Source organism: Nonomuraea sp. NPDC050663, assembly GCF_044456985.1.
GTDB lineage: Bacteria > Actinomycetota > Actinomycetes > Streptosporangiales > Streptosporangiaceae > Nonomuraea.
In genome coordinates this window covers 612762-668108 of record NZ_JBITGL010000005.1, presented here as the reverse complement: position 1 = coordinate 668108, position 55347 = coordinate 612762, and the positions used below count along the sequence as shown (strand labels likewise).

Annotated in this window: 54 protein-coding genes and 1 pseudogene (2 of these 55 running past the window's edge); 29 read left to right on the top strand and 26 right to left on the bottom strand. The window is 70.3% G+C overall.

The window, feature by feature from the left end; translation table 11 throughout:
- Nucleotides 1-585: the 3' portion of a 23S ribosomal RNA methyltransferase Erm gene (gene erm / locus ACIBH1_RS20170; RefSeq protein ID WP_397315341.1), read on the top strand. 84 nt of this gene lie to the left of the window's left edge; only the last 585 of its 669 coding nucleotides appear in the window; its start codon lies off the left edge, out of view; its stop codon occupies nt 583-585.
- On the opposite strand, the gene ACIBH1_RS20165 is transcribed toward erm, so the two are convergent.
- From ACIBH1_RS20165 to ACIBH1_RS20155, 3 genes are all read right to left on the bottom strand, one after another.
- Complete coding sequence (locus tag ACIBH1_RS20165) at nt 557-1921, bottom strand: hypothetical protein (RefSeq protein ID WP_397315310.1); 1365 nt, start codon at nt 1919-1921, stop codon at nt 557-559. The two genes, erm and ACIBH1_RS20165, sit on opposite strands and share 29 nt — an antisense overlap.
- A 186-nt stretch (nt 1922-2107) precedes the next feature.
- A complete protein-coding gene (locus ACIBH1_RS20160) occupies nt 2108-3505 on the bottom strand; it encodes a carbohydrate-binding protein (protein ID WP_397315309.1) in 1398 nt (465 codons plus the stop codon).
- Entirely contained in the window at nt 3502-5169 is a 1668-nt protein-coding gene (locus tag ACIBH1_RS20155) for a fibronectin type III domain-containing protein (RefSeq protein WP_397315308.1), read from the bottom strand. The genes ACIBH1_RS20160 and ACIBH1_RS20155 overlap by 4 nt, the downstream gene beginning before the upstream one ends.
- Before the next feature lie 405 nt (nt 5170-5574).
- Here ACIBH1_RS20155 and ACIBH1_RS20150 point away from each other — a divergent pair, with 405 nt between their 5' ends.
- Nucleotides 5575-5970 carry a hypothetical protein gene (locus ACIBH1_RS20150; RefSeq protein WP_397315307.1) on the top strand — a complete coding sequence of 132 codons (396 nt, stop codon included), beginning with the start codon at nt 5575-5577 and terminating at the stop codon, nt 5968-5970.
- Nucleotides 5971-6020: 50 nt separating this feature from the next.
- Nucleotides 6021-7913: a serine hydrolase gene (locus tag ACIBH1_RS20145; protein WP_397315306.1), complete on the top strand. Its 1893-nt coding sequence runs from the start codon at nt 6021-6023 to the stop codon at nt 7911-7913.
- Here ACIBH1_RS20145 and ACIBH1_RS20140 read toward each other — a convergent pair.
- Nucleotides 7910-8566 (bottom strand): maleylpyruvate isomerase N-terminal domain-containing protein, encoded by a 657-nt coding sequence (locus ACIBH1_RS20140; RefSeq protein ID WP_397315305.1) that lies wholly within the window; start codon nt 8564-8566, stop codon nt 7910-7912. The two genes, ACIBH1_RS20145 and ACIBH1_RS20140, sit on opposite strands and share 4 nt — an antisense overlap.
- Before the next feature lie 6 nt (nt 8567-8572).
- Nucleotides 8573-9073: a MarR family winged helix-turn-helix transcriptional regulator gene (locus ACIBH1_RS20135; protein ID WP_397315304.1), complete on the bottom strand. Its 501-nt coding sequence runs from the start codon at nt 9071-9073 to the stop codon at nt 8573-8575.
- A gap of 104 nt (nt 9074-9177) precedes the next feature.
- Between ACIBH1_RS20135 and ACIBH1_RS20130 the strand changes: the two genes are divergently transcribed.
- Together ACIBH1_RS20130 and ACIBH1_RS20125 are read left to right on the top strand one after the other, a co-directional pair.
- Entirely contained in the window at nt 9178-10101 is a 924-nt protein-coding gene (locus tag ACIBH1_RS20130; protein WP_397315303.1) for an EamA family transporter, read from the top strand.
- A 14-nt stretch (nt 10102-10115) separates the two neighbouring features.
- Nucleotides 10116-11282, top strand: a pseudogene (locus tag ACIBH1_RS20125) (MFS transporter).
- A 3-nt stretch (nt 11283-11285) separates the two neighbouring features.
- On the opposite strand, the gene ACIBH1_RS20120 reads toward ACIBH1_RS20125, so the two are convergent.
- Nucleotides 11286-11765, bottom strand: a complete 480-nt coding sequence (locus ACIBH1_RS20120; protein WP_397315302.1) for a nuclear transport factor 2 family protein — start codon at nt 11763-11765, stop codon at nt 11286-11288.
- A gap of 171 nt (nt 11766-11936) precedes the next feature.
- Here ACIBH1_RS20120 and ACIBH1_RS20115 point away from each other — a divergent pair, with 171 nt between their 5' ends.
- A complete protein-coding gene (locus tag ACIBH1_RS20115; protein WP_397315301.1) occupies nt 11937-12731 on the top strand; it encodes an ArsR/SmtB family transcription factor in 795 nt (264 codons plus the stop codon).
- Here ACIBH1_RS20115 and ACIBH1_RS20110 read toward each other — a convergent pair.
- Entirely contained in the window at nt 12714-13382 is a 669-nt protein-coding gene (locus tag ACIBH1_RS20110) for a nitroreductase family protein (RefSeq protein ID WP_397315300.1), read from the bottom strand. The two genes, ACIBH1_RS20115 and ACIBH1_RS20110, sit on opposite strands and share 18 nt — an antisense overlap.
- A gap of 93 nt (nt 13383-13475) precedes the next feature.
- On the opposite strand from ACIBH1_RS20110, the gene ACIBH1_RS20105 reads away from it, so the two are divergent.
- Nucleotides 13476-13949 (top strand): Lrp/AsnC family transcriptional regulator, encoded by a 474-nt coding sequence (locus ACIBH1_RS20105; protein WP_397315299.1) that lies wholly within the window; start codon nt 13476-13478, stop codon nt 13947-13949.
- Between the two features lie 145 nt (nt 13950-14094).
- Here the strand turns inward: ACIBH1_RS20105 and ACIBH1_RS20100 are convergent, their stop codons facing one another.
- Nucleotides 14095-15306 carry an ROK family transcriptional regulator gene (locus ACIBH1_RS20100; RefSeq protein WP_397315298.1) on the bottom strand — a complete coding sequence of 404 codons (1212 nt, stop codon included), beginning with the start codon at nt 15304-15306 and terminating at the stop codon, nt 14095-14097.
- A 70-nt stretch (nt 15307-15376) separates the two neighbouring features.
- Between ACIBH1_RS20100 and ACIBH1_RS20095 the strand changes: the two genes are divergently transcribed.
- The 6 genes from ACIBH1_RS20095 (at nt 15377) to ACIBH1_RS20070 (ending at nt 21026) form a co-directional block, all read left to right on the top strand.
- On the top strand, nt 15377-16726 hold the full coding sequence (locus ACIBH1_RS20095) for an extracellular solute-binding protein (protein ID WP_397315297.1): 1350 nt from the start codon (nt 15377-15379) through the stop codon (nt 16724-16726).
- Complete coding sequence (locus ACIBH1_RS20090) at nt 16723-17565, top strand: carbohydrate ABC transporter permease (protein ID WP_397315296.1); 843 nt, start codon at nt 16723-16725, stop codon at nt 17563-17565. The genes ACIBH1_RS20095 and ACIBH1_RS20090 overlap by 4 nt, the downstream gene beginning before the upstream one ends.
- A complete protein-coding gene (locus ACIBH1_RS20085; protein ID WP_397315295.1) occupies nt 17562-18374 on the top strand; it encodes a carbohydrate ABC transporter permease in 813 nt (270 codons plus the stop codon). The genes ACIBH1_RS20090 and ACIBH1_RS20085 overlap by 4 nt, the downstream gene beginning before the upstream one ends.
- Before the next feature lie 41 nt (nt 18375-18415).
- A complete protein-coding gene (locus ACIBH1_RS20080) occupies nt 18416-19600 on the top strand; it encodes a serine hydrolase domain-containing protein (protein ID WP_397315294.1) in 1185 nt (394 codons plus the stop codon).
- Between the two features lie 9 nt (nt 19601-19609).
- The gene (gene leuE / locus ACIBH1_RS20075) at nt 19610-20245 is read left to right on the top strand and encodes a leucine efflux protein LeuE (protein WP_397315293.1); all 636 of its coding nucleotides are present in this window, start codon (nt 19610-19612) and stop codon (nt 20243-20245) included.
- A 151-nt stretch (nt 20246-20396) separates the two neighbouring features.
- Nucleotides 20397-21026 (top strand): VC0807 family protein, encoded by a 630-nt coding sequence (locus ACIBH1_RS20070; RefSeq protein ID WP_397315292.1) that lies wholly within the window; start codon nt 20397-20399, stop codon nt 21024-21026.
- Here ACIBH1_RS20070 and ACIBH1_RS20065 read toward each other — a convergent pair.
- Nucleotides 20934-21836, bottom strand: coding sequence for a hypothetical protein (locus ACIBH1_RS20065; RefSeq protein ID WP_397315291.1), 903 nt, complete (start codon nt 21834-21836; stop codon nt 20934-20936). The genes ACIBH1_RS20070 and ACIBH1_RS20065 overlap by 93 nt on opposite strands.
- A 41-nt stretch (nt 21837-21877) precedes the next feature.
- The gene (locus ACIBH1_RS20060) at nt 21878-22981 is read right to left on the bottom strand and encodes a sensor histidine kinase (protein ID WP_397315290.1); all 1104 of its coding nucleotides are present in this window, start codon (nt 22979-22981) and stop codon (nt 21878-21880) included.
- 329 nt (nt 22982-23310) lie between these two features.
- Between ACIBH1_RS20060 and ACIBH1_RS20055 the strand changes: the two genes are divergently transcribed.
- The 8 genes from ACIBH1_RS20055 to ACIBH1_RS20020 are packed head-to-tail and all read left to right on the top strand — an operon-like array spanning nt 23311 to nt 32532.
- A complete protein-coding gene (locus tag ACIBH1_RS20055; protein WP_397315289.1) occupies nt 23311-23937 on the top strand; it encodes a DedA family protein in 627 nt (208 codons plus the stop codon).
- Nucleotides 23938-23992: 55 nt separating this feature from the next.
- The gene (locus ACIBH1_RS20050; protein ID WP_397315288.1) at nt 23993-24796 is read left to right on the top strand and encodes a DMT family transporter; all 804 of its coding nucleotides are present in this window, start codon (nt 23993-23995) and stop codon (nt 24794-24796) included.
- Nucleotides 24796-26004, top strand: a complete 1209-nt coding sequence (locus tag ACIBH1_RS20045; protein WP_397315287.1) for a glycosyltransferase — start codon at nt 24796-24798, stop codon at nt 26002-26004. The genes ACIBH1_RS20050 and ACIBH1_RS20045 overlap by 1 nt, the downstream gene beginning before the upstream one ends.
- Complete coding sequence (locus ACIBH1_RS20040; RefSeq protein ID WP_397315286.1) at nt 26001-26642, top strand: DUF998 domain-containing protein; 642 nt, start codon at nt 26001-26003, stop codon at nt 26640-26642. The genes ACIBH1_RS20045 and ACIBH1_RS20040 overlap by 4 nt, the downstream gene beginning before the upstream one ends.
- A gap of 44 nt (nt 26643-26686) precedes the next feature.
- Entirely contained in the window at nt 26687-27322 is a 636-nt protein-coding gene (locus ACIBH1_RS20035; protein ID WP_397315285.1) for a hypothetical protein, read from the top strand.
- The gene (locus tag ACIBH1_RS20030; RefSeq protein ID WP_397315284.1) at nt 27319-28056 is read left to right on the top strand and encodes an isocitrate lyase/phosphoenolpyruvate mutase family protein; all 738 of its coding nucleotides are present in this window, start codon (nt 27319-27321) and stop codon (nt 28054-28056) included. Before ACIBH1_RS20035 ends, ACIBH1_RS20030 begins: the two co-directional genes overlap by 4 nt.
- 8 nt (nt 28057-28064) lie before the next feature.
- Nucleotides 28065-31025 carry a BTAD domain-containing putative transcriptional regulator gene (locus ACIBH1_RS20025; protein WP_397315283.1) on the top strand — a complete coding sequence of 987 codons (2961 nt, stop codon included), beginning with the start codon at nt 28065-28067 and terminating at the stop codon, nt 31023-31025.
- Nucleotides 31026-31059: 34 nt separating this feature from the next.
- Nucleotides 31060-32532 (top strand): MFS transporter, encoded by a 1473-nt coding sequence (locus ACIBH1_RS20020; RefSeq protein ID WP_397315282.1) that lies wholly within the window; start codon nt 31060-31062, stop codon nt 32530-32532.
- Here ACIBH1_RS20020 and ACIBH1_RS20015 read toward each other — a convergent pair.
- The 3 genes from ACIBH1_RS20015 to ACIBH1_RS20005 form a co-directional block, all read right to left on the bottom strand.
- A complete protein-coding gene (locus tag ACIBH1_RS20015) occupies nt 32495-33748 on the bottom strand; it encodes an MFS transporter (protein ID WP_397315281.1) in 1254 nt (417 codons plus the stop codon). The two genes, ACIBH1_RS20020 and ACIBH1_RS20015, sit on opposite strands and share 38 nt — an antisense overlap.
- A 107-nt stretch (nt 33749-33855) precedes the next feature.
- The gene (locus ACIBH1_RS20010) at nt 33856-34584 is read right to left on the bottom strand and encodes a hypothetical protein (protein WP_397315280.1); all 729 of its coding nucleotides are present in this window, start codon (nt 34582-34584) and stop codon (nt 33856-33858) included.
- Between the two features lie 4 nt (nt 34585-34588).
- Entirely contained in the window at nt 34589-35371 is a 783-nt protein-coding gene (locus ACIBH1_RS20005; RefSeq protein WP_397315279.1) for an MBL fold metallo-hydrolase, read from the bottom strand.
- A 67-nt stretch (nt 35372-35438) separates the two neighbouring features.
- Here ACIBH1_RS20005 and ACIBH1_RS20000 point away from each other — a divergent pair, with 67 nt between their 5' ends.
- Both ACIBH1_RS20000 and ACIBH1_RS19995 read left to right on the top strand, forming a co-directional pair.
- The gene (locus ACIBH1_RS20000; RefSeq protein ID WP_397315278.1) at nt 35439-35831 is read left to right on the top strand and encodes a MerR family transcriptional regulator; all 393 of its coding nucleotides are present in this window, start codon (nt 35439-35441) and stop codon (nt 35829-35831) included.
- A gap of 114 nt (nt 35832-35945) precedes the next feature.
- Nucleotides 35946-36593, top strand: a complete 648-nt coding sequence (locus ACIBH1_RS19995) for a class I SAM-dependent DNA methyltransferase (RefSeq protein WP_397315277.1) — start codon at nt 35946-35948, stop codon at nt 36591-36593.
- Here ACIBH1_RS19995 and ACIBH1_RS19990 read toward each other — a convergent pair.
- From ACIBH1_RS19990 to ACIBH1_RS19970, 5 genes are all read right to left on the bottom strand, one after another.
- Complete coding sequence (locus ACIBH1_RS19990) at nt 36571-38082, bottom strand: alpha/beta fold hydrolase (RefSeq protein WP_397315276.1); 1512 nt, start codon at nt 38080-38082, stop codon at nt 36571-36573. The genes ACIBH1_RS19995 and ACIBH1_RS19990 overlap by 23 nt on opposite strands.
- A 129-nt stretch (nt 38083-38211) precedes the next feature.
- Nucleotides 38212-39102, bottom strand: a complete 891-nt coding sequence (locus tag ACIBH1_RS19985) for a serine hydrolase (RefSeq protein ID WP_397315275.1) — start codon at nt 39100-39102, stop codon at nt 38212-38214.
- 42 nt (nt 39103-39144) lie between these two features.
- Nucleotides 39145-40269 (bottom strand): DUF418 domain-containing protein, encoded by a 1125-nt coding sequence (locus ACIBH1_RS19980; RefSeq protein ID WP_397315274.1) that lies wholly within the window; start codon nt 40267-40269, stop codon nt 39145-39147.
- Between the two features lie 115 nt (nt 40270-40384).
- Nucleotides 40385-42136, bottom strand: a complete 1752-nt coding sequence (locus ACIBH1_RS19975) for a hypothetical protein (protein ID WP_397315273.1) — start codon at nt 42134-42136, stop codon at nt 40385-40387.
- Between the two features lie 99 nt (nt 42137-42235).
- Entirely contained in the window at nt 42236-43102 is an 867-nt protein-coding gene (locus tag ACIBH1_RS19970) for an alpha/beta hydrolase (RefSeq protein WP_397315272.1), read from the bottom strand.
- Nucleotides 43103-43225: 123 nt separating this feature from the next.
- Here ACIBH1_RS19970 and ACIBH1_RS19965 point away from each other — a divergent pair, with 123 nt between their 5' ends.
- The gene (locus tag ACIBH1_RS19965) at nt 43226-44029 is read left to right on the top strand and encodes an expansin EXLX1 family cellulose-binding protein (protein ID WP_397315340.1); all 804 of its coding nucleotides are present in this window, start codon (nt 43226-43228) and stop codon (nt 44027-44029) included.
- Here the strand turns inward: ACIBH1_RS19965 and ACIBH1_RS19960 are convergent.
- Complete coding sequence (locus ACIBH1_RS19960; protein WP_397315271.1) at nt 44013-45044, bottom strand: ABC transporter substrate-binding protein; 1032 nt, start codon at nt 45042-45044, stop codon at nt 44013-44015. The genes ACIBH1_RS19965 and ACIBH1_RS19960 overlap by 17 nt on opposite strands.
- Before the next feature lie 82 nt (nt 45045-45126).
- Here ACIBH1_RS19960 and ACIBH1_RS19955 point away from each other — a divergent pair, with 82 nt between their 5' ends.
- Genes ACIBH1_RS19955 through ACIBH1_RS19935 form a run of 5 tightly spaced genes read left to right on the top strand, consistent with a single transcriptional unit; the run spans nt 45127 to nt 49201 of the window.
- The gene (locus ACIBH1_RS19955; RefSeq protein WP_397315270.1) at nt 45127-46155 is read left to right on the top strand and encodes a FecCD family ABC transporter permease; all 1029 of its coding nucleotides are present in this window, start codon (nt 45127-45129) and stop codon (nt 46153-46155) included.
- Entirely contained in the window at nt 46152-47186 is a 1035-nt protein-coding gene (locus ACIBH1_RS19950; RefSeq protein ID WP_397315269.1) for a FecCD family ABC transporter permease, read from the top strand. The genes ACIBH1_RS19955 and ACIBH1_RS19950 overlap by 4 nt, the downstream gene beginning before the upstream one ends.
- The gene (locus tag ACIBH1_RS19945) at nt 47183-47986 is read left to right on the top strand and encodes an ABC transporter ATP-binding protein (protein WP_397315268.1); all 804 of its coding nucleotides are present in this window, start codon (nt 47183-47185) and stop codon (nt 47984-47986) included. Before ACIBH1_RS19950 ends, ACIBH1_RS19945 begins: the two co-directional genes overlap by 4 nt.
- A 32-nt stretch (nt 47987-48018) precedes the next feature.
- Nucleotides 48019-48927, top strand: a complete 909-nt coding sequence (locus tag ACIBH1_RS19940; protein WP_397315267.1) for a hypothetical protein — start codon at nt 48019-48021, stop codon at nt 48925-48927.
- 7 nt (nt 48928-48934) lie between these two features.
- On the top strand, nt 48935-49201 hold the full coding sequence (locus ACIBH1_RS19935) for a hypothetical protein (protein WP_397315266.1): 267 nt from the start codon (nt 48935-48937) through the stop codon (nt 49199-49201).
- Here the strand turns inward: ACIBH1_RS19935 and ACIBH1_RS19930 are convergent.
- The 7 genes from ACIBH1_RS19930 to ACIBH1_RS19900 form a co-directional block, all read right to left on the bottom strand.
- Entirely contained in the window at nt 49198-49368 is a 171-nt protein-coding gene (locus tag ACIBH1_RS19930; protein ID WP_397315265.1) for a KOW motif-containing protein, read from the bottom strand. The genes ACIBH1_RS19935 and ACIBH1_RS19930 overlap by 4 nt on opposite strands.
- Nucleotides 49369-49443: 75 nt before the next feature.
- Nucleotides 49444-50841, bottom strand: a complete 1398-nt coding sequence (locus ACIBH1_RS19925; RefSeq protein WP_397315264.1) for an NAD(P)/FAD-dependent oxidoreductase — start codon at nt 50839-50841, stop codon at nt 49444-49446.
- 122 nt (nt 50842-50963) lie between these two features.
- Entirely contained in the window at nt 50964-51728 is a 765-nt protein-coding gene (locus ACIBH1_RS19920; RefSeq protein ID WP_397315263.1) for an ABC transporter permease, read from the bottom strand.
- Nucleotides 51725-52579: an ABC transporter permease gene (locus tag ACIBH1_RS19915; protein WP_397315262.1), complete on the bottom strand. Its 855-nt coding sequence runs from the start codon at nt 52577-52579 to the stop codon at nt 51725-51727. Before ACIBH1_RS19915 ends, ACIBH1_RS19920 begins: the two co-directional genes overlap by 4 nt.
- Before the next feature lie 3 nt (nt 52580-52582).
- A complete protein-coding gene (locus ACIBH1_RS19910; protein WP_397315261.1) occupies nt 52583-53776 on the bottom strand; it encodes a spermidine/putrescine ABC transporter substrate-binding protein in 1194 nt (397 codons plus the stop codon).
- A 23-nt stretch (nt 53777-53799) separates the two neighbouring features.
- Entirely contained in the window at nt 53800-54858 is a 1059-nt protein-coding gene (locus ACIBH1_RS19905) for an ABC transporter ATP-binding protein (protein WP_397315260.1), read from the bottom strand.
- A gap of 2 nt (nt 54859-54860) precedes the next feature.
- On the bottom strand, nt 54861-55347 hold the 3' end of the coding sequence (locus ACIBH1_RS19900; protein ID WP_397315339.1) for a gamma-aminobutyraldehyde dehydrogenase. The gene runs 947 nt beyond the window's last position; the window shows 487 of its 1434 coding nt (coding positions 948-1434); its start codon lies beyond the right edge, outside the window; it ends in the stop codon at nt 54861-54863.

Genomic DNA, 55347 nt, shown 5'->3' with positions numbered 1-55347 from the left:
GCCAGGCGGGCCGAGGTGATCGCCTACGAGCTCGACCCGCTGCTGGCGGCCAAGCTCAGGGCCAGGGGCACCGGAGCCACCGTGGTCAAGGGCGACTTCACCTCCGCCAAGGCGCCCGACCGGCCGTTCTCGGTCGTCGGCAACATCCCGTTCTCGGTCACCTCGAAGATCGTGGACTGGTGCCTGCACGCCGGGCACCTGACGAGCGCGACGCTCGTCACCCAGCTCGAATACGCGCGCAAACGTGCCGGCGACTACGGACGCTGGAGCCTGGTGACCGTGGCCTCGTGGCCATGGTTCACCTGGGAGCTGGCCGGTCGCATCGACAGGGAGAGTTTCCGCCCCGTGCCATCGGTCGACTCCGGGATCCTGCGCATCGACAGGCGGCCCGAGCCGCTCGCCGATGACCGCGGGGCCTACCTGGAGCTGGTCGAGCGCGGCTTCCAGGGGGTGGGAGGCTCGCTCTACGCCTCACTGGGCAGGCCGAGGCACGCCTTCCAGGAGGCGGGCATATCCCACGACACCGTCGTGGGATACGTGCATCCCGATCAGTGGGTCACGTTGTTCCGCTCAATGCGGGGCTGACGCCGGGAGCCTGGACGGGCCGCTGCGACTGCGGGTCGCGGCGGCCCCACGGCATCGCCATCACCAGCAGCGGCAGGATCACGATCGAGAAGCGCGACCAGTCGCGATGGGCGTACCACCAGGGGTCGACGGCGAGCTGCGTCATGTAGAGGTAGCCGTAGGCCGACCAGGCCGACACCGCCAGGATCGCCGGCCAGGCGAAGCGCGTGGGCCGGGCGATGAGGAAGGGCATGAACCACATCAGGTACTGCGCGCCCAGGCGGGGCGTGACGACCATGAAGATCAGCAGGATGGCGATCGTCATGTCGATCGGGTCGGCCTTGCGCCACAGGTAGATGACCACGAGCACGCTGGCGTAGATCAGGTAGGTGCCGAGCTGGGCCGCCCACGGGATCAGCGCCCAGTCTCCACCGGTGATCCACGGGGTCCAGCCCCACTCGCCGACGATCGGGCGGATGTTCTTGATCTCGCGGATGACCTCCGGGATCTGGTGGAACGCCGTGCCCGCGAAGATCGGCAGGGTGACCAGGAAGAAGACCGGGACCGCTCCGGTGAACAGGAGCGAGACGATCCGCGCGCGCATGGTCGGCAGGAGCAGCAGCATGCCGGGGATCAGCCAGATCGGCCAGCTCTTGGCGCACAACGCCAGGCCCATCAGCAGGCCCGCCAGCATGCCGCGCTTCAGCGTGGCGCGGTCGTCGGGAAGCGGGCGCAGCGAGCGCTTCACCCAGGCCCAGGCCCGGTTGGGCGCCTCGGCCGCGCCGTACAGCCGCACCCGGTCCATGACCGGCAGGGTGAAGCCGGTGCGCTCGGGGCTGCCGGGGCCGCGTGCCACGACGAAGGCGGCCACGCCGAAGGCCAGCGCCACCGGCTCGACCTGGCCGTGGTGTGCGGCGACGAGTAGTGCCAGCGGGTTGAGCGCGTACTGCAGCGCCCGCAGGTTGGCCCTGGCGCCGCCGGCGAGCTTGGCGACCAGCGGGATGAGCGCGATGTCGGCGACCACGGTCACCAGGCGCCCGGCGTACTCCCAGGGCAGGCCCAGCCACAGCAGGATCCCGTACATGTAGGGGATCGTCGGCAGGAAGTGCCAGCCGCCCTCGCTGCCCAGCACCGGGTCTTCGCGGTTGAGCACCGCCTCACCGGCCGGCCTGAAGCTCTCCTCGTAGTCGACCGGCTGGAAGGCGTCGTCGGCGGAGGCGAAGTAGATGACCGCGCGCACCGCGACGCCGAGGAGGACGGCGACGGTGAGAGAGGGCCGCCAGTCACGCCACTGGGCGATGAGGGCGACGGCGACTCCGACGAGCAGGACCAGGCCTGTGAGCACTGCGTGTTCCATGGTGGCCACTAGCCTGCCGTACCCACGGATGAGCTCGCCACCGGACCGCCCAATCCCATATCGCTACAAATCCCCAGGTCAATGTGCATATAACGCGGCAGAATCGGGTGACACAACTCACAGGAAACTCTTCGGGAAAGCGCTCCGCGGCGCCGGATCCCGACCTCCGGCGCCGCGGACCGCTTGTCAGAAGCCCGCGGTGATGCGGGTGAACTCCCACTCGGGCTGCGAGATGCCGCTGCAGTTGGAGGTCACGCCGCCGCCGGGGCAGGGCCTGTCACGGTTGACGGCCCAGTAGGCCAGCCGGGTCAGGCCCTTCGACTTGGCCCAGTCGCGGATCTGGGTCCAGGTCGCGGTGCTGGTCATCTCCTGCTGGTCGGACAGGCCGTTCATGCCCGAGATGCCCATGCGGGCGTAGGCCTGCGCGTCGGTGTAGCCGTAGGCCGACTTCAGCGCGTTCTTCAGGCCCTCGGAGGCGTTGACGGTGTCCTGGTAGATGTTGGAGCTGCCGAAGTCGAACGGCATGATCGTGAAGTTGTCGATCGGCACGGCGAGCGCCTTGGCCTGGTTGATCAGGCGGATGCCGTGACTGTTGGGCCCGGTGCGGGTGGTGCCGAAGGTGACGACCACCTTCACGTTCGGGTTGTTCTGCTTGACGATCTTCAGCGCGTTCAGGATGCGGTCCTGGACGGTGTAGTTCTCGAACTCGTCGGTGTTCTCGATGTCGAAGTCCACGACCGCGGGTCCGACCGCGTTGATGACCTGCTGTACGGCACCGGCGAACGCCGCCGGGGTGGAGCAGTTCGGGCCCAGCTTGTTGCCCTGCCACCCGCCGAAGGAGATCTGGACGTTGCCGCCCTTGGACTTGATCGTGTTGATCGCCTGCTGGTCGGCGCCGCCGGTGAGCGGGCGGTTGCCGTCCCAGGCCGGGGTGCAGCCGCCGCTCGACAGGATGAAGGCCATGGTGAAGGACTTCACGCCGGTGGCGTCCATGACGGTGCCCGGGTTGGGCGGGTTGCCCCAGCCCATGTAGAGGTAGGGCGCGCCCGCCATCTTGGTGGGGTTGGGGTTGGTCGGGCAGCCGGTGGTGGTGCCCGTGACGTCACGGCCCGCCGACTCGCCCACGTTGTTGTAGGCCTTGACCGTGTAGGTGTGCGTGGTGCAGGTGCCCAGGCCGGAGATGGTGGCGCTGGTGCCGGTGCCCGTGCTCCTGACAGTGCTGCCCTCGTAGACGCGGTAGCCGGTGACGGTGCCGCTGGAGGCGCCCCAGCCCAGGGTGAGGGAGCTGTTGGTCGCGCCGGTCACGTTCGCCGCGCCCGGCTGGCCGGGCACGCCGGGCTGGGGGTTGCCGCCGCCCGGCTTCCACAGGGCCGGGACGTTCGGCGGCTCCCAGCCGGGCAGCGAGGTGTGACCCTGGATCGCCGTGTAGTCGACGCCGTTGTAGGTGACCACCGCGCCGACGGCGTAGGCGGTGTAGGGGGCCCAGGCCGCGGCGGCGACCGCCGCGGTGGGAGCGAGGAGCACGACCGGCGCACTCGTGGCGAAGAGTGCCGCCACCGTCGCCACTATGACGCGGAGTTTCATGGCATTCCTTGGAGGTGGGGCTTGACGGTCTTGGAGAAGTTCCAGTTGTGGCTGGCGTCCCAGTTGATCGACCAGGTCATCGCACCGCGGATGTCCGGGTAGGCGCGGGGCGGGACGAACGAGCCGCAGCTGTTGCGGGTGGCCAGGCAGGTGAGCGCCTGGTTGACCAGGCTGGGCGCGACGACTCCGCCGCCGGCCGCGCCGGGTCCGGCGGGCAGGCCCAGGGAGACCTGGTCGGGGCGCAGGCCGTTCTCCAGCTGGATGCAGGCCAGGGCGGTCATGAAGTTGACCGTCCCCTGCGAGTAGGCGAAGGACTGGTCGCAGCCGAGCATCGAGCCGGAGTTGTAGTACTGCATGTGGACGACGGTGAGGATGTCCTTGATCGCCAGGGCGAGCTTGAAGTACTCCATCCCGGTCGACTGCATGTCGATGGTCTGCGGGGCCATCGTGATGATCAGGCCCGCTCCCACGCGCCCGCGCAGGTCGCGCAGCGCCTGGGCCATGTAGGTGGCGTTGAGCCCGTTCTCCAGGTCGATGTCGACGCCGTCGAATCCGTAGCTCTGCATGAGGCCGTGCACGCTGGAGGCGAAGGCGCTCGCCGCGGAGGAGGAGGCGACCTGGACCCGGCCCGTCTCGCCGCCGACGCTCAGGATGACCTTCTTGCCGCGCTGCTTGAGCGCCGCGATGTCGGCCTTGAACTGGGCCTCGGTGTAGCCGCCCACCGCGGTGGCGAGCGCGCTGTCCAGGGAGAAGACGACCTGACCCGGGGTGGCGGTGGCCTCGCCGAAGGCGACGGCGATCAGGTCGTACTCGTTCGGGACCTGCGACAGCTTCAGCTCGGTCGCCGGGTTGACGAAGTTGTGCCAGTAGCCGGTGAGGAAGTGCTTGGGCAGCCCGCCGCCGGGGTTGCAGCCGGTGGTGGTCGCCGAGCCGTCCCGGCCCGGTCCCTCGCCGTTGGCGTTGTAGCCCTTGACCGTGTAGGTGTGCGGCTCGCAGGTGCCCAGGCCGGAGATGGTGGCACTGGTCCCGGTGACAGTCGTCTTGAGCGTCGAGCCCTCGTAGACCCGGTAACCGGTCACCGTCCCGGACGAGGCGCCCCACGACAGCGAGATCGAGGTGTTCGTCGCCGTCGCGGTCACGGTGCCGGGCTGGCCGGGCAGGTTGACGCAGCCGGTGGTGGAGCCGGACGCGTCACGTCCCGCGGACTCGCCCGAGCTGTTGTAGGCCTTGATCGTGTAGGTGTGCGACTGGCAGGCGGCCAGGCCGGAGATGGTGGCGCTGGTCCCGGTCACGGTCGTCTTGAGCGTCGAGCCCTCGTAGACCCGGTAACCGGTCACCGTCCCGGACGAGGCGCCCCACGACAGCGAGATCGAGGTGTTGGTCGCCGTCACGGTGACCGCGCCGGGCTGGCCGGGCGTCGGGGTGGAGGTGCCTCCGGCCTTCCACAGGGCGGGGACGTTCGGCGGTTCCCAGCCGGGCAGGGAGGTGTGCCCCTGGATGGCGGTGTAGTCGGTGCCGTTGTAGGTGACCACCGCGCCCACGGCGTAGGCGGTGTACGGGGCCCAGGCCGCGGCGGCGACCGCGGCGGGGGATGCGATGAGCTGGACTGGGGCGGAGGTCAGGCAGAGCGCGGCAAGGGTCGCCGCTATGACCCGGAATTTCATGAATGCTCCAGGGGTGGCCGTACGGCTCGCGTGGGGGGTGTAAGGCTGCCGCGAGCCGTACGGAATCAGGGGGTGCCGGAGGCTTGCTGGAACTGTCAAGACAAGTAAGGCAACAGCGCGCCTCATGATCGCTCCCACGACAGGGAGACGTCGGGGTGTTCCTCATCCCGTGCCGGGAGGAAATGGCGCTGTGGAGACGGTTTCCGCAGCTCTATCGGGGCCATCGCGGGGGTGATCGCGACATCTGGAGTCCCAATTCATGATTTCTTTTAGGAAAGTTTCCTAAGAGTTGTGGCGATCGTAGCCCTGACAAACGACCCTCACAAGGCCCAAATCCCTGCTTCTGCACAGGGTCCTCACACGGCACCGACAGCCACGCCATATCGCCGTGTTTGGATGCGAGCCGTGACTGGATTAGAGAGGCACCTGATGGGTTGCGGAACCCTCGCCGGTGGTGCGGTGGCGTTGACCGTGATCACCTGGATCGCCGACGTGCGGCTCATCAACCGGGCGCTGATCTCCTGCGTGGGCGACCTGAGCGGGGGCGAGAGCTTCGCGATGTTCGGCCTGGCCATCCTGCGGGCCGGAGACTTCGCCGCGATCTGCTCGACGGCGTGCCTGGTCGCCTGGGCCGTGCACTGGCTGTGCCGGCCGCACGTCGGCGACCCGCTGTTGTGGACGCTCCTCGCCCTGGTGGTGCTGGCTGGACCGGCGACGCTCATCGTGCAGGGAGTCGCCGAGCACGGCATCGTCGACGGCTGCGCCGCGCCGTCATGGTGGCCGTCGTGGTTTCCCACTTGAGTATGGCCTGCTCATGACGGACCCCGCCGGGCACGCGCATGCTCGGGGACATGACCGCTTTCAGCAGACGTGACGTGCTCCACGCGGGTGCCGCGCTGGGCACGGCGATCGGGCTCGACTGGGCCGGGATCACCGCTCCGACCGGCCGGACCCCGTCCGGCTGGGTCGCCAGGCACAACCTCACCTCCGCGCAGTACCAGGCCGAGTGGGACCGGCTGGCCGCCCTCGGCTACCGGCCCACCCACGTGAGCGGCTACGCCGCGGGCGGCCAGGCCAGATATGCGGGCATCTGGGAGAAGGCGCCGGGTCCGCCCCTCGTCGCCCGCCATGGGCTGACCGCGGAGCAGTACCAGGCCGAGTTCACGCGGGTCACCGGGCAGGGCTACCGCCTGGCCCAGGTGAGCGGCTACGACGTCGGCGGCCGGCCGTACTTCGCGGCCATCTGGGAGCGCACCGGCGGCCCTGCGTGGGTGGCGCGCCACAACCTCACCTCGGCGCAGTATCAGGCGGAGTTCACCCGCCTCACCGGCCAGGGTTACCGGCTGACCTGCGTCGACGGCTACCAGTCCGGCGGCCAGGCGTTGTTCGCGGCCGTCTGGGAGCAGGGCGGCGGCCCGCCGTGGGTGGCCAGGCACAACCTCACCTCCGCGCAGTACCAGGCCGAGTTCACCCGCCTGACCGGCCAGGGCTACCGGCCCGTGCACGTCAGCGGCTACACCGTGAACGGCACCGACCTGTACGCCGCGATCTGGGCGCAGGGCGCCGGACCGCGCTGGTCGGCCAGGCACGGCCTGGACTCGGCCGCCTACCAGGCCGCCTTCGACGACCACCAGCGCCGCGGCTACCGGCCGCTGCTGGTCAGCGGCTACGGCTCGCCGCGCTTCGCCGCGGTCTGGGTGCACCAGACGCCCGCCGCGGGCGACTTCGCCGCCGTCGACACGGTCGTCAACCGTCACCTCACCGGTTCGGGGGTCGCGGGCATCTCGCTGGCGGTGGCCCGCCGCGGCCGGCTCGTCCTGGCCAAGGGGTACGGCCTGGCCAGGCGGGACACCGGCGAGCGCGTGACGCCCCGTCACCTGATGCGCGTCGCGAGCGTCTCCAAGCCGATCACCGCGGTGGCCGTCATGCGGCTCGTCGAGGCCGGGAGGCTGACGCTCGATCAGCGGGTCTTCGGCCAGGGCGCGCTGCTCGGCACCCGCTTCGGCACCAAGCCCTACACCGCGAACCTGCGGGCGATCACCGTGCGGCACCTGCTCCAGCACACCTCGGGAGGCTGGCCCAACGACGGCGACGACCCGATGTTCAAGAACCCGGCGATGACCCACGCGCAGCTGATCACCTGGACCCTCGACAACCAGCCCCAGAAGCACGCGCCGGGCGCCAGGCACCTGTACTCCAACTTCGGCTACTGCCTGCTCGGGCGCATCATCGAGACGGTAAGCGGGATGGGCTACGCCGAATACGTGCGCCGCAACGTGCTGGCGCCGAGCGGGATCACCAACATGCACCTGGCGGGCGACACCCTGGCGCAGCGGCGCTCCGACGAGGTGATCTACTACGGGACCGATCCGTACTCCATCCCCGCCCGGCGCATGGACTCCCACGGCGGCTGGCTCGCCTCGCCGACCGACGTCCTGCGTTTCGCCGTACGGGTGGACGGGTTCGGGGCCGTGCCCGACCTGCTGCGCTCCGACACGACGCGGGTGATGACGACGCCGCCGTCGGTGTTCGACGGCTACGCCTGCGGGTGGGCGGTCAACAAGGCGGACACGTGGTGGCACACCGGGCGGCTCACGCCGAACGGGACCGAGGCGGTGCTGGTGCGCACGGCCGGGGAGTTCTGCTGGATGGCGGTGGCGAACGGCAACCGGGTGGATCTGGACGCGATGATGTGGGAGGTCCACCGGGCGGTCGCGACCTGGCCGTCGCACGACCTGTTCTAGCCCAGGACCAGCGGGAGCCTTCGGGCGAGCTCTCCCAGCCGCGCCCTCTCGGCGTCGGACGGTGCCCGCCGTCCGGTGCCGGTCAGCAGCGCGTCGGTGTCGGAGAACGACGCGGGGAAGCTCGCCCCGGCGATTCCCTCCAGCATCGTGCGGGAGCGGGCCAGGCTCGCGGCGGGCGGGCCGGGCGCGTGCGGCAGGTGCGCGACCAGGTCGAGGTGGTGCAGCGTCCATTCCAGGACGTAGGCCGACAGGTAGTCGCCGGCGGTGAGCACCTGGTCGCGGGTGCCGACGCGCATGCCGGGGTCGGCCAGGCCGGCGGCGCGTCCCGCGGCGGAGCCGACGTCGTCGAGGTGGAACTTGAGCAGGCGCGGCTCCTGGTAGGCGGCCGCGAGCCGTACGGTCAGGGCGTCGAGGTCGTCGTCGCCGGTCGGCGGGGTGCGGGAGACCTCCCAGTAGGTGAGCGCGTCGCGGGTCGGCTCGCCCTCGGCCGGGGTGGCCAGGGTGATCAGGACGTCCTGGGCGTCGATGACCAGGTGGCAGGCCAGGTCGCGCACCAGCCAGCCGGCGCAGCCGGACGGGCGGGCGAAGTCGTCGTCGGGCAGGCCGGCGACCGCCGCGCGCAGCGCGGCCCACGAGGTTGAGAAGAGTGTCATCGCGGTCTACTCCAGCGAGGTGTCTCCGAGCGATTCCAGCAGGTCGCGCAGGGCGCCCGCGAGGTCGTCCCGTTCCTGCCCGCCCAGCGCCCGCAGGATGCGCGCCTCGTTGGCGACGTGCAGGGGGACGAGTCGCTCGATGAGGGTCCAGCCCTGGTCGGTGAGCTTGACGCGGACGGAGCGGCGGTCGGCGTCGTCGCGGATGCGCTCGACCAGTCCTCTGGAGGCCAGCCGGTCGATGCGGTTGGTGATCGCGCCCGAGGTGACCATGGCGGCCTTGTTGAGCGCGCCTGCCGTCAGTTCGTACGGCGGGCCGGAGCGCCGCAGCGTGGCCAGGACGTCGAACTCCCAGCGTTCGAGGCCGTGGCCGGCGAAGAAGTCCTTCAGCTCCTTGTCCAGCATCAGGGACAGGCGGGTGATGCGGCCGATGACGCCCATCGGCCAGACGTCGATGTCGGGACGTTCCCGTTTCCACTGCGCCAGCACCTCGTCCACGGCGTCCGCCATCGGCACTCCTCTCAACGATAACTATCTCAACGTTCACCTACTTGACGTTGAGGCATCTTTGGGTAATTATCTTAACATTGAGATTATGAATGGAGAGGCAAACGATGTCCACTCTCGTAACACGGTGGCGCAGTGTCGCCCTCACCGCCCTGACGCCCATCGCCTGGGGCTCCACCTACGCCGTGACCACCGAGTTCCTCCCGCCCGACCGCCCCCTGTTCACGGCGCTGATGCGGGCGCTGCCCGCGGGCCTGTTGCTGCTGGCCGTCTCCCGGGTCCTGCCGCGCGGGATGTGGATCTGGCGCTCCGCGGTGCTCGGCGTGCTCAACATCGGCGCCTTCTTCCCCCTGCTGTTCCTGGCGGCCTACCGCCTGCCCGGCGGGGTGGCCGCGGTGCTGGGCGCGGTCGGCCCGCTGTTCGCCCTCGGATTGGCCGCGCTCCTGCTGGGCGAGCGGCCCACCTGGCAGAAGGTGCTGGCCGGGATGGCGGGCGTGCTGGGCGTGGGTCTGGTGGTGCTGCGATCCGACGCGGCGCTCGACGGCGTGGGAATCGCCGCGGGCCTGGCCGGGGCCGCCTCCATGACGGCGGGCACCGTGCTGGCCAAGCGCTGGGGCAGGCCCGACGGGGTGGGCCCGCTGGCCCTGGCCGGATGGCAACTGGCCGCCGGCGGCCTGCTGCTCGTGCCCCTCGCCCTCCTCGCCGAGGGCGCTCCGCCCGCGCTGGACGGCTCCGCCGTCATCGGCTACCTCTACCTCGGCGTCATCGGCACCGCGCTCGCCTACTGGAACTGGTTCCGCGGCATCTCGCGCCTGCCCGCCACCTCCGTCTCCTTCCTGGCCCTGCTCAGCCCGGTCTCCGCGACCGTCATCGGCTGGGCCGCCCTCGGCCAGGACCTCACCCCGCTCCAGGTGCTGGGCATGGCCATCGCCCTCGGCGGCACCCTGCTCGGACAGGGCCCCGCCCGCACCCGCATCGACCTCGCCCCGCCCGCGCTCCCCCGCCGGGAACGCGCCGGCGCCGCACTCTGAAGGAGGACAGGACCATGACCCTCGTCCACGAAGAACGGGTGACGATCAAGCACTGGCTGTCGGTGCTGGCCGTGGCGGTCGGCACGTTCCTGGTGGTGACGGCCGAGCAGCTGCCCGTCGGACTGCTCACCTCCATCGGCGGCGACCTCGGCGTCTCCGAGGGCACGGCGGGCCTCATGGTCACCGTGCCCGGCCTCGTCGCCTCCGTCAGCGCCCTCCTGGTCCCGGTCGCGATCGGGCGCCTGGACCGCCGCGTCGTGCTGCTGGGGCTCGTCACCCTGATGGTGGCGGCCAACCTGCTGTCGTTCCTGGCCCAGGGCTTCCCCATGCTGCTGGTGGCGCGCTTCCTCGTCGGGATCAGCATCGGCGGCTTCTAGGCCCTGGCGGCGGGCATCGCCGTACGGCTCGTGCCAGGCTCGCACGTCGGCCGGGCCACCTCGATCGCCTTCGGCGGCGCCACCGCCGCCAACGTGTTCGGCGTCCCCGCCGGGACCTTCGTCGGCGGGCTCACCGACTGGCGCGTCGCCTTCCTGATCCTGGCCGGGCTCGGCCTGGTCGCCCTCGCCTCCCTGTTCGTGCTGCTGCCGCCGATCCCGGCCGCCGAACGGCTCAGGATGGGCGCGCTGTTCGGGATGTTCGGCGACCGCCTCGTCCGCGCGGCGGTGCTGACCACCTTCCTGCTCGTCAGCGGGCACATGACGGCCTACACCTTCGTCAGCCCGATCCTGCAGGAGCACGCCGGGGTGGACGCCGCGCTGATCGGGCCGATGCTGCTGGCGTTCGGCGTCGCGGGTGTCCTGGGCACCTTCCTCGCCGGGGGCACGGCCGCGCGCAACGCGCAGGCGACGATCATCGCCGGCAGCCTGCTGCTCGGCGGGGTGCTGGCGCTCTTCCCGCTCGTGGGCACCGTGCCCGCCACCGGGATCGTCCTGTTGCTGCTGTGGGGCCTGGCGTTCGGCGGGGTGCCGGTCGGGGTCCAGATGCTGATCTTCAAGGCCGCGCCCGACCGCACCGAGGCCGCGACGGTGCTCAACACGGTGGTGTTCAACCTGGCCATCGCGCTGGGCGCGCTGGTGGGCGGCCTGATCGTCGACTCCGCCGACGTCACGGTGGCCTTGTGGGTCGCCGCGGCGCTCGCGGCGCTGACCGTGGTGCCGGTGTGGAGCACCCGCGAGCGCTAGCGGTTAGGCGTCCTTCCTCGGAAGCGGCCTCAGGATCCCCTCCGGCAGCCCGACCAGGCCGTGTGCGAACAGGCGCCGCTCGGCGATGCGCCAGCCGTGGGCCGGGGTGCGCACGAAGCGGTCGACGTAGCGCCCCAGCACGACCGGGTCGACGTCCAAGCCGGGCAGGATGTGCCAGGCGTAGAGGTAGGCGACCGTGTCGGCGTGGTCGGCGCCGGTGAAGCGGATCTCCACGTTCGAGATGTGGTGGCTGGTGACCTTCATGTGGCGCAGTTGCCGGGTCAGCCAGTCGGTGACCTCCTTGGCCGAGTGCAGGGTGTCGCCCTCGCCCTGCCCGTAGTCGGCCAGGCAGTCGTCGGTGAACAGGGCCGCCACCGCCTCGTACTCCCGCTCGTCGACAAGGCGGGCGTAGGTGTGCAGAACCTGGGTGATGGCGGCTCGGTCGGCGAGCTCGCGGATGACGGCTTCGGTTTCGGCGGACACGGGCGCCCCCAGTCGGGAATCGGGCTCGGCGGGGCCCGGACGCCGGTGCGGTCGGGGGCCCGCTGACAGCACACCGCGAAATCGGGCGCCGCGCCACTCCTTGACATGCAGCCGCCCGGCTGCCTATCTTGAAAAGGCAGCCAGACGGCTGCATATCGACAGAGGGCGAGCATGGACGAGGTGTTCAAGGCGCTGGCCGATCCGAGCCGGCGCGCGTTGCTCGACTCGCTCAACGCCCGCAACGGGCAGACGCTGCGCGAGTTGTGCGCCGGGCTCGACATGGCCAGGCAGTCTGTCAGCAAGCACCTGGCGGTGCTGGAGGAGGCCGGGCTCGTCACCACCGTGCGGCGGGGCCGCGAGAAGCTCCACTACCTCAACGCCGCTCCCGTGCACGAGATCGCCCACCGCTGGATCAGCCGCTACGACCAGGCCAGGATCCAGGCCCTGGCCGACCTGAAACTCGCCTTGGAGGAGACCCCGATGGACGCGCCGACCTTCGTCTACACCACCTACATCCGCACCAGCCCGCAGAAGCTCTGGCAGGCGCTCACCGATCCCGCCTTCACCCGCCAATACTGGGCCACGGAGTTCACCACGGACTGGACGGCCGGTTCGCCGATGACCTGGGACAACCACGGCGTGACGATCAGCGATCCGGAGCAGGTCGTGCTGGAGGCCGATCCCTACAAGCGGCTCTCCTACACCTGGCACGCCGTCACCCCGGAACTCGCCACGCGCTTCGGCTGGGACGACGACCTGCTCGCCCGCCTGTCGGGCGAGTCCCGGTCGAAGGTCACCTTCACGATCGAGGAGGCCACGTCGCAGGTCGTGAAGCTCACCGTCGTACACGACGGCTTCGAGCCGGGGTCGAGCCTGGCCGAGATGGTCAGCCACGGCTGGCCCAACGTGGTGGCGAGCCTGAAGTCGCTGCTGGAGACGGGCGAGCCGCTACCCGAGGACGCGTGAGAGCGGCTTCCTGGTGAGGTCGGGCACCTCGGCGTCGGACGCCGCGTAGCCCACGGGGAACAGGATGTAGGCCCGCTCGTTCGCCGGCCGCTCGCAGATCGTGCCGAGGAAGGCCATCGGGTTGGGCGTGTGGGTGAGCGTCGACAGTCCCATCGTGTGCAGAGCGGTGATGAACAGGCCGCACGCGATCCCGACGCTCTCGTTGACGTAGTAGTGCTTCACCCGGCTCCCGTCCTCGCGCGTGCCGTACTTCTCGGCGAAGCAGACGACGAGCCAGGGCGCCACCTCCAGGTACCCCTTGTCCGAGGTGGTCTCCAGCGGGGCGAGGGCGGTGCGCCATTCGGGGGTGAGGCGGCCGCCCTCGTAGTTCTGCCGCTCCTCGACCTCGGCGGCCTCGCGGATGCGGCGCTTCACGGCGGGGTCGCCGATGACCACGAACTTCCAGGGTTGCTGGTGGGCGCCGGAAGGCGCGGTGTTGGCGGCGAGGACGGCCAGGTCGATGCACTCACGCGGCACGGGGTCCGGCGAGAAGGAACGCACGCTGCGCCGCCTGTCGACGTGGGCGTAGAACTCCTCCCCGCGGCGGATCATCTCGTCGGCGGGCAGGCGCTCGGGGCGATAGGGCACGAAGGGGTGGTTGTGCGAGGTCACGGGAGGGAGTGTCGGCAGCGTCCTGGGTGGCTGACAACACCGGCCTGCTTTTACTACCTGATAGTCAGCTTTATCGGGATATAACTGGCTGATATGCCAGCACGTCTCAAAGGGCTTGACGATCTCGACCTGAAGATCCTCAAGCTCGTGCACGAGCGGCCCAGGAGCGGCCTCCTCGAACTCGCCAGGCTCCTGCGCGTCGCGCGGGGCACGGTCCAGGCGCGGCTCGACCGCATGACCGCCGACCGGGTGATCGTCGACTTCGGCCCGAACCTCTCTCCCAAGGCGCTCGGCCACCCCGTCCAGGCCTTCACGACCCTCGAGGTCGAGCAGGGCTCGCGCGCGGGCATCTCCAGGATCCTGGAGACCATCCCGGAGCTCCTCGAAGCGCACATCGTGACCGGTCCCGGCGACGTGTGGTGCCGCATCGCGGGCCGCGACCACGAGCACATCCAGCAGGTCATCGATCGCATGCTGGCCATCGAGGGGGTACGGCGGAGCAGCACGGTGATCACGCTCTCCGCCGTCGTGCCGTATCGCGTGCTCCCCCTGGCCGAGCAGGCCTGAGCGCGTCGTACGGCTCGCGCGGCCACCCCAGCCGCGCGAGCCGTACGGACCCAGCCGACGCCCCGCCGTGGTGCCGCCAGCCCCGGCGCCGCGGCGAGTCGTTCTAAATTCATAGTAAACCAGTGGGGATTGTTGGTAAAGCCCTTCACGCCTCCTTGACGAGCGCGTCGATCCGCGGCGCGTAGGTGGCATGGAAGACGAGCGAGGCGGCGCCGATGGCGGCGGCGTCGGCCGCGATGGGTGAGACCTCCACGCGTACGGCGTGCAGCCGCCTGGCCAGCACTCGCCTGGCGACCGCCTCGGAGACGGCGGCCCGGTAGACCTCCCCCACCTCGCGCAGGGCGGGACCGCCGAGCACGAGCAGGTCGATGTCGAGCATGTTGACGATCGAGACGGCGGCGTCGGCCAGGCGGGCGGCGACCTCGTCGATGACCGAGCGCGCCAGCGGGTCGCCGGCCGCGGCCGCCGCGCAGACGCGCGCATGGGTGAGCCGGTGCGGCGACAACGACGACACGGCGCCGAGGGCGAGCCGCTCGCGGGCGGCGGCGACGATGGCGCTGGGGCAGCACAGCGCCTCGACGCAGCCCCGGTTGCCGCAGTAGCACTCGGGCCCGTCGGGCACGACCGTGATGTGGCCCAGCTCTGCGGCGTTCAGCGAGCGACCGCGGTAGACCTGGTTGTCGAGGAACATGCCGCCGCCGATGCCGGTGCCGAGATAGAGGTAGACGAATCCGGGCGTGCTGCGGGCCAGCCCCGCCCAGCGTTCGCCGATGGCGGCGGCGGTGGCGTCGTTGTCGACCGTGACAGGAAAGCCGATGAGGCTCTCCACCTGCTCGCGGATGGGCACGCGGTCCCAGCCTGGCAGCCGGGGCGGGTTGACGATGACGCCCTTGGGGTCGAGGGGGCCGGGAGCGGCCAGGCCGAGGCCGAGCACCTTGGAGTCGGGGATGCCCGCGTCGCGCAGCAGCCGCCGCGCCGTGCGGGCCATGGTCCTGACGACCGCGTCGGGCACGGCCTGCCGTACCTTGCGGTGCAGCTTGACCACGGGACGGCCGGCCAGGTCGGCCAGGACGTAGGTGATCTCGACGGGGTCGAAGTGGATGCCGATCGCGTAGCCCGCGGTGGGGTCGACGCGCAGGATCGTGCGGGGTTTGCCGCCGCTGGAGCTCTGGTGGCCGTCCTCGACGACCAGGCCCTCCTCCAGGAGCCTGCGCACGATCACCGAGACGGTCTGCGCGGTCAGGCCGGTGCGCTCGGCGATCTGGACCCGGCTGATGCCGTCGCCGACCTGGATGGACTCCAGCACCACCGCTCGGTTGTAGCTGCCGACCTTGGGCAGGTTCGTGCCCTTCTGCATGTGGCCAATGTCACAGAAATCGTTGACTTTGTAAATCAAATAGATTTACGTTCTAGTCAAGGAGGCCGTCATGAAACGTGTTCTCATTGCTTCCCTGCTCCTGTTAACAGCCTGCTCCAGCACCGAACAGCCGTCCACCACGGGTGTCAAGGAGCTCGAGGTCCTCTACAAGGTCGAGCCCACCTGGCCGCATCTGGAGAAGATGCTGCAGAACGCCAAGAAGCAGTACGAAGCCGCCCATCCAGGGGTGACCATCAAGCTCACCGCCGTGCAGGGCAACAACGAGGTGTACTACACCAAGCTCGCGCTGCTCAACCGCTCCGCCGACTCCGCGCCCGACCTGTACTACCACGACACCTTCCAGGTCAACGCCGACGTCGCCGCGGGCAAGCTCTCCCCGCTCGACGACTACCTCGCCAAGTGGCCCGACTGGCAGTCGCAGTACGCCGACAGCGTCAAGCAGGCCGCCAAGGGCGGCGACGGCAAGATCTACGGCGTCCCGATCAGCACCGACACCCGCGGCCTGTGGTACCACAAGGACGTCCTGGCCAAGGCCGGCATCCAGGTGCCGTGGGAGCCGAAGACCTGGGACGACGTCCTGGCGGCGGCCCGCGCGATCAAGCAGAAGGTGCCCGGCGCGATCCCCTTCACGATGTACTCCACCAAGATCCACGGCGAGGCGTCGACCATGCAGGGCTTCGAGATGCTCCTGTACGGCACGCCGGGCGGCACCCTCTACGACGAGACGCGGAAGAAGTGGCTGACCGGCTCCAAGGGCTTCACCGACTCCCTGACCTTCATCAACACCGTCTACCGCGAGGAACTCGGCCCCAAGCTCGCCGACGCCCACAACGCCAAGCTCGGCGACAAGGTGACGCTGGAGTGGTTCCCGAAGGGCGAGCTCGGCATCGCGCTCGACGGCGCCTGGATGTCGGCCGCGTGGCGTCCCACCGCGCCCAAGCCGTGGCCGGAGTGGCAGGACAAGATCGGCTGGACGAAGATGCCCACCCAGAACGGCGAGGCGCCGGGCGCGGTGAGCATGTCGGGCGGCTGGGTGATGGCGATGAGCTCCTACACGAAGTTCAAGCAGGAGGCCTTCGACTTCATCACCACGGCCACCAACAAGGACAACACCCTGCTCTACTCGGTCGGCACCGGCGACCTGACGCCGCGCAAGGACGTGGCCGAGGACCCGAGCTACACCAAGGACAATCCGACCATCAAGTTCTGGACCGACCTGGCCTCGGTGACGCACTACCGTCCGGCCTTCGAGGAGTACCCGAAGGTCTCCAACCAGATCCAGGAAGCCATGGAGGCGGTCACCACGGGCGCGCAGAGCCCCGAGGAGGCGGCCAGGACCTACGCCGACCGGTTGCCGTCGGCGGTGGGCGGACCTGACAAGGTCGTCGCCGCGGGATGAGACGCTGGCTGCTCCCCCTGGGGCCCGCGCTGGTGCTGCTGGGCCTGTTCATGGTCGGGCCGATCCTGTGGAGCGTCTACATCGCCTTCACCAACGAGACGCTCACGGGGTCGGCCTCGGTCGACTCGCAGTTCATCGGCACGGCGAACTTCGTGCGCATGTTCGGCGACGAGAACTTCCTCAACAGCTTCCTGCTGACCTTCGTCTTCGTCATCGGCTCGGCGGTCATCGGCCAGAACACCCTGGGCCTGATCATCGCGCTGCTGCAGCGCGGCCGCTCCCGGACGACGCGCGGCGTGGTAAACGGCGTCGTCATCGGCGCCTGGGTGATGCCCGAGGTGGTGGCCGCGCTGTGCTGGTTCTCCTTCCTGTCCGAGGACGGCACCCTCAACACCGTCCTGGGCCTGGAGCAGGAGTGGCTCTACACCGCGCCGATGCTCGCGGTCGTGCTGGCCAACGTCTGGCGCGGCACGGCCTTCTCGATGCTGGTCTACTCGGCCGCGTTGTCGGAGGTGCCGCGCGACCTGACGGAGGCGGCGGCGGTCGACGGCGCCGGGGCCTGGCAGCGGCTCGCGCACGTCACGCTGCCGCTGATCAGGCGCTCCATCCTGGCCAACCTCATGCTGATCACGCTGCAGACCCTGGCGTCGTTCGGGCTGATCTACACGCTGACCGGCGGCGGTCCGGGCAACGACTCCCAGACCACCCCGCTCTACATGTACGAGCAGGCCTTCAAGTACTTCGAGATCGGGTACGGCTCGGCGATCGCCCTGGTGCTGCTGGTCATCGGGGCGCTGTTCTCGCTGGTCTACCTCCGGCTGATCAGGGTGGAGGAATGATGGGACGCTGGGCGCCGCCCATCGCTCTGGGCGTCATCGTGGTGGCCTTCCTCGGCCCGTTCGCCTGGGTGCTGCTCGCCTCCGTGCAGCCGGGGGCGAACCTGGCAGCCGAGCCCACCTGGGAGTTCAGCCTGACCAACTTCGAGGCGGTGCTGACCTGGGAGACCACGGTCCTGCCGCTCATCAACTCGGTGATCATCTCGGGCGGCACGGCCGCGCTGACCGTGCTCGTCTCCGCGCTGGCGGCCTACCCGCTGTCGCGTTACCGGCTGCGCTACAAGCGGCACTTCATGCTCACCCTGCTGTTCTCGACGGGCCTGCCGGTGGTGGCGATCCTGGTGCCGGTCTACTCGATGTTCTTCAGGCTCAACCTCTACGGCTCGGTGCCCGCGATGATCGTGTTCCTGTCGGCCAGCTCGCTGCCGTTCGCGATCTGGCTGATGAAGAACTTCATGGACGGGGTGCCGGTCAGCCTGGAGGAGGCGGCGTGGGTCGACGGCGCGGGGTGGGTGCAGTCGCTCACCAGGGTCGTGGCGCCTCTCATGGCGCCCGGCATCGCGGTCGTGGGGATCTTCGTCTTCGTCGGGCAGTGGGGCAACTTCTTCGCGCCGCTCATCCTGCTGGACACGCCGGAGAAGCAGCCGGCGGCCATGACGATCTTCACGTTCTTCACGCAGTACGGGCAGGTGGCCTATGGCGAGCTGGCGGCGTTCTCGCTCATCTACACGACGCCCGCGGTGATCCTCTACGTGGCGGTCAACAGGTACCTTGCGGGCTCGTTCAACCTGGGCGGGGCGGTCAAAGGCTAGACATACTGGACGGTCGGCCAGTTTCGTGGTCCATTCGGGAAATGACCGTACAAGGCACCTGCGACCCGCGCTTCGCCCAGGTCGCTGAGGAGTTCGAGCGCAACCTCGCCGAGCGCGGCGAGGTCGGCGCCTCCGTCTGCGTCATCGTGGACGGCCAGACCGTCGTGGACCTGTGGGGCGGCTCCGCGGGCGAGCGCGCGTGGGACCGCGACACCGTCGGCCACGTGTGGTCGTGCACCAAGGGCGCCACGGCGTTGTGCGCCCACATCCTGGCCTCGCGGGGCGAGCTCGATCTCAACGCGCCGGTCACGCGCTACTGGCCGGAGTACGGCACGCGCGGCAAGGAGGGCACGCGGGTGCGTCACCTGCTCTCCCACCAGGCGGGCCTGCCCGCGCTGCGCACCCCGCTCGCCCAGGGCAGCTTCTACGACTGGAAGCTCATGGCCGACACGCTCGCCGAGGAGGAGCCGTTCTGGGAGCCCGGTACGCGCCACGGCTACCACGCGCTGACCTTCGGCTTCCTGGTCGGCGAGGTCGTCAGGAGGATCAGCGGCCGCTCACTCGGCACCTTCTTCCGCGAGGAGGTGGCCGATCCGCTCGGCCTGGAGTTCTGGCTGGGCCTGCCGGAGGAGCACGAGCACCGGGTGGCGGCGACGATGCCGGCCGACATGGGCGCCGAGCTGTCCTCGTTCTACACGGCGGCGATGGGCGACCCGGCCTCGATGCAGGCGCTGCTGCTGGGCAACAACGCCGGCTACCTGGCCGAGAGCGACAGCAGGGCGGCGCACGCGGCCGAGTACGGCGCGGTGGGCGCGATCACCAACGCGCGCGGGCTGGCGGGCATGTACCAGCCGCTCGCGCAGGGCGGCGGCGACCTGGTCGGACCGGCCCAGCTGGCCCTCATGGGGCAGACCGCCTCGGCGGGCGGCGACGCGATGTTGCTGGTGCCGACGCGCTGGAGCCTGGGCTACATGAAGTCGATGGACAACACCTACCTGCCGGGCGCCGACTCCGACGGGGCGCTGATGTCGGAGACCGCCTTCGGCCACGCGGGCATGGGCGGATCGGTGGGCTTCTGCGACCCGGCCGAGCGGCTGTCCTTCGGGTACACGATGAACAAGCAGGGCCTCGGGCTCGGCATCAACCCGCGCGGCCAGGCGATGGTGGACGCCGTCTACGGCGTTCTGGGATACCGGCAAACAGGTGCGCACTGGTACAAGCCCTAACATTCATGCATGTTCTTCGGTGTCACCAACATCTGGGCCTACGTGCTGGCCGCGCTGCTGATCGTCCTGCTTCCCGGCCCGAACTCGATCTACGTCCTGACCACGGCCGCCCAGCGCGGGGTCCGCGAGGGCTACCGCGCGGCGGCCGGGGTGTTCGTCGGTGACACCGCCCTCATGCTCGCGGCGGCGCTCGGCGCGGCGTCGCTGCTGCAGTCGAGCCCGCTGCTGTTCACCATCGTGAAGTACGCGGGCGCGGCCTACCTGGGATGGATCGGCTTCCAGATGATCCGAAACGCCTGGCGCCGCGACAAGGCGGAGGAGCGGGTGCAGGTCGCCGCCGACCCCAGCCCCTTCCGCAAGGCGCTGGTGATCAGCCTGCTGAACCCGAAGGCGATCCTCTTCATCGTCTCGGTCTTCGTGCAGTTCGTCGACACCTCCTACGCCACGCCCGCGGTGCCGTTCCTCATTCTCGGGGTGATCCTGCAGCTGTTCAGCGTGCTCTACCTGTCGACGCTGATCTTCGGCGGCACGTTCCTGGCCTCGCAGTTCCGCTCCCGCAGGCGCCTGTCGGCGACGCTCACCTCAGGAATCGGCGTGCTCTTCCTCGGATTCGGCGCGAAGCTGGCGACCGCTTCGCTCGGTTAGTGAGCTGCAAGGCCGAACGTGTAGAAAGCGACAGTGGCACCCGGCGGGGTCGGGTACGGTAGGCCACCGGCGCGCACCCCCGGCGTCCCGGTGGTGAATACCCGCTCATGTTTGGGTAGTCGTCGTTATCCGGTCGAACCGCGGAGCAGTCTTGAACCATCCCCCGGTCACTCTCCCCCGCCTGACCACCTTGTTGCGGCAGGCGGCGCCCCGCCTGCTCGAAGGCGTGGTCGCCCCCCTCGCGGTGTTCTACTCCGTGATGGCGCTGCTGGGCTTCGAACTGGCCCTGGTCGCCTCCATCACCTGGGTCTACCTCTGCGTGGGCGTGCGGCTGGTGCGCAGGACGAAGATCCCGGCCACGATGTTCCTCGCGGCGACGGCGGTCACCATCCGCGCCCTGGTCTCCTTCTTCTTCGGCAGCTGGCAGTCGTTCTTCATTCAGCCCGAGCTCGGCACCATCTGCCTGAGCCTGATCTTCCTGGCCTCCATCAGGCTCAACAAGCCGATGGTGCAGAAGCTCACCCTCGACTACATCCACCTGCCGCAGGCGGTCCTCAAGCACGAGCGGGTGCGCCGGTTCTTCGTGCGCATCACCCTGCTGTGGGCCTTCGTCATGCTGACCAACTCTGCGGTGAGCATCTACCTGGTGCTGCACGAGACGCTCGGCGGCTACATGCTGATCCGCACCTCAGTGGTGGCCCTGATAAGCGGGTCGGCGATCGCCTTCTCGATCGTCGCCTTCAAGCGGGTCCTGCGCCGCCTGCACCACGCCCCCGCCTGAGGTCAGCAGGAACGCTCCTGCCACCCCGAGCACCAGCCCGGTCATGAGGGCGAACAGCTCCACCACGTGGGCGGTCGTCGGGACCCCCTGGACCATCATGATGATGAGCGTGTAGAGAGCCCAGCCGAACATCGACCCCGATCCGAGCCAGGCCGCCACCAGGAAGGCTCGGTGCCGCCTGCCCAGCACCAGGGCCAGGTAGCCGGCCCCGCCCCCCAGCGCCAGGATCCCGGCCACGAGCTCGGGAAGGCGCTCGGCCATGGCGAGCTTGGCCACGCCGACGACCACGCACACGATCAGCGCACCCCAGGCGACCACGCGCTGCAACGGCGGCGCCGTGCCGTACCTCCCCGACCAGGCGGCCGGCCAGCGGTCGGCGGCGTAGAAGGCGAAGGCCGCGGCCAGCGCGACGCCCTGCACGGTGAAGCCGCCGTAGACGACCATGAACACCCAGCTCGCGATGACCTCGTCGCCGGAGAAGGGGGCCAGGCCCTCCACGAGCACGGTCGCGGGGACGCCCAGGACGATGGTGCTGAGCAGACCGGTGCCCACCCACAGCGGCAGCGCCACCAGCCAGGCGGGCAGCCGCTGGCCCCATCGGGCGGTGAAGGCCAGCGCCAGGACCAGGCCGACGGCGTCGAGGGCGAAGGTGGCCGCGTTGGCTCCGACCATCTCCGAGGTCGCGAACAGATCGGGTTTGCTCACCCCCACGTAGGTGCCGGTGAGCCAGAGCAGCTTGAGCGTGAGGTAGGGCAGGGTCGCGGCCATGGCCACGACGCCCGCGACGATCCTGCCGGGCGTGGTTGTCATGGCACCCAGCCTGCTCGCGCTGCTGCCGTCTGACCTCCCGCCTACCGGGGAGGCGCCTCCCCCTCATGGGGGAGTTTCACGGCGAGCAGGTAGCCGTCGCCGTCAGGTCCCGCCTCCAGCGTGCCTCCCGCGAGCCGTACCCTCTCCCGCAGGCCCGCCAGGCCCAGCCCGCCGGAGCGGGCGACGGGCCGGCCGGCCGGCGGGCCGTTGCGCACGGTGATCAGCGACGGCGTGACGGAGACGGCGACGCGCGCGCCGGGAGCGTGCTTGGCGGCGTTGGTCAGGCCCTCCTGGACCACGCGGTGGGCCAGTGCCGGCTCGTCGCCGCCGGCCGTGAGCGTGATCGTCATGCCGGAGTCGCGCGCCCGCGCCACCAGACCGGCGACGTTTTCGCCGACGGGCACGAGCGGGGCGGCGCCGTCCTCGCGCAGCAGGCCGATGATCTCCCGCAGCCGCTCGGTCGCCGCCGAGGCGGCCTCCCGCAGCTCCCCCGCGGCCTTGGTGTGCGCTCCCTCCATCATCTCCAGGGCCGCCGCGCGCACGGCGATCAGCGCCAGGTCGTGGCCGAGCGAGTCGTGCATGTCGTGCGCGATGCGGGTGCGCTCGCGCAGGCGCGCCTGCGCCTCGGCGGACTGCGTGGTGCGCTCACGCTGCTGCAGCATGCCGCGCCGGAGCATGCCCAGGCCGTACGGCAGGACGTAGGCGAGCAGCAGCCCCGACAGGACCGTGATCCACTGGCCGATCAGCAGCCCGCCGGCGGTCACCACGGCGAAGACCGCGAGCGCCGGCCACTGCCGCGTCATGCGGCGCCCGGTCAGGTAGGAGTACCAGATCACGCCGGGAGTGATCGCCGCGACCGGGAAGACCTTGATGTCGATCAGCGCCGGGTTGAGCCAGGTCACGTCGCTGGTGGCGAGCGACTCGGTCATGCTGGGCGGCAACGCCACCGACAGCAGCAGCACGGCCGCGGGCGGCCAGGGACGGCCCACCGCGACGGCCACCCCGACCAGGGCGACGCGGGCGCCCGTCACCCCGAGGAAGGCCGGCAGGTCGGCCAGGGGGTCGGGGCCCGCCGCGGCCACCAGCACCGACAGCACGGCCCACAGCAGCACGTCGGACAGCAGCTGGCGTCGCGTTCTTCTCACCCGCCCGACCCTAGCGCCCACCTGCGACGATCCGCCCCTGACGAAAGTCGGGTGGGGATTACCGCCCATCGGAGGGTGAAGCTGGCTCCACCCCGCAGTCGGATACCTGCACTCCTGCCCGGGACGCTCCGGCTCGGAAGGATCGTGGTCGTGAAGATGACGAAAGTCAGGGCCGGCACCCGCCGATCGGCCGATGTCCCGCCTCCGGCACGCTACCTAGCTTCGGTCAGGTACCCCTCCGGGGGCGACTAGGGGTCTTCCCCGATGTCCGCGCAACAGGGCGCGGACCAGGCTGGGGTGACCCTCCCACGGTGATCGGAGATATCGGCATGTCGCAATCAATCCTGGACCTCCTGCATCAGGTGATGTCCTCGCCATGGCTGTATTTGGCGATCTTCGCGCTGGCGGTCCTGGACGGGTTCTTCCCGATCGTTCCCGCGGAGACCTCCGTGATCACCGCCGGGGTGTTCGCGGCGACCGGCCAGACCAACCTGGCGCTGGTCATCCTGGTGGCCGGTCTGGGAGCCCTGGCGGGAGACCACATCTCCTACCTGATCGGCTACAAGTCGGGCGGCAGGCTGCGGGACAAGAAGGCGTTCGTCTGGGCGCGCAAGGCCCTGGACGAGCGTGGCGGCCTGGTCCTGGTGATCGCGCGGTACATCCCCGGAGGGCGTACCGCGACGACGATCACCATGGGCGCGGTGCGCTACCCGCTGCGGTCCTTCACCTTCTTCGACCTGATCGCCGCCTCCTCGTGGGCGGTCTACTCCGGCCTGATCGGCTTCTTCGGCGGCATGGCCTTCGAGAACGACCCGATCAAGGGACTGCTGCTGGGCCTGGGCATCGCCGTCACGATCACCATCGTGGTCGAGGCCGTGCGCTGGTTCCGCAAGCGTTCACAGAACTCTCCCAGGGTGCTCGTAGAAGCAGCCCAGAACTCTTCTCAAGACTCCTGAATGTTCGCCTGACGGACATCAACGACGGCAACCATCCCAGTGAAAGGAGTGCGCGATGACTGTGCTGGCCGCGGCCGTGGCCCTCGCCGGCTCGTTGTTCTTCGCACTCGGCGCCGCCTTCCAGCAGTTCGAGGCGGCCAGCGGCAAGCCGAGCATGCGAGCACTGCTGCGCAAGCCCCGCTGGCTGCTGGGCGGCCTGGCCATCCTGGCCGGGGGCGCGCTCCACATCGTGGCCCTGGGCCTGGGGCCGTTGACCGTCGTGCAGCCGATGGGTGTGGCGAGCCTGCTGTTCGCCCTGCCGATCGCGGCCGCCCTGCACGGGCGCAGGCCCGCCAGGCAGGAACTGGTCGCCGCCGCGGTGGTGGCCATCGGCCTGATCGGGCTGGTCATGATGGTCCCCGCGCACGCGGGGCCGGTCTCCTTCACCCCGCGTGAGGCCGTGATCCTGCTGGGCGTCTCCGGCATCGCCGCGGTGCTGCTCTGGGCGGGCTCGCGGGTCACCGGCCTGGCCGGTCGCGCGGCCCTGCTGGCCACCAGTTCGGGCGTGCTGTACGGCGCGACCGCCACGCTCGTGCGTGTCCTCGTCGACGGCGGCTGGAACTGGTGGTACGCCCTGGCCCTGCCGATCCCCGCCTTCCTGGCGCTGATGATGCTGCAGCGTGCCTACGCCGTCGGCCACTTCGGCGTCTCCTTCGCCTCGTTGCAGATCGCCGACCCGCTCACCGCGGTCGCCTTCGGCGCTCTGCTGCTGGGCGAGCCCCTGCCCTCCGGGATCCTTCCGATCCTGGCCGCCGCGCTCGCCGCGGGCGGCACCTTCGCTCTCGCCAGAACCACCCCCCTGGAAAGGACCCCCTCCTGATGGCCATCCCGCTGCACACGCTCGCCGAGGAACTTCAGCAGCCCGTCCCGACCAGGCCGCGCCGCGTGCTGATCTCGACCGACACCTACCCGCCCGACGTGAACGGCGCCGCCTACTTCACCCACCGCCTGGCCACGGGCCTGGCCGAGCGGGGCAACGAGGTGCACGTGGTGTGCGCCTCCGAGGACGGGCCGCGCAAGACCGACCTGGTCGACGGCGTGGTGGTGCACCGGCTGCGCTCGGCGCCGATCCTGCTGCACCCGACGATGCGGGTGACCGTTCCCGGCCGCCTGGACCGGCTGTTCGAGGCGATCTCCCCCGACGTGCTGCACACCCAGGGCCACTTCGTGGTCGGCAGGGCGGCGATCGCCGCGGCCCGCCGTCGCGGGGTGCCCGTCGTGGCGACCAACCACTTCATGCCCGACAACCTCTTCCAGTTCGCGCACATCCCGTCCCGGCTGCGCGTCCAGGCGGGCAAGCTGGCCTGGAGGGACTTCTCCAGGATCTTCGACCGGGCCGACCACATCACCACGCCCACGATGCTGGCCGCCAAGCTCCTGTCGGACCAGGGCTTCGGCCGCGAGGTCGAGGCCGTCTCCTGCGGCATCGACCTGGCCCGCTTCCACCCGCACACCGAGCCGAAGGCCTGGGCGCGCAAGCTCTTCGACCTGGAGGATCGGCCCACCGTGCTGTTCGTGGGGCGCCTCGACGAGGAGAAGCGGCTCGACGAGATCGTGCGGGCCCTGCCGCACATCCTCAACACCACCGACGTGCAGGCGGCCTTCGTGGGACAGGGCAACCAGCGCGAGAGCCTGGAGAAGCTGGCCCAGCGCATCGGCGTCGGCGACCGGGTGAGGTTCCTCGGATTCGTCCCCGACGAGCTGATGCCGCAGGCGTTCGCCGCGGCCGACGCCTTCGCCATGCCGGGCGTCGCGGAGCTGCAGAGCATCGCCACGCTGGAGGCGATGGCCAGCGGGCTGCCGGTGGTCGCCGCCGACGCGATGGCGCTGCCGCACCTGATCGGCGGCAACGGCCACCTCTACCAGCCGGGCAACGTGATCGAGCTGGCCAGGCACCTGACCGAGATCATCACCAACGACGTGCTGCGCGAGCACATGGGCCGCGTCTCCCGCGACATGGCCATGTCCCACGACCACCAGGCCTCGCTCGCCCGTTTCGAGCAGATCTACGATGAGGTGTCCCGATGATCATTGGGGTTGTCGCCGGCTGCGTGATCGCGTTGCTGGGGTTGACCTACGTCCATCTGGCGCTGCCCACGCAGACGCTGCTCAGCGACTACGCGCTGGTCCAGGGCGGGATGCTGCCCGTCATGATCGGCATGCTCGCTCTCGCCGCCGCCTGCCTGTTCCTGGCCTACGGCCTGGCCGTGCGGGAGCCGAACAAGAGCGCGGCGGCCCGGGTCCTGCTCATCGTGGCAGGCGCCGGGCTGATGCTCAGCGCCGTGTTCCCGACCGACCCGCACGACGGCGCCAACACGCTCGGCGGGGAGATCCACCGCTGGGGCGCCGCGATGTTCTTCACCGCGCTGCCCGTGGCCGGATGGGTGCTGGCCCGCGGCAGGGAGGCGCTGGCCCGATGGAACGCGGTGCGCGCGCTCAGCGCGACCTCCGCCGTCGCTCTGGTGGTCTACCTGGCGGCCCACCCGGCCGCGCTCACCTCGGCGTGGATCAACGGCGGCGCCTACTACGGCTTCCTGGAGCGCGGCCTGGTCGCCTTCGAGATCGTCGTCATCGTGGCGATGGCCCTGGCCGCCAGGACCGCGGTCGTCCAGGCCGCAGAAGAGCCGGGCACGCAGGAGCGCCCGCCGCTCAAGCTCGTCGCCTGAACACTTCGACGTGCGTCTAACCGTTGCGGGCCTACCGTGAAGGCATGCTGATCACGGACAACGACGAGGCACGCGCGCTGCTGTCAGATCCCGGCGCCGTGCCGCCACCCGCCGACGACGGCCCGGGGGCGCTGGCCCGGCTGCGTTCCCTGGTCTGCCGCTTCAGCAGCGGCCAGGAGCACGCCGAGCGGCGCGAGGCCGTCGAGCAGGTGCTCGCCACGCTCGACCCCGCCGACCTACGCAGAGCCGCCGCCGGCCTGCGGCACGAACCCGCCGAGCGGGTGCCGGCGCTGGTGCTCGGGGCGGCGTTCGGCGTCGCCGACCTCGAACGGCTCGTCACCGCGGTGGACGGCGCGGCGCGCGGCTACCTGTCGGGCGAGCGCGACCGGGAGGCCGACGAGGGGGCGGCCCTCCTGCTGGAACTGCTCGACGTGCCGCGCGCCACCATCCTGCTGCAGGCGCACGCCGCCACCGGCGCGCTGATCGCCAAGGCGCGCACGCGGCCGGTGGAGGAGGTCCTGCGCTTCGATCCGCCGGTGCGTGTGCTGCGGCGGGTCGGCGCCGACATCGACGTGGCCGCCGCCAACCGCGAGGGACCGGTGCTGACGTTCGGGTACGGCACGCGCCCGTGCCCCGCCTCGGCGCACGCCCTGGCGATCGTGGAAGGAGCGCTGTCATGACCTTCGCCGACCTGCACCGCCCAGGAGATCCGTTCCTGCTCCCCAACGCCTGGGACTACGGCTCTGCCGCACTGCTGGCCGAGCACGGCTTCCCCGCGGTCGCCACGACCAGCCTCGGGGTGGCCGCCGTGCACGGCAAGCGCGACGCCGCCGGGGCCACCATGAACGAGACCATCGCGCTGGCGGCGGCCCTGCGCCCCCTCGACGTCATGGTCAGCGTCGACGTCGAGGCGGGCTTCAGCGACGACCCCGACGAGGTGGCCGAGCTGGTGCTGATCCTCAAGGAGCTCGGCGTCCACGGGGTGAACATCGAGGACGGGCGTCCCGACGGCACGCTCAGGGAGATCGCCCACCAGCGCGACATCCTCCAGGCCGCCTGCGGCCACGGCGTGTTCGTCAACGCCCGCACCGACACCCACTGGCTCGGCACCGGCGACGTCTTCGAGCGGGTCCAGGCCTACTCCTTCGCCGACGGCGTCTTCGTGCCCGGCCTGACCGACCTGGCGATGATCGCCGAGGTGGCCGCCGTCCGTCCGCTCAACGTGCTCTACCAGGCCGCGGGGCCCTCGATGAAGGAACTGGCCGCGGCGGGAGTGGCCAGGATCAGCACGGGATCGCTGCTCTACCGGGCGGCGCTGCGCGGAGCGGTGGAGACGGCGCTGGCCATCCAAGGCCGGGACGCTGCGCCCGAATTGCCGACCATCGCCCGGATCATGGGTCTGTTGCCGCGATAATCGTGACCATGCTGGTGGAGATATTGGGGCCGGTGCGGGCGGACGGCCTCGACGTCGGCGGACCGCGCGTGCGCGCGCTGCTGGTCCTGCTGGCCATGGAGGCGGGCCGGGTGATCCCCGCCGACCAGCTCATCGACGGCCTGTACGGCGAACACCCGCCCGACGACGCGGCCAACGCCCTGCAGTCGCAGGTCTCCCGCCTGCGCCGGGCCCTGGGCAGGCGGCTCGTCGAGCACACCGCGGCCGGATACCGGCTGGCGGTCGACCCGCTCCAGGTCGACCTGCACCGCTTCGAGCAACTGGCCGCCGAAGGCCGGCGGGCGCTGGCGGAAGGCGACCCGGCCGCCGCCGACGCGGCTCTGGGCCAGGCGCTGGCCCTGTGGCGGGGCGTTCCCGAGGCCGCGCCCGCGATCGTCACCCGCCTGGCGGAACGCCGCCTCGCCGTGGTCGAGGACTCCATCGAGGCCCGGCTCGACCTCGGCAGGCACCGCGAACTCGTGGCCGAGCTGAGCGAGCTGGTGCACGAGCACCCGCTGCGCGAGCGCCTGCGCGCCCAGCTCATCCGCGCCCTGTACGGCAGCGGCCGCCAGGCCGACGCGCTCGCCAGCTACGAGGAGGGGCGGCGCATCCTCGACGAGGAACTGGGCGTCGAGCCAGGTCCAGAACTGGCGGCCGCCCAGCTGGCGGTGCTGCGCGCCGACCCGGCGCTCAACGCGCTGAAGTCGACCAGGCAGGGCCTGCGCGCCCAACTCACCAGCTTCGTGGGCCGCGCCGACGAGCTGGCCACCGTCGAGGCGATGCTCGGCGAGACCCGCCTGGTCACCCTCATCGGGGCGGGCGGCGCGGGCAAGACCCGGCTCGCCGTCGAGGCCGCCGGGCGCGCACCGGGCGACGTCTGCGTGGTGGAACTGGCGACCGTCCTCGACGACGCCGAGGTCCCCGTCGCCGTCCTGGAGGCGCTCGGCATCCGCGAGGCCGCCGTGGGCACCGCCGGACGATCGGTGCTCGACCCCACCGCCCGGCTGGTCACCGCGCTGGCCGAGCGCAAGCTGCTCCTCGTCCTCGACAACTGCGAGCACCTGGTCGGCGCCGCCGCCGAGCTGGCCGACCGGCTGCTGTCGGCCTGCCCCTCGCTGCGCGTCCTGGCCACCAGCCGCGAGGCTCTCGGCATCACGGGCGAGGCCATCTACCCCGTCACCCCGCTGCGGGTGCCCGCCTCAGGCACCCCCGCCGAGCAGGCGCTCGACTACCCCGCCGTCCGGCTGTTCGCCGACCGGGCCGCCGCCGCGCGCCAGGGTTTCGCCCTCGACGGGGGCAACGTCGAGGTCGTCCTGCGCATCTGCCGCGCCCTCGACGGGCTGCCGCTGGCCATCGAACTGGCCGCCGCCCGGCTGCGCACCCTGCCGCCCGCCGAGCTGGCCACCCGGCTCGACGACCGCTTCCGGCTGCTGGCCCGCGGCAGCCGTACGGCCATGCCACGGCACCAGACGCTGCGCGCGGTCGTCGCGTGGAGCTGGGAACTGCTCGACGCCGAGGAGCAGGCGATGGCGCGGCGGCTGACCGTGTTCGTCGGCGGCGCCCGGCTCGCGGCGGCCACCGAGGTCTGCGGCCTGCCCGAGGAGGTGCTGCTCTCCCTGGTCGACAAGTCGCTGGTGGAGGAGCTCGACGGGCGCTACCGCATGCTGGAGACCATCAGGGCCTTCTGCGCCGAGGAGCTCGTCGCCGCCGCCGAGGTCGACGCCGTACGGCAGGCGCATGCCGACCACTACCTGCGCCTGGCCGAATCGACCGAGGCGACGCTGCGCGGGGCCGACCAGTTGCGGGCGCTCGCGCTGCTCGACGAGGAGCGCGACGACCTCAACGCCGCGCTGCGCTGGGCGATCGAGGAAGGGCAGACCGCCTTCGGCCTGCGGCTGGTGGCCAACCTGGCGTGCTACTGGTGGCTGCGCGGCCACCGGGTGACCAGCGCCACGCTGGCGGCCGACCTGCTGCTCCAGGTGCCCCCTCCGGACGGGCAGGCGTGGGAGGAGTACGCCCTGTGCGTGCTGGTGGCCTCGTGGGCGGGCGTCACCGGCGAACTGCGCGAGCGGCTCGACGGGCTGCGGCCCTTCGCTGCGTCCATGGCCCACTTCCCGTACTCCATCGACATCCTGAACATGCTCATGTCGGTCTTCGTCGGCCCGCCCGCCGACCTGGACGTGGAGGAGATGGCGTCCTTCCCTCGCGAAGGACTCGCACCGTGGGTGGGCGCCCTCACCCACATGGGCCCGGCGTTCGTCTGGTTCAACCTCGGCCAGCACGTCCTGGCCCGGCAGGGATTCCAGCGCGGGCTGGAGGGCTTCAGGGCGGTGGGCGACCGCTGGGGCATCACGCTCGCGCTGTCCGGGATGATCGACCTGGAGTTCGAGGAGGGCCACCACGCCGGGGCGCTGGCCCTGGCCGACGAGGCCCTGGCGTTGTCGGAGCAGATCGGCTCCGTAGCGGACGTGGCCGAATACCTGTGCCGCCGCGCCGACTGCCTGGCCGAGCTGGGAGAACCCGCCCAGGCCGAGTCGTGCTACCACCGCTCGGCCGACCTGTCGCGGCGCGCGGGCTCCGTCGAGAGCCTCTCGCGGGCGATCCTCGGCCTGGGCGAGCTGGCCCTGCGCTCCGGCGACCTCGACCGGGCAGAAGAGCTGATCTCGCAGGCGATGGCCCACAACCCCGCCGATTGGTACTCCTCGGTGTTCATCCAGGCCAGGGCGGAGCTGGCGCTCGCCAGGCTGGCGGCCGAACGCGGCGACCTGGCCGGCGCTTACACGCGCTACCTCGGCCTGCTGCGCCGGTGCGCCGAGAACATCGTGCCCACCGCCCACCAGGCCGTGCGCGGGCTGGCCGAGGTGGCCGGGCGCCAAGGCGACCGCGCGCTGGCCGAGCGGCTGCTGACCGCCTCGCCCGTCGAGGCGCTGGAGATGGTCAGCGCGCGGTAGGCGCGCGGTCAGCGGGCCCTCGCACAGTGTCCGCATGAAGAACAAGTGGGCCTGCCTGGCCATCGCGTGCACCGCCACGCTCCTGCTGTCGCTGGACCTGACCGTCCTGCACCTGGCACTCCCCCAGCTCGTCGGGGACCTGGGGGCCTCCTCCACCCAGTTGTTGTGGATCGGCGACGCCTACGGATTCGCCGTCGCCGGGCTGCTCATCACGATGGGCAACGTCGGTGACCGCATCGGGCGCAAGAAACTCCTGCTGATCGGCTCCGCCGCCTTCGGCGCCGCCTCGGTGGTGACCGCGTACGCGCCCAGCCCCGAGCTGCTCATCGCCGCCCGCGTGCTGCTGGGCGTCGCGGGCGCCACGATCATGCCCTCCACCCTGTCGATCATCCGCAACGTCTTCACCGACGCCACCGAGCGCACCACCGCGATCGGCATCTGGAGCGGCATGAGCGCGGCCGGCTTCGCCGTCGGCCCGGTCGTCGGCGGACTGCTGCTCGACCACTTCTGGTGGGGCTCCGTCTTCCTCATCAACGTGCCCATCATGGCCGCCGTGCTGATCGGCGGCTGGCTCGTGCTGCCCGAATCGCGTAACGAGAACGCCGGGCGCATCGACGTGGCCAGCGTGCTGCTGTCGTGCGCGGGCATCGTGGGCGTCATCTACGCCGTCAAGGAAGGGTCCTACGGCTGGATCTTCGCCGCCGGCGTGGCCCTGCTCGCCCTGTTCGTCTGGCGCCAGACCCGGCTCGCCGAACCGCTCATCGACGTGCGGCTCTTCCGCCACCGCGCCTTCAGCGCCTCCATCGGCACCAACGTGCTGGCCATGTTCACCATGATGTCGATGTCGCTGATCTTCGCCTGGTACTTCCAGCTCGTCCTGGGCTGGTCGCCGCTGCAGGCCGGCCTGGCCGGGCTGCCCGGAGGCCTGGCCGGCGCCATCGGCGGCATGCTCGCCGCCAAGCTCATCGCCTACCTCGGCAGGAACGGCGTCGTCGCCCTCGGCCTGCTGCTGACCGCCCTGTCCTTCCTGTACTACTCCAGCCTCGGCACCTCGCTCACCTACCTGGTGATGCTGCCCGTCATGATGGTCGGCGGCGTCGGCATCGGGCTGACCTTCACCGTCAACAACGACAACGTGCTGGCCACCGCGCCCCGCGAGCGGGCCGGAGCCGCCGCGGCGATCTCCGAGACCGCCTTCGAGCTCGGCGGCGCGCTCGGCATCGCCGTCCTGGGCACCGTGCTCAACTCGGTGTACACCTCGGCCATGACCGGGCCCGCGCAGGCACGCGAGTCCATCGCGGGGGCGCTCGCCTACGCGGGCACCCTGCCCGCCGACGAGGCCCGGCCCATCATCGACGCCGCGCGCCTCGCCTTCGTCGAGGGCGTGCACGTCACCGGGCTGGTGACCGCGGCCACCCTGGCCGTCGTCGCCGCGCTCGCCTTCATGGGGCTGCGCGGCGTGCCCAAGGTCATCCCCGAGGAGATCCTGTCTGCTCGCGTGTCCTGACCCCGGCCTCACCGAGGTCCTCGGCGTCCTCGGTGCCTGCGGCGTCCTGGATGCCGGCGGCGGTCAGGCTCCGCATCCGGGCGAACACCAGCACAGCGGCCAGGCCGGTCATCAACGGCGGCACCACGAAGGCCAGATCAGGCCCGAAACGGTCCACCAGCTGACCGGCCACCGCCGCGCCCGTGGCGATGCCCAGGCCGATCGCGCCGTTGAGCCACGTGAACGCCTCCGTCCGCACCTCGGCGGGCACCAGGCTGTCGATGATCGTGTAACCGGTGATCACCACGGGGGCGATGATCACACCCGCCAGCGCCGCCGCGCCGTACAGGGTGGCGGTCGAGTCGGCGAACGACAGCGCGGTCGTCGCGGCGGCCAGGATCGCCAGGCCCGCGCCGAGCCGTACGTTGAGCGGCACCCGCCACCTGATCACGCCGTACAGCAGGCCGCCCGCCATGCTGGCCGCCGAGAACGTGCCGTAGACCGTGCCCGCCTGCGCACCCGCGATCGCCGTGATGCCCACCTGCATGCTGCCGAACACCGCGCCCGTCGCCAGGAACGCCGCCGCCAGCAGCGCCACCCCGCGCGCCCGCAGCACGCCCTTACTCGCCCGCACCTTGACCGGCATCGGCTCCGGCGCACCCTGCTTCACCAGCGCGAACACCGCCGTGCCCACCACGATCAGCCCCAGCGCGCCCAGCAACGCCACCACCGGGCTGAAGCCCGTCGACAGCGCCACCAGCAACATCGGGGCGATCGTGAAGGTCAGCTCATCGGTGATCGACTCCACGGCGAAGGCGGTGCCGAGCTTGCTCGAACCGCTCAACGTGTGCGACCAGCGCGCCCTCACCATCGCCGCCACCTGCGGCACCGTCGCCCCGGCCAGCGCCGCGACCAGCACCAGGTACGGCACGGCGGCACGCGAGGCGGCCAGCAGGAGCAGGGAGCCGAGCGCGACGGCATGGACGATCAGCTGCGGCAGCAGCACCCTGGCCTGACCGAACCGGTCGGCCAGCTTCCCGGTCTGCGGTCCCACCAGCGCCTGCGCCACCGCCGCCGCAGCAGCGGCGATCCCGGCGGCGCCGTAGGACCCGGTCGACCACTCGACGAGCAGCAGCACGCCCAGCTGGAGCATGGCATAGGGGAGACGGGCCAGCAGCGCGGGCGCGAGAAAGCGCCAGGCGCCGGGCGTGGCAAGGACGTCGAGGTAGTGCTTCACGGCTTGGATTCCCTGGTCGGTGGGGTGTTCGACCGGGGTAGATACCGAGATATCGGCCGCCGTGCGGTCTAGCAGGACAAACAACCATCATAGGCGATGTCATTCCGTTACCCCGTCGACCCACCCCCCGCCCAGCGCCGTCCGTCGCTTACGCCGCAGTCCAGGCACACCACCCAGTCGCACAACTGTCCCGCCTCGTCCCGCACCGGTTCCGTCGCGACGAGCGCCCCCTCCTCCCCGCACCGGTGACAGCCCTCCCCCTCCAGGTGCCGCATCCGCACGAGTTCCTCGCCCTCGTGCGCCTGGTGGCCCACCCACGCGCAGCCCTGGCAGCTCCACCACACCTCCGGTCTGAGGCGCCGCTGGGCACGGGGGTTGCGCAGGGGGATCCACCGCAGGGGCTGCCCGCAGCCCGGGCAGGCCGGTGGGGCGGGGTTATCGCTGCGCGGCTCGTGCAGCATGACGGTCGGCGTGGTCCCCCGCAGCACGAACGCCCCCGGCTCCTGACCGGCGTACACGTGGACGCGGCAGCCCCGGCGTTCCGCGTCGACGTTCCGCCGGACGACCACCTCCCAGCCGGCGAGGCGCAGCCATGACGCGGCCGCCGCGACCGGGTCGCCGAGGCCGGGCCGGGGCGTCAGGTCCTGCGCGTGCAGCGCGTAGGTGAACCGGATGGCCTCGCCGTTCTCCTCCCAGGCCCCGATCTGCGGCCGCTCCGGTGTGCGGATGCTCGGCGCGGGGTCACCGGTGAGTTCGGTGGCCAGCGCCCGCATCTGCTCGTGGAGCCAGTCGCGCGCCCGGTCCAGCTCCTCGCGCGCCCCCTGAACCGATGTCACGCGGTCAGCGCATCACACCCGATGATCGCTGCGCAATCTCGAACTCCCACGGGTCGTGAGCGGAGATCACGTTCACCCGGTCCTTCGGCAGCTCGCGCATCCGCTGCAGGTTGGCCAGCCGCAGTTCGGCGTCGACCTGGGCGAGCTGGGCGACGAAGTCCATGAGCGGGTGCGGGTGAGGGTCGGTCTGGTCGAGTTCGCGGTGGTAGGTGTAGGCGTCGCCGGCGTGGAGCAGCCAGCGGTCGCCCTGCCGTACGGCGAGCCCGGCGTGGCCGGCGGAGTGGCCGCCGAGGGGGACGAACAGCAGTTCCTCCCGCAGCCCGCGCAGGGGCTGGACACGTTCGAAGCCGAGCCAGTCCTCGCCCTCCTCCTCGTAGGTGGTCCACCGCGGCCCGTGCGCCCAGTGGCCGGGCCGGTAGCGGCGGCTGGGCGCCTCCGCGCGGGCGGCCGCCAGTTCGGCGGCCATGACGTGTACCTCGGCCCCCGGGAAGTCGGGCAGTCCGCCGCTGTGGTCGACGTCCAGGTGCGTCAGCACGATGTGCCGCACGTCGCCGGCGTCGAAGCCGAGGCCCGCGACCTGCTCCACGCCGGTCTCGTCCGCCAGCAGGGCGGGCTGGACCTGGTCGGTCCACTCGTGGTCGAGCAGCTCCCTGGGGCGCTCCACGTCGTCTCGTCCCAAGCCGGTCTCGACGAGGACCAGCCCGTCGGCGGCGGTTTCGATGAGCAAGGCGTGGCAGACGGCGGGCGCGGGGCTGAGCGCGTCGTAGGTCGGGTCGATCTTCCGCATGGAACCGAGGTTCAGGTGATGAATCCGCATGGCGACAAGCGTGCAACTTGAACTACGCTTCAAGTCAATGGCCTTCCTCGACATCGCCGAAGTCGCCCGCCTCTCCGGCCTGGCGCCCTCGGCCCTGCGCTTCTACGAGCGCAAGGGCTTGATCGCCGCCGACGCCCGCAACGGCCTGCGCCGCGCCTACGATCCCGGCGTGATCGAACGCCTGGAGCTGATCCGCTGCGCCCGCGACGCCGGGTTCACCCTCGGCCAGATCGCGTCGTTCCTCAGCGTCCGCCCCTCCGACACCACGCTCCGCGCCCACATCGCCGCCAAGGAGCGCGAGGTCGACGCCCGCATCGCGCAGCTCACCCGGCTACGAGACAGCCTGCGCCACGTAGCCGTCTGCGACCACGACCCGGTGGTGGAGTGCCCCGAGTTCAAGCAGGCCGTACGGCGGGCGGGACCGGCATGATCGCCGCGATGTCGCGGAACAGCCGTTCGTGGGCCGCCTCCGAGCAGGTCGGACGGCGAGCAGGATAGCGGCCGCCCCGAGTCCTGTCGGTGCCACCGGCTAGCGTGCTGTGCCGTGATCGACTCCGCCCACCTCACCGTCACCCGCACCTCCTACGACGAGGTCTCCGCCCTGTACGCCGAGCGGTTCGGCGACATGCTGCGCGACCGCCCCCTCGACCGGGGCCTCCTGGCCGCCTTCGCCGAGCTCGTGTCCGGCGGCCCCGTGGCCGACCTCGGGTGCGGGCCCGGATACCTCACCGCCCACCTGCGCTCGCTCGGGCTCGACGCCTTCGGTGTCGACCTGTCGCCCGAGATGATCCGGCTGGCGCGCGAGGCCTACCCGGGCATGCGCTTCGAGGTCGGCGAGCTCTCGGCGCTCGACCTGGCAGGAGAGTCGGTGGGCGGCGTGTTGTCGCACTGGTCGATCATCCACACGCCGCCCGCCGGGGTGCCCGCGATCTTCGCCGAGTTCGGCCGGGTGCTGGCTCCGGGCGGGCATCTGCTCGTCTGTTTCGCCGGGCACGACGATCCGGGAGCGCCGCCGGAGCCGTACGACCACGCGGTGACCACCGCCTACCGGTGGTCACCCGACCAGGTCTCGGCGTTGCTGGCCGAGGCCGGGCTGACCGAGGTCGCCCGGCTCGTCCACGCCGGGGCCGAGGATCCCAAGAGAGGGTTCCCGGCCGTCAACCTGGTGGCTAGAAAGGCAGCCCGTCCGTAGGCCACAACTCGCGCTGCTGCTTGCTCGACTTCATCTCCACGCGACCGCCGACCTCGCAGCGGTATCCCTCGGGAGGCAGGGTGAGCGAGATCAGGTAGTTGTCGATCGGGACGGTGCTGCACTCCTCCTTGCCGTAGATCCGGTGACCCCAGCCCTCGTAGGTGAGCAGGCGCGCCTTCGAGCCGAGCTGCCTGGCCACGTTGGCGGTCCAGGCGTACGGCGTGGAGGGGTCGTGCAGCGACGAGGCGAGCAGGATCGTGGCCTCGCCGGTGTAGTTCAGCCGGTGCTGCGGGTTGGTGGTGGGATGGTTGAGGCAGACCGGCAGGTCCTCGATCGGCATCGGGTTGTAGCGCATGTCGGGCGCGAGCCGCTTGGAGCTGCGCAGCAGTGACGCGTACTCCCGGTAGCTGCGCACCGTGAGGTTGTAGTCCTGGCAGAGCACCGCGGTCGGCAGCTCGGCGACCGGCCCAGACACGGGCTGGCGGCCGGGCAGCGGCGGGATCCACGACGGGGGCTCGCCGCCGTCGAGCATGCGCATCACCTCGCTCAGCAGCTGCCAGGCGGGTCCTTCCGTGCCGAGCACGCCGTTGTAGAGCACCTGCAGCTCGGTCACCGGCCGGTCCTCGGCGCCGGGCCAGTACAACGTGCCCGCGCGAGCCTTGGCCAGGATGCGCTCCCAGACCGCGCGCACGTCCTTGCCGTACAACGCGCAGCTCGGCTCCTGGTCACACCAGCCGACAAACTGGTCGAAGGCGTCCTCGACCCCCGCGGCCTCGGTGTCGAGGAAGGCCTTGACGCCCAGGCTGTGGTCCATGTTGCTGTCGAGCGCCATGGCGCGGATGCGGCTCGGGAACAGCTCGGCGTACATCTGGCCGATCAGCGTGCCGTACGAGATGCCGTAGTAGTTGAGCTTCTCCTCGCCGAGGGCGGCGCGCAGCGCGTCCATGTCACGGGCGACGTTGCGGGAGTCGACGTGGTCGTACAGCGGGCCGGTGCGGGCGCGGCAGTCGGCGCGCAGGATCTTGGCGTAGACGGTCCAGCGCAGGAAGTCGGCGTGGCTCTTCATGACGGCGTGCGGCATGCGGTTGTACACCGACGCCGAGCAGATCACCGGGTGGCTGCGGCCGACGCCGCGCGGGTCGAACCCGACGATGTCGAACCGCTTGCGCAGCTCCTCGGTGAAGAAGTCGGGAGCGCCGTAGACGGCCTCCACGCCCGATCCGCCGGGACCGCCCGGGTTGATCACCAGGGTGCCGACGCGGGCCGACGGGTCGGTGGCCTTGCGTCGGGCCACGGCCATGTCGATGGTGGGCCCGTCAGGACGGGACCAGTCGATGGGTACGGCCAGCGTGCCGCACTCGGTGGTGGGCTCCTCCTCGCACGGCGCCCAGGTGATGGCGCCCGCCGGCTCGGCCGACACCGGCGCGGCTGGTAAAACGCAGAGCGCGGCCGCGAGGACCGCGGCGAACAACGACGATCTTCTTCGCACAGATGCTCCTAGTCGTCGATCAGGGGGCAGGCCGCCGTGATCCCGACCGCGCACGTGGCCCCCGTTTGGACACGTCGAGTCGACCCCAGCACCCCTACAGGAGATCTTGCTGAAGATCGGGAGACCGAGTCAGAGCCGTCCGCGGCACACCACGGTGCGGGTGGCGCGCAGGCCGTCGAGGCGGTGGCCGAGCAGCCGCGAGAGCCCCTCGATGGTCTGGATGCCGCGCCCCTCCCCCGACTGCAGGTCGGTCTGTACGGCGAGCAGCAGGTCGCGGCCGGGCCCGGTGATGCGGCCGTAACTCGTCACCGCCCAGGTGTTGTGGATGAACGGCCGGGGCGTCCACCCGTTCTTGAGCGCGACCGTGTCGCCCGGCCGGGCGGCGGCGCTGACGCCCCAGGCCTGGTCGGGCACGACGCGCCCCATGAGCGACAGGATGAGCGAGCGGTCGCCGGCGGTGAGTCCCTTGCCGCCGCGGGCCAGCAGCTTCAGCAGCCGGATCCGGTCGAAGGGGCTGGTGTTGGTGCCTCCCCAGAAGCGCGAGGGTCCCGGCACGGTCTCGCGCAGCCCGGCCTGCCGGTAGAAGCGGCCCATGCCGTAGCCGCCGCCGACCCGCCACCACAGGGCGTCGGCGGCGCGGTTGTCGCTCTCGCGGATCATGCGGGTGGCCAGGTCGCGCTCGTATTCGCCGAGCCGGTCGCGGCGCAGCATCAGGGCGGTGAGGATGTCGACCTTGGAACCGCTGGCGGTGATCATGCCGTTCTCGTGCTCGCGGTGGCCGAAGGTGACGCCGGTGACCAGGTCGTGGGCGGCGAAGGCGACGCGGCCCGGCTGGCGGGAGACGTAGCGTGTCAGGTCGCGGGCCAGGCGGGTGCGGGCGGTGCGCTCGGCGGCCTTGTCGCGGTAGGTGATCTCGCAGGTGGCGGGCACGTCGCGGACCTTCATGAGGGTGACGGGCGGCGAGGGCGTGGCGGAACAAGCAGCCACAAGTCCGACGAGTCCCACGATGGCGATCCGCATGCCGTACCCCCGAAAAGATCCGTATTCGGGGGTACGGAGGGATCATTTCCCGCTTGCCACGCTCGTCACACTCTTTCGGAATGGCGCCATGTATGCCCATTGCCAGGCCAGCTCGGCCGGTCCGCGAGAGAAGCGCCGCAGCCACAACGAGGCCAGCACCATGAACAGCAAGCAGATGCCCGCCCAGGCCACCGGCACCCACCACGGGCGCAGCCAGTCGAGCCGCGCGGCCAGGCCCAGCCCCCAGCCGTAGCACAGGAAGCTCGCGACGAGGTTCTGGAAGACGTAGCACGACAGGGCGGTCCGCCCGACGTTCGTCAGGCCCCGCCGGAACACGCCGGGCTCGCCGCGCAGGCGCAGCACCACCGAGGTGATCAGCCCGAGCAGGCCCAGCGCCACCAGCGGCGGCAGGATGTAGCGGTCGACGGCGAACCACCCGGGACCGGCGAACGACGTCAGCAGATTCAGCGGCGCGGCCACACCCAGCCCGGCGATCATCAGACGGCGGCGCAGGACCTCGCCCTCCGGCTCGAAGACCCCGGCCCGCAGCAGGCGGGAGCCCGCCAGGAAGAGCACGATGCCCATCGGGATGATGAAGATGAGCTCGAGCCGGTACACGCCGGGGTTCTGCAGGCGCGACTGCACCTGATCCAGCCAGCTGCCCTCGCTGAACAACGTGCTGCCGGAGGGCGCCTGCGGCGGCGCGTAGAGCAGCGCGAGCGTGATCAGGCCGACGATCACCAGGTGGACCGCGCCCGCGCCGATCATCCAGCCGCGCACGACGCGATCGCTGCGCCCGATGAGATACGCGACGATCATCGAGGTGATCGCGTAGCCCATGAGCACGTCGAACTCGAAGATCAGGATGTAGTGCAGCAGCCCCTCGACGAACAGCAGGCTCGCCCGCCACAGATAACGGCCCGGCCAGCGCAGGCCCTTACGGACCGCGCTGCGGTACTGCAGCTCCAGCCCGACGCCGAACAGCAGCGTCAGCAGGCCCAGGAACTTGCCGTTGGTCAGGAAGCGCAGGAAGGTCTCGGCCGCCCCCGTGGACGTGCCCAGCAGGTCGGCCGGACCGCCGGGAGCGGTGAAGATCCAGATGTTGGTGCCCAGGGTGCCGAGAATCGCGACGCCGCGGAGCACGTCGAGCGCATCGATCCGCTTCATACCTCCAGCGTCGCAAGCGGATCGGCCGCGAACCTCGGCACAGCGGGCGAAGTCGGGCCTACATCGATCGATGTAGGCACCCTCGTCTTTGGAGACGCCCGCACGTTCCGGCGGCTCACTGCTCCGGCGCGAACGCGCCCAGCACGGCGAGCCCGAGCGGCAGGAGTGCCGCGAGCAGGTACGGGCGCCAGCGCACGCCGGGTTCCCCGCCGGTGCGCGGCTTGATGACCAGCGGCCAGACGAGCACCAGGACGGCCGCGCCCAGAAAGACGAGGCCGTCGGCGCCGAAGGAGCGCCACACCGCCCTGGCCACGTGCTCGGCGGCCTGGAGGGGCGTCTCGCCGTTGAGCATGAAGGCGGGGAAGGCGACGATCGAGGCCAGCGCCCGCTGCGCCAGCAGAGCCGCGGGCCAGGCCAGGAGCAGCACGGCCATCGCGCCCTCTCCCGCCCCGGCGACGGCGCGGCGCAACCTCGCCGGCGGGTGGGCGAGGAGGTCCAGCCCGCGTTTGAGCCCGCCCTTGAGCCCGCTCGGCGGGCGAGTGGTCGAGCCCCAGGCCAGTGCCCGTCGCAGCGCCTCGGCCCCTCGTTCCTGTACGGCCAGCCGGTCGGCGCCGAACTCCGCCAGCCACAGCGCCGCCACCGGCGCCATCAGCAGGGCGGGCAGGGTGGTCAGATTGGCCAGGAGTTGGGCGAACATGGATGAGGCCGCCAAACCGCCCAGGTGGCCGTAGAAGAGGATCGGCAGAAAGGAGACCAGCAGGAACACCGGCGCCCATCGGGTGACGATGTCGGCGAACGGGCTACCCAGCCCCACGACCGGATGGTCCTTCTGGCGCGCGTGGGCGATCTCGTGCAGCACCACCGCCTCGGCGGCGGAGCGGTCCGCGTTCCAGAGAGACACCAGGTCGCGGAAGACCCCCAGGCGCACCTCGCCCCAACCCCCGGGATAGACACGCGCCAGCCGCCCGCCGTGGTCGCTGGAGGTGATGACGAGGCCCGGTTCGTGGCCGGCGACGAACCGTTCGATGTCCTTGATCACCGGCTTGTCGCTCCGAAACAGGGCGTGCGTGCGTTCCGCGCGAGAGCAGTGCCATCGGGGAAGCAGCAAGCTCGCGACGGCGGCCATGAAGAGCACGACGGGGAAGAGATTCGCGACGCTGCCGACGATCAGGAGGATCGCGGCGGTGCGATCCTCCCCGGGCCCCTCGACGATCAGCCGCCGGTAGTCGTCGGCCTGGCGGATCCACTCGCGCGTGTAACCGGCGACCCCGATGAGGAGGAAGGCGGCCAGGTAGTACCAGATCCACGGGGGCAGCATCCACGAGCGGGAGACGGTGCCGGAACAGCGTGGCAGGGGAAGGGCGGGCTCGGTGTCGATCATCCCGGCGAGCCGTGCTCGCACGACCTCGTCGGGGCTGCCGGGTGGGACGGCCGTCTCCAAGGTGAGAAACGCCCAGGCCTCCGCTTCCTGCCCTTTCATGCCGTAGCTCTCGCCTCGCCGGATCAGCGAGGAGATGGCCTGATCCATCAGCCGGTCGGCTTCCGCCGGTAATTCTGGAGGAATGGGCTGTTTATTGCGTTTTGCTTGGATAAGCGCATAAACAGCGAGCGCATTGCCGAGCAGGCCACTGGAAAGCAGCGGATACAGATAATCCGCCGACGCGCGCACGCCGTCGAGAATGATCGGGAGCTGGCCTGCTCCCCCTCCGCCGAATCCACCCGGCTCGCCCGGCCGAGCGGAGCCGAACAGCTCGCCACGCCGCGTGCCGCCCGCGGCGTAGGCGGCTCCCACCTCGGCGGCGAAGTCGATCTCGTGCGGTGCCACGGTCCTGGCGATGTCGACGGCCCACTCGCTGATGATGTCCACGGTTCTGGTGAATATCACGAATGGCGGCGATGTACGGCAATCACTCCACTAAATGCGCTTATCTACCAACCCGATAATGCCGTTTAAGTCCGACGACTCTCAGAGATGCTCGCGCAGGAAAACGCTGGTCGCCTCGATGGCCTGGGTGACGTACGGCTCACCGTCGTAGAGGTCGATGTGCTTGCGCGCGTCGAGCCACACGAGCTTCTTCGGCTCGTCGAGCCGCTTGAACGCCTCCTCGGCCCCCTCCGGCGAGCAGAACCGGTCGATCACTCCGTGCACGATCAGGGCGGGCTTGGGCGACAGGAAGTCGGCGCCCATCATGTTGTCCATTGTGACCAGCTCGCGGATGCTCGCGCGGGTGACGCGGTTGTCCCAGTTCGGCGAGGTGGTCGAGCCGTAGTACGCGTGGGGTTCGTCGCCCGGCATGGCCGCCTCGCCCTCCGGTGCCACCGCCGGGAGGTATTCCACCTCCCCGCCCTGGTCCTGGCGCTCCAGCACCTCGGTGAAGCCCGCCAGGGCGCCCTGGTAGTCCATGCCCGCGCGCATGCCGTACGGGTTGTTGTAGGCGCCGGCGATGCCGACGAAGGTCCGCACGCGCGGGTCGAAGGCGGCGAACTTGAGGGCGTAGCCGCCGCCGAGGCAGATCCCCACGGCGCCGATGCGCGAGCCGTCGACCTCGGGGCGGGCGCGCAGCAGCGACACGGCGGCGCGCAGGTCGTGGAGCTTGCCCTGGACGTCCTCGTGGTTGCGCGGCTGCCCGCCCGACTCGCCCCAGTTGCGGTGGTCGAAGGCGAGGGTGACGTAGCCCTCGGCGGTCAGGCGCTCCGCGTAGAGCCCGGTGACCTGGTCGCGCACGCCGGTGAACGGGCCGGTGAAGACCAGCGCGGGGAACGGTCCGTCGCCGGAGGGCACGCGCAGGTCGCCGACGAGCGTGACGCCGTCGCTCGCGAACTCGATTCTCATGGTGCACAGTCTCCCGGCCGCGCGACCCGAGCTCAAAGCGGGGTACGTAACGTAGTCGGTTGATTCCCCTATGTATCCACCATGGGGGAACACAGAAGGAGACGCCGCCGCGGCGTGACGGGGATGTCCCTGGTCACCGCGGTCAGCGTGACACTCTTCGCCATTCACCAGGATTCGGCCTGCGCCGACCCGACACCGGCGCCGACCAGGACGGGCAAGGCCTACCTGTTCACCATGAACACCGGCACGGGCAACTGCTCGCTGGCCGGAGCCGCCAAGGGCACGTTGTTCGCCTCGGTCTCGCCGCAGGAGTACGCGGGCTCCAGGGCCTGCGGAACCTTCCTGGCCGTGGCCGGGCCGCGCGGCATCGTCAGGGTGCAGGTCGTCGACCAGTGTCCCGGCTGCCGGCTGGGCGACCTCGACCTCAACCAGGCCGCCTTCGAGCGCATCACCGACCGGGGCAAGGGCGTCGAGAGCATCGCCTACCGGCAGATCCGCGACCCCTCGCCCGCCAAGGCGCTGTCCTTCCGCGTCAAACCCGGCTCGTCGACGAGCTGGGCCGCGGTGCAGGTCATCGACCACGGCAACCCGGTCAAGCTGGTGGAGCTGCGCGACGGCGACGACTGGCTCGACCTGCGGCGCGGCACCGACAACTACTGGGTCAGTACCAAGGGCGCGGGCAAGCGCTTCGACCTGCGGGTGAGCGACGCGTACGGCTCCCGCCGCACGGTGCTCGACCTGGAGCTGGAGCCGGGCCGCGTGCAGCGCACCAAGGTCAAGCTGTACGGCACGGCCAAGCGCAGACCCGAACCCGCCACGAGCGAGCGGCCACTGGAGCGGCCGGCACCCCTGGAAGCGCCCACCCCCGTGCCGGCTCCCCCGAAGCCGGCGGCCGCGGAGAACCAGTGCTTCAGAGCACCCGCTTGACCTTCTTCAGGTTGGCGACCAGCTCCTCCAGCATGATCGCGTAGCCCTGGTAGCTGTAGCGCGCCTCGGCCCTCCACGGGTAGACCTGGCCCGCCTTCACCGCGGGCAGCTTGCCCCAGGTGGGCTTCTTGGCCATCTCCTCGACCTTCATCGACTGCGCGCGGGCGTCGATGAAGAGCGCGTCGGCGGCGTACTTGTCGATCTTCTCCCAGCTGATCGACTCGTAGTAGCCGCCCTGGTCGACCGTCTCCGGCACGATCAGCTTCACCCCGGCGCCCTCGGTCACCAGCTTGAGGTCGGGGAACTCCGGCGGGTGGCAGATGTAGAACAGGTCGGGGCTGGCGCCGGCGAACAGGATCTTCAGCTCGCCCTGCGCCGCCGCGAAGGCCTTCAGCTCGGCCAGCGCCTTGTCGTAGCGGGCCTTCGCCTCGGTGATCGCGGGCGCGCCGAGGTCGGCGCCGAGCAGCCCCGCCAGCTCGGAGTACTTGCCGATGACCTCCTCGCCGCTGCGGCCGGCGAAGTTGATGCCGACCGTGGGCGCGACGGCCTCGATCTGCTCCTTGGATTTCTCCGGCACGTACCAGAGCTGGTCCTTGATGTACATGCCGCTGACCAGCAGCTCGGGCTGCAGCGAGATGTACTTCTCGATGTTGAACTCGTCCCAGACGTTGCCGATCGTCTGGACGGTGCTGACGTCGATCTCGCCGGCCTCGGGGTCCCTGCCGCCGTCGGCGAGCTTGTGCGGGCCGAACAGGCCGATCGGGCGGACGCCGAAGTCCCACAGCGCGGCGCCGGCGCTGACCTGCGTGACAATGCGGGTGGGGCGCTGCGGCAGCTCGATCTTCTTGCCCCGGTCGTCGGTGTAGCTCCAGGGGCCGGCCGCCTGACTGGGGCCGGAGCTCGCGGTGCCCGTGCTCTCGCTGGCGCCCTGGCTCGTGCCGCAGCCGGCGAGGAAGAGCATGGCACCCGTGGCGGCGAGGAAGCCGCGCCTGGGCAGGGGGTGATCCGGGGTCATGGCGACTCCTAAGGCTAGCCTTACCTAATTGAAGATGTGATTAGGTTAGCCTTACCGATGCAATACCCGGAAAGAGGAGTCCGTGTCCGTCTCATCCCCGCCCGCTCGGCGAGGGCGACAGGTCCCGCTGGCCACGGGGCTCGTCCTGGCCCTGGCGCTGCTGGTGGCGGCCGCCCTCGTCAGCGTCGCGGTGGGCGCGCGCTCGATCCCGCTGCCCACCGTGCTCGACGCCCTCACGGCGCCCGACGGCTCCACCGACCACACGGTCATCCGCGAGGTCCGCATCCCCCGCACGCTCCTCGGCATCGGCGTCGGCGCCTGCCTCGGCCTGGCCGGCGCCCTCATCCAGAGCCTGACCCGCAACCCGCTGGCCGACCCCGGCCTGCTGGGCATCAGCGAGGGCGCCGCCGTCGGCGTCACCATCGCCATCGCGCTGCTCGGCCTCACCGACCCGGCACTCTACGTCTGGTTCGCCTTCGCCGGCGCCGCGCTCGCGTCGGTGCTCGTCTACTCCATCGGCACCGCCAACCGCAGCGGCGCCAGCCCCGTACGGCTCGCGCTGGCCGGGGTCGCCGTCGGCATGGTGCTGCTGGCCGTGGCGCAGGCCATCCTGCGCATCGACACCAAGACCTACGACAAGATGCGCTTCTGGCTGACCGGATCGCTCGCCGCCCAGACAGGAGACGTGCTCGTACGGCTGGCACCCTTCATGATCGTCGGGCTGGTCCTGGGCCTGCTGCTCGCCCGGCCACACAACGGGCTGGCACTCGGCGAGGAGGCGGGGCGCGCCGTGGGCGTCAACGTCGGCTGGACTCGCGGGCTGACCGCCCTGGCCGTCACCCTGCTGTGCGGCTCGGCCACCGCCGCGGCGGGACCCATCTGGTTCGTCGGGCTGGCCGTACCCCATGCCGTGCGCGCCGTGGTCGGCGCCGACCAGCGGTGGCTGCTGCCGTACACCGCCGTTCTGGCGCCCGTCCTGCTGCTGGCCGCCGACGTCGCCGGGCGCGTGATCGCCCTGCCCGGCGAGGTCCAGGTCGGCATCATGGCCGCCTTCCTGGGGGCGCCGGTCTTCATCCTGCTGGCGCGGCGCAGAAGGCTGGTGGCGTTGTGAGCGCACCCGCCTGGAACCCGCCGTCGGTCAGCGCCGGCTCGTGGTCGCTGCGCCTGGCGCCGCGCACCGTGCTCGTCGTCACCGCGCTGGCCGCCCTGACCTTCTGCGCGGCGATCGTGGCCATCTCCGTAGGCGAGTTCAACGTGCCCATCGGCGACGTCATGACCGCCGTCTTCGGCCAGAGCACCCCCGTCGCCGAGCTCATCGTCAACAAGCTGCGCGCCCCCCGCGTCGTCACCGGCATCGCCGTCGGCGCCGCCTTCGGCCTCAGCGGCGCGATCTTCCAGAGCCTCACCCGCAACCCGCTCGGCAGCCCCGACTTCATCGGCTTCACCTCCGGCGCGGCCACCGGCGGCATCGTCGCGGTCATCTTCGGAGGTACGGCCTGGCAGATCGCCGGCGGGTCGATGCTGGGCTGCATCGCCTGCGCCGTCGTCATCTACGTGCTGTCGGCCCGCGGCGGCGGCGTCCAGGGCTACCGGCTCGTCCTCGTCGGCATCGGCACCAGCGCGCTGCTCGTCGCGGCCAACAACTACCTGCTCACCAGGGCCAACCTCTGGGAATCCGCCTCCGCCGCCGCCTGGCTGACCGGCAGCCTCGGCGGGCGCACCTGGGACCACGCGCTCCCCATGCTGGCCACGCTCGCCGTCCTGATCCCCGTGTGCGCCGTGCTGTCACGCCCGATGCGCATGATGGAGCTCGGCGACGATTCCGCCCGCGCCGTCGGCGTCCGCGTCGAACCGGTGCGCGGCGCCGCCATCGCCGCCGGAGTCCTGCTGTGCGGGGCCGCCACCGCCACCGCCGGCCCCATCGTCTTCGTCGCCCTCGCCGCCCCCCAGCTCGCCCGCCGCCTCACCGGCTCGGCCGGCGTGGTCCTGACCGCCTCCGCCCTCACCGGCGCCCTGCTGGTCACCCTCTCCGACCTGGCCGCCCAGCGGCTGCTCGACCCCGTCCAGCTGCCCGTCGGCGTGATGACCGGCGCCCTCGGCGGCCTGTACCTGCTGTACCTGCTGCGAAAGGACCCCCGGTGAGACTGTCCGGCGAAGGCCTGACCCTGGCCTACGACAACCGCCTGGTCGCTTCCGACCTGTCCGTGGAGATCCCCGACGGGTCCTTCACCGTCATCATCGGACCCAACGCCTGCGGCAAGTCCACCCTGCTCCGCGCCCTGGCCCGCATGCTCAAGCCCAAGGCCGGCACCGTCCACCTCGACGGGCAGCTCATCACCGCCCTGCCGACCAAGGAGGTCGCCAGGCGCCTGGGCCTGCTCCCCCAGAGCGCCGTCGTCCCCGACGGCATCACCGTCGCCGACCTCGTCGGCCGGGGCCGCTACCCGCACCAGCGGCTCATGCGCCAGTGGTCGTCGGCCGACGCCGCCGCCGTCGCCTCCGCCATGGCCGCCACCGACGTCACCGACCTGGCCGAACGCCGCGTCGACGAACTGTCGGGCGGCCAGCGCCAGCGAGCCTGGCTCGCCATGGCGCTGGCACAGGAGACGCCCATCCTGCTGCTGGACGAGCCGACGACGTTCCTGGACATCTCCCACCAGATCGAGGTGCTTGACCTGTGCGCCGACCTCCACGAGGAGGGACGGACACTGGTCGCGGTGCTGCACGACCTGAACCAGGCGTGCCGGTACGCGACGCACCTGATCGCCATGCGCGAGGGGCGGATCGTGGCCGAGGGGGATCCCACGGAGATCGTCACGCCTGGGCTCGTGGAGGAGGTGTTCGAGGTGAGGTGCGAGGTGATCCCCGACCCGCAGACGGGGACGCCGATGATCGTGCCGGAATCTCGAACGCGTGCGCGGGCAACTGCTCGGTTTTCGTAACTTCTTGCGGTCGTGATGTCACAATAGGCGACATGCCAACCCCTCAGCATGACGCTCTGCGGCAGCTGTTCCTCGATCGGCCGGAGCTGGCGATCGAGGTGCTGCGCGACCTCCTCGCCGTCGAACTGCCCGAGACGCCGCTCATCAGGGTCGAGAGTCCCACGTTCAACACGCGGAACTCGGACGACATCGAGACCGACGGGACCCTGGTGCTCGGGCCACCGCACGAGCCGTCGCTCGGCATCGCCATCGAGGTCCAGCGGGACAGGAACAAGGATCCCGTCCAGTTCGCCCGGTACGCGGCGTCGATGTGGCTGATGCTCAGATGCGACGCCATCGTGCTGCTCATCTGCCCGGACGAGAAGACGGCCACGCATTACAGTCGGGCTATCAGGACCGGTCTCACGGGGTTCGACTACCGGTGCCACGTCGTCGGGCCGGCCCAGGTGGGGCCGGTGACGTCGCCGCGGTTCGTGGTGGAGCAGCCGGAGCAGGCGAGCATCAGCCTGGCGATGCACTGGAAGGTCCCCGGGGTGGTGGAGACTTTCGCGTCGGGCGTGGCGCAGTTGCCGCCGCGTCGGGGGTATGAAGCGTTCGAGCGCGCGTGCGCCATCGCGGGCCCTGAGGGGAAGATTCTTCTGGAGGAGTACATGAAGTCCACCGAGGTGCCGATCGTCAGCTCGTTCGGCCAGGAGTACTACGGCCGCGGCAAGGCGGAGGGCCAGGCCGAGGGAAGAGCAAAAGGCAAGGCGGAGGGCAAGGCCGAGGAGGCCGCGAAGATGCTGGCCCTCGTGCTCGAAGCTCGCGGCCTGCCCGTCACTCCCCAGGTGGCGGCCCGGATCACCGCCTGCACCGACCCCGAGCGGCTCGAAGGCTGGACCCGCCTGGCCGCCACCGCGGACTCCCTCGACGACGTCTTCCCCACGGAAAGCGACGCCTAGGAGGGCCATGAAGTCCACCGAGGTGCCGATCGTCAGCTCGTTCGGCCAGGAGTACTACGGCCGCGGCAAGGCAGAAGGCCAGGCCGAGGGCAAGGCCCAGGAGGCCGCGAAGATGCTGGCCCTGGTGCTAGAAGCTCGCGGCCTGCCCGTCACCTCCCAGGTGGCGGCCCGGATCACCGCCTGCACCGACCCCGAGCGGCTCGAAGGCTGGACCCGGCTGGCCGCCACCGCGGACTCACTTGACGACGTGTTCCCCGTTGAACACGACGACTAGGGCGAGAAGGGCTTCAGTTCTTCGGCGGTGAAGTAGTTCTGGGTGACGGCGCCGATGCGGACCAGGTACTTGCCGCGTTTGTCGTCGATCGAGACGATCGTGCCCACGTTGCCGGTCATGGCGGCGCCCGTCACCTGCACGGTGTCGCCGATCGCGTAGTCGTTCATCTTTCCCCCATCTCATCCCGCAGAGGGTGGCTCGGGGCACGAGGTGTGCCCCGAGCCGCCCGCTGCTACAGAACTCTACGAGTCGAACCCCAGCCCCACCCGGTCCAGGGTGCGGAGCCAGAGGTTGCGCTTGCCCTCCTTGCGGTCCGCCTGGGCGATCGACCATCGGGTGAGCTGGATGGCCGCCGACCGGAACGGTTCGGGCGGGAAGGGGATGGGCTTCTCCTTCACCATCTGCAGCCGCGTCCGCTCGGTTTCCCTGCCGTCGAGGAGGTCGAGCATGACGTTCGCGCCGAACCGGGTGGCGGCGACGCCGAGTCCGGTGTAGCCGACCGCGTAGGCGACCCGCGAGCCGTACGCCGTGCCGTAGAAGGCCGAGTAGCGGCTGCAGGTGTCGATGACGCCGCCCCACCGGTGGGAGAACTTGACGTCCTCCAGCTGCGGGAAGGTGTCGTAGAACTGCTCGGCGAGTTTGAGGAAGGTGGTGTCGCGCTGGTCGTACGACGACTTGATCTTGCCTCCGCTGTAGTAGATGGCGTCGTAGCCGCCCCACAGGATGCTGTTGTCGTCGGTGATCCGGTAGTAGTGGAACTGGTAGGCGTTGTCGCCCATGCCCTGGCGGTTGTGCCAGCCGATCGACTCGCGCTGGGCGGCCGAGAGCGGCTCGGTCATCAGGGCGTAGTCGTAGACGGGCACGAGGTAGTACTTCAGCCGCTTGAGCAGCGGTGAGAAGACTCCCGTGCCGAGGACGACGCGGGCGGCGTGAAGCGTGCCGTACTGCGTGGTCAGTTCCATCGAGGTGCCGTCGCGGTCCATGCCGAGGACGCGCGAGTGTTCGTAGATGCGCACCCCCAGCGACAGGCACGCCTGGCGCAGTCCCCAGGCGAGGCGGGCGGGGTCGAGCATGGCGCAGTCGCCGCGCTCCCACAGCCCGCCGAGGTAGGTGGGTGAGTTGACTTCGGCGCGTGCTTGCGTGGCGTCCAGGAACTGGATGTCCATGCCCAGCTCACGCCCTATCGTGTACGCCTCCTCCATGCCGTCGAGCTGCCATGGCTCGGTGGCCACGTTCATCTCGCCGGTGCGTTCCCATGAGCAGTCGATGTCGTAGCGGCGGATGGTCTCCTCGATCTCGTCGAGGTTCTCGATGCCGAGCCGGTAGAGCGTGGAGATCTCCTGCGGCCAGCGTTCGAGGCCGTTCTCCAGGCCGTGTGTGAGCGACGCGTGGCAGAAGCCCCCGTTGCGTCCCGATGCGGCCCAGCCGACGGTCTGTGCTTCGAGCAGCACGACGTCGCGTTTGGGGTCGCGTTCCTTGGCCAGCAGCGCGGTCCACAGACCCGAGAATCCGCCGCCGACGATGGCCAGGTCGGCGGTGGTCCGCCCGAACAGGCGAGGCAGGGGTTCGGGCTCGGCCGGATCTTCGTCCAGCCAGTACGGCTTGCGCTCCGCATCAGCAAGAGCCTTCAGCGGATCCACAAATCTCACTTCCCTCGTGAGTCAAAATTCAGACATTTGATTGATTGCCCGATCAGTCAGTTGACCAAGCGCGGGTTCCCCCCGCCTAGATCCGATCTCGCCTCCCTGTTCTTTGCAGAAACCTAGCCCCGGCGCCGGGCCGCGATCGACTGCGAGATCGCGATCAGCACACCGATGCCGAAGATGAGTGTCCCCATCACGTTGACCTGGGGTGGGATCCCAGTCTTCACCGATCCTACGATCCACAGCGGGAAGGTGATCGTCGAGCCGTTGACGAAGCTCGTCACCACGTAGTCGTCGATGGAGAGGGCGAAGGCCAGCATGGCCCCCGCCAGTACGCCCGGGAGGATGGCGGGCAGGGTGACCTGGCGGAAGGTGCCCCAGGGGGAGGCTCCCAGGTCCTTGGCGGCCTCTTCGAGGGAGGGGTCGAGCGTCAGCACGCGGGCTCGTACGGTCACCGTCACGAAGGCGAGCGAGAACAGCACGTGCGCGATGATGATCGTGATCGAGTCGCGCGGCAGGTTGGCCGAGACGAACAGCGACAGCAGGGAGGCGCCCATCACCAGTTCGGGCGTGGAGATGGCGGCGAAGACCAGGAAGTTGGTCGCGCCCTGCCCCTTGAAGCGGTGCTTGCCCAGCGCGAGGCCGAGCATCGTGCCGATGACGACGGTGATGATCGTCGAGACCACCGCGATGAGCAGCGAGGTGATCAGCGCGTCGGTGAGGCCGTCGATGGCGAACAGCTCGCGGTACCACTTGAGCGTGAAGCCGTGCCAGGAGGTGTTCGACTTGCTCGGCGTGTCGTTGAAGCCGAACAGGATCATCACGAAGATCGGCGAGGCGAGCCAGAGGATGACGAGCCAGGTGTAGGCCTTGAGCAGCTTCATCGGGCCGCCGCCTCCAGGACGTTCTCGGTGCCCAGCGCCCTGGCGTAGACGAAGATGCCGACCAGCAGCACCGCCATGAGGCTGAAGGACAGCGCGGCGGCGGCCGGGTAGTTGGCGTTGGTCAGGTAGAGCGTCGAGATGATGTTGCCGATCATCGTGTTGTTGGTGCCGCCGAGCACGGCCGCGTTGATCGGGTCGGCGACGGCGGGCACGAAGGTCATCAGCACTCCGGCGAAGACGCCGGGCAGCGACAGCGGCAGCACGATCTTGCGGAAGACGGTGGTGCGCGAGGCGTAGAGGTCGTGGGCGGCCTCCATGACCCTCGGGTCCACCCGCTCCAGGCTGACGTAGATCGGCAGGATCATGAACGGCAGCCAGTTGTAGGTCAGCCCGGAGATCACCGCGAACGCCGTCGCGGTGATCTGGAAGTCGTTCGGCAGCAGGCCCCAGTCCTTCAGCGGCCCGAGCAGGATGCCGTCTCCGGAGAGCATGAAGTTCCAGGAGATGGTGCGCAGCACGAACGACACGAAGAACGGCAGCAGCAGCAGGAACAGGTAGGTGGCCTTCCGGTTGCCGCCCCGGAAGGCGATCCAGTAGGCCACCGGATACCCGATCAGCACCATCGCGATCGTGGCCGCCCCGCCGTACCACAACGATCTGACCAGCTGCGGGCTGTACTGACTGATGGCGTCCGCGTAGTTGCCGAAGCTGAAGGTCTGGACGAAACCGTCGATGACGTTGCCGGACTGGGTGGACACCGACGCCATGGCCGCGAGGGGCACGACCAGGAAGGCGCCGAGCCAGATCCAGCTCGGCAACGCCAGCAGGTAGGGGGTGAGGCGGCTGCGCATGGGTCAGGCCTGGGTGATCGACTGGAAGATGCCGTTGTAGACCTGCTCCTCGGCGGTGGTAAGGCTGCGGTAGGCGCGGAGCTTGGCGTAGTCGGCGTCGGTCGGGAAGATCAGCGGGCTGTCGACCATCGCCTGCAGGCCTTCCTTGTCCTCGCCCTCGGCGGTGCCGAGCTTCTGGGTGAGGATGTCCTTGACCGCCGGGACGGGCGAGATGTACTGGATGTACTCCTCCAGCTGCGCGGCGGCGGCCGGCTGGTAGAGGTAGTCCATCAGCATCAGCGCGTCGACGGGGTTGGCCGCGCCCTTGGGGATGAGCATGTTGTCGGTCCAGATCGTGCCGCCCTCTTCCGGCACGACGAAGCCGACCGGCTCACCGGCGAGCTGACGCTGGAAGACGTCGCCCGACCAGCCCATGGTCAGCCAGACGTCGCCCTTGGAGACGGCGTCGATGTAGTTCTGCTCGTAGTACTTGCGCACGATGCCGTCTTCGCGCTGCTTCTTCAGCAGCTCGCCGGCCTTGCGCCAGTCGGCCTCGGTCGACTTCTCCGGGTCGACGCCGATGGCGAACATGCCGAAGTTGCCGATCTCCTGGGCGTCGCTGTGCATGCCGACGCGACCTTTGTACTTGGCGTCGAACAGCGCCTGGATGCTCGTGGGAGCTTCCTTGACGTGGTCGGTGTTGTAGGCGATGCCGGTGATGCCCGAGGTGTAGGGCACGGTGTACTGGTTGCCCGGGTCGTAGGCGCGCTGCTTGTACTTCTCGCCGGCGTTGGCGGCGAAGTTGGGCAGCTGCGCGTGGTCGAGCGCTACGGCGTAGCCGAGCTCGATCATGTGCTGCAGCTGGACGCCGTTGGTCATGACGACGATGTCGTAGCCGAGCGACTGGCCGGCGGCCAGGACGGGACGCGACTTGCCGAAGAACTCGGCGTTCTCCTGGATGACTTCCTTGTACTCGTAGGAGATGCCGCTGGCCTGGCTGAAGGCCTTGAGCGGCGCCTGGTCCTCGGGCATGTACTCAGGCCAGTTGGCGAAGACGACCTTGCCGTTCTTCTTCTGCTTGGCCCAGAAGTCCTTGACCGCGTCCGGTTTGGGAGCGGCCTGCTTCTGGCCCTGCACGCCGCAGGCGGCGAGGGCGAGAGCGGCAGCCGACAAACCGCCGAGCTTCAGGACATTTCGCCGCGTACGGGGCGTGGTCATCCCACGGAGGAGCAGAGGGTCCATCAACTTCCAATCACGTACGAGTGCTGCGGCTGCCACGACAACCAGACGGAGTCGCCCCGCTCCGCTGTCAAAGTGGCATCCAGAGCGTTCTGCTGGAACACGGTGACCTCGGCCCCGTCAGCGAGACGCACCGTGTAACTGTTATATGTGCCCAGGTAGACCACTTCATCCACCTTTCCGGGCACGGCCGAAACTTCACCATCCGGCCGGTCCGGGCAGATGGTGATCTTCTCGGGTCGCACGGTGACGGTGACGTCCCCGTCCTGGCCGGGTACCAGCACCCTGCCCTCGCCGAGCTTCAACACGCCCGCAACTGCCGTACCCGACAAGAGATTGGATGTGCCGATAAATCCGGCCACGAACGGACTGGCGGGCCGCTCGTAGATCGTGCGCGGGTCGGCGAGCTGCTCCACCAGGCCGTCGTTCATCACCGCGATGCGGTCGCTCATGGTGAGCGCCTCGCTCTGGTCGTGGGTGACGTAGACGAAGGTGATGCCCACCTCGCGCTGGATGCGCTTGAGTTCGAGCTGCATCGCCTGGCGCAGCTTCAGGTCGAGCGCGCCGAGCGGCTCGTCGAGCAGAAGGGCCCGCGGGTGGTTGACCAGGGCCCTGGCCAGGGCCACGCGCTGCTGCTGCCCGCCGGACATCTCGCGCGGGCGGCGCTTCTCGCGGCCCTTGAGGTCGACGATCTCCAGGATCTCGCTCACCCGGCGCTGGATCTCGGCGGAGGGCACCTTCTTCTGCTTCAGCCCGAAGGCGACGTTGTCCCAGACGTTCATGTGCGGGAACAGCGCGTAGGACTGGAAGACCATGTTCACGTCGCGCTTGTTCGGCGGAACGTTGGTGACGTCCTCGCCGTGCAGGCGCACCGATCCGCGCGTGGGCTCCTCGAAGCCCGCGATCATGCGCATCGTCGTGGTCTTGCCACACCCGGAGGGGCCGAGGAGGGAGAAGAACTCCCCCTCGGCGATATCCAGCGTGACGCCCTTCACAGCCTGGACGACCTCGCCGTGTGACGTGTATTCCTTGACGACGCCGTCAAGCTGGATCGCGTGCAAACCTAGTCTCCGATGTAGTGCATGACGTGCTTGACCCGGGTGTAGTCGTGCAGGCCGAACACCGACAGGTCCTTGCCGTAACCAGAGTGCTTGAAGCCGCCGTGCGGCATCTCGCTCACGAAGGGTATGTGAGTGTTGACCCAGACCACGCCGAAGTCGAGGCGGTTCGACATGCGCATGGCCCGACCGTGGTCGGAGGTCCACACCGAGCCGCTCAGGCCGTACTGCACGCCGTTGGCCTTGGCCAGCGCGTCGGCCTCGTCGGAGAAGGTCTGCACGGTGATGACCGGGCCGAAGACCTCGTTCTGCACCATCTCGTCGTCCTGCTTGAGGCCGTCGACGATCGTGGGAGCGAAGAAGTAGCCCTTGTCGCCGACGCGGTGGCCGCCGGTGAGGACCTTGGCGTGACCGGGCAGGCGCTCGAAGAAACCGCTGACCCTGGCCAGCTGGTTCTCGTTGTTCAGCGGGCCGTACAGGGCGTCCTCGTCG

Coding starts and splice junctions, on each gene's coding strand:
- ACIBH1_RS20080 (WP_397315294.1), top strand. CDS start 18,416: ATGACCGTACAAGGCACCTGCGACCCGCGCTTCGCCCAGGTCGCTGAG.
- ACIBH1_RS20100 (WP_397315298.1), bottom strand. CDS start 15,306: ATGCAGAAGGGCACGAACCTGCCCAAGGTCGGCAGCTACAACCGAGCG.
- ACIBH1_RS19910 (WP_397315261.1), bottom strand. CDS start 53,776: ATGACCACGCCCCGTACGCGGCGAAATGTCCTGAAGCTCGGCGGTTTG.
- ACIBH1_RS20000 (WP_397315278.1), top strand. CDS start 35,439: ATGGCCTTCCTCGACATCGCCGAAGTCGCCCGCCTCTCCGGCCTGGCG.
- ACIBH1_RS20095 (WP_397315297.1), top strand. CDS start 15,377: ATGAAACGTGTTCTCATTGCTTCCCTGCTCCTGTTAACAGCCTGCTCC.
- ACIBH1_RS19965 (WP_397315340.1), top strand. CDS start 43,226: ATGTCCCTGGTCACCGCGGTCAGCGTGACACTCTTCGCCATTCACCAG.
- ACIBH1_RS20055 (WP_397315289.1), top strand. CDS start 23,311: ATGTCGCAATCAATCCTGGACCTCCTGCATCAGGTGATGTCCTCGCCA.
- ACIBH1_RS20160 (WP_397315309.1), bottom strand. CDS start 3,505: ATGAAACTCCGCGTCATAGTGGCGACGGTGGCGGCACTCTTCGCCACG.
- ACIBH1_RS20085 (WP_397315295.1), top strand. CDS start 17,562: ATGATGGGACGCTGGGCGCCGCCCATCGCTCTGGGCGTCATCGTGGTG.
- ACIBH1_RS19960 (WP_397315271.1), bottom strand. CDS start 45,044: ATGACCCCGGATCACCCCCTGCCCAGGCGCGGCTTCCTCGCCGCCACG.
- ACIBH1_RS20050 (WP_397315288.1), top strand. CDS start 23,993: ATGACTGTGCTGGCCGCGGCCGTGGCCCTCGCCGGCTCGTTGTTCTTC.
- ACIBH1_RS20020 (WP_397315282.1), top strand. CDS start 31,060: ATGAAGAACAAGTGGGCCTGCCTGGCCATCGCGTGCACCGCCACGCTC.
- ACIBH1_RS19930 (WP_397315265.1), bottom strand. CDS start 49,368: ATGAACGACTACGCGATCGGCGACACCGTGCAGGTGACGGGCGCCGCC.
- ACIBH1_RS20065 (WP_397315291.1), bottom strand. CDS start 21,836: ATGACAACCACGCCCGGCAGGATCGTCGCGGGCGTCGTGGCCATGGCC.
- ACIBH1_RS19920 (WP_397315263.1), bottom strand. CDS start 51,728: ATGAAGCTGCTCAAGGCCTACACCTGGCTCGTCATCCTCTGGCTCGCC.
- ACIBH1_RS19980 (WP_397315274.1), bottom strand. CDS start 40,269: ATGAAGCGGATCGATGCGCTCGACGTGCTCCGCGGCGTCGCGATTCTC.
- ACIBH1_RS20165 (WP_397315310.1), bottom strand. CDS start 1,921: ATGGAACACGCAGTGCTCACAGGCCTGGTCCTGCTCGTCGGAGTCGCC.
- ACIBH1_RS20140 (WP_397315305.1), bottom strand. CDS start 8,566: ATGACACTCTTCTCAACCTCGTGGGCCGCGCTGCGCGCGGCGGTCGCC.
- ACIBH1_RS20115 (WP_397315301.1), top strand. CDS start 11,937: ATGGACGAGGTGTTCAAGGCGCTGGCCGATCCGAGCCGGCGCGCGTTG.
- ACIBH1_RS20005 (WP_397315279.1), bottom strand. CDS start 35,371: ATGCGGAAGATCGACCCGACCTACGACGCGCTCAGCCCCGCGCCCGCC.
- ACIBH1_RS19915 (WP_397315262.1), bottom strand. CDS start 52,579: ATGCGCAGCCGCCTCACCCCCTACCTGCTGGCGTTGCCGAGCTGGATC.
- ACIBH1_RS20045 (WP_397315287.1), top strand. CDS start 24,796: ATGGCCATCCCGCTGCACACGCTCGCCGAGGAACTTCAGCAGCCCGTC.
- ACIBH1_RS20035 (WP_397315285.1), top strand. CDS start 26,687: ATGCTGATCACGGACAACGACGAGGCACGCGCGCTGCTGTCAGATCCC.
- ACIBH1_RS19985 (WP_397315275.1), bottom strand. CDS start 39,102: ATGCGGATCGCCATCGTGGGACTCGTCGGACTTGTGGCTGCTTGTTCC.
- ACIBH1_RS20135 (WP_397315304.1), bottom strand. CDS start 9,073: ATGGCGGACGCCGTGGACGAGGTGCTGGCGCAGTGGAAACGGGAACGT.
- ACIBH1_RS20025 (WP_397315283.1), top strand. CDS start 28,065: ATGCTGGTGGAGATATTGGGGCCGGTGCGGGCGGACGGCCTCGACGTC.
- leuE (WP_397315293.1), top strand. CDS start 19,610: ATGTTCTTCGGTGTCACCAACATCTGGGCCTACGTGCTGGCCGCGCTG.
- ACIBH1_RS20145 (WP_397315306.1), top strand. CDS start 6,021: ATGACCGCTTTCAGCAGACGTGACGTGCTCCACGCGGGTGCCGCGCTG.
- ACIBH1_RS20040 (WP_397315286.1), top strand. CDS start 26,001: ATGATCATTGGGGTTGTCGCCGGCTGCGTGATCGCGTTGCTGGGGTTG.
- ACIBH1_RS19970 (WP_397315272.1), bottom strand. CDS start 43,102: ATGAGAATCGAGTTCGCGAGCGACGGCGTCACGCTCGTCGGCGACCTG.
- ACIBH1_RS19935 (WP_397315266.1), top strand. CDS start 48,935: ATGAAGTCCACCGAGGTGCCGATCGTCAGCTCGTTCGGCCAGGAGTAC.
- ACIBH1_RS20030 (WP_397315284.1), top strand. CDS start 27,319: ATGACCTTCGCCGACCTGCACCGCCCAGGAGATCCGTTCCTGCTCCCC.
- ACIBH1_RS20130 (WP_397315303.1), top strand. CDS start 9,178: ATGTCCACTCTCGTAACACGGTGGCGCAGTGTCGCCCTCACCGCCCTG.
- ACIBH1_RS20105 (WP_397315299.1), top strand. CDS start 13,476: ATGCCAGCACGTCTCAAAGGGCTTGACGATCTCGACCTGAAGATCCTC.
- ACIBH1_RS19940 (WP_397315267.1), top strand. CDS start 48,019: ATGCCAACCCCTCAGCATGACGCTCTGCGGCAGCTGTTCCTCGATCGG.
- ACIBH1_RS20090 (WP_397315296.1), top strand. CDS start 16,723: ATGAGACGCTGGCTGCTCCCCCTGGGGCCCGCGCTGGTGCTGCTGGGC.
- ACIBH1_RS20155 (WP_397315308.1), bottom strand. CDS start 5,169: ATGAAATTCCGGGTCATAGCGGCGACCCTTGCCGCGCTCTGCCTGACC.